The sequence below is a fragment of the Arthrobacter sp. SDTb3-6 genome (assembly GCF_013376095.1).
GTDB lineage: Bacteria > Actinomycetota > Actinomycetes > Actinomycetales > Micrococcaceae > Specibacter.
This window is the reverse complement of sequence record NZ_JAAMFN010000006.1, coordinates 115344-167090: the sequence shown is the minus strand read 5'-3', so window position 1 is coordinate 167090 and position 51747 is coordinate 115344. Positions and strand designations below refer to the sequence as shown.

The 51747-nt window shown below is 67.8% G+C and carries 54 protein-coding genes and 1 tRNA gene; 37 read left to right on the top strand and 18 right to left on the bottom strand.

What is annotated here, in order from left to right; genetic code table 11:
* Nucleotides 1–20: 20 nt before the first annotated feature.
* Together G6035_RS05125 and G6035_RS05120 are read right to left on the bottom strand one after the other, a co-directional pair.
* Nucleotides 21–776 (bottom strand): zf-HC2 domain-containing protein, encoded by a 756-nt coding sequence (locus G6035_RS05125; RefSeq protein ID WP_176615991.1) that lies wholly within the window; start codon nt 774–776, stop codon nt 21–23.
* Nucleotides 773–1303 (bottom strand): sigma-70 family RNA polymerase sigma factor, encoded by a 531-nt coding sequence (locus tag G6035_RS05120; protein ID WP_176615990.1) that lies wholly within the window; start codon nt 1301–1303, stop codon nt 773–775. The genes G6035_RS05125 and G6035_RS05120 overlap by 4 nt, the downstream gene beginning before the upstream one ends.
* A 208-nt stretch (nt 1304–1511) precedes the next feature.
* Here G6035_RS05120 and G6035_RS05115 point away from each other — a divergent pair, with 208 nt between their 5' ends.
* The gene (locus G6035_RS05115) at nt 1512–1730 is read left to right on the top strand and encodes a hypothetical protein (protein WP_176615989.1); all 219 of its coding nucleotides are present in this window, start codon (nt 1512–1514) and stop codon (nt 1728–1730) included.
* A gap of 239 nt (nt 1731–1969) precedes the next feature.
* On the opposite strand, the gene G6035_RS05110 is transcribed toward G6035_RS05115, so the two are convergent.
* A tRNA-Leu gene (locus tag G6035_RS05110) sits at nt 1970–2052 on the bottom strand.
* 195 nt (nt 2053–2247) lie between these two features.
* Between G6035_RS05110 and G6035_RS05105 the strand changes: the two genes are divergently transcribed.
* Together G6035_RS05105 and G6035_RS05100 are read left to right on the top strand one after the other, a co-directional pair.
* Entirely contained in the window at nt 2248–3552 is a 1305-nt protein-coding gene (locus tag G6035_RS05105; RefSeq protein WP_176615988.1) for a M20/M25/M40 family metallo-hydrolase, read from the top strand.
* Nucleotides 3553–3560: 8 nt separating this feature from the next.
* The gene (locus G6035_RS05100; protein WP_176615987.1) at nt 3561–4712 is read left to right on the top strand and encodes an acyl-CoA dehydrogenase family protein; all 1152 of its coding nucleotides are present in this window, start codon (nt 3561–3563) and stop codon (nt 4710–4712) included.
* On the opposite strand, the gene G6035_RS05095 is transcribed toward G6035_RS05100, so the two are convergent.
* The gene (locus tag G6035_RS05095) at nt 4713–4952 is read right to left on the bottom strand and encodes a DUF5703 family protein (protein ID WP_176615986.1); all 240 of its coding nucleotides are present in this window, start codon (nt 4950–4952) and stop codon (nt 4713–4715) included.
* A gap of 115 nt (nt 4953–5067) precedes the next feature.
* Between G6035_RS05095 and G6035_RS05090 the strand changes: the two genes are divergently transcribed.
* Complete coding sequence (locus G6035_RS05090) at nt 5068–5340, top strand: hypothetical protein (RefSeq protein WP_176615985.1); 273 nt, start codon at nt 5068–5070, stop codon at nt 5338–5340.
* Nucleotides 5341–5364: 24 nt separating this feature from the next.
* Here the strand turns inward: G6035_RS05090 and G6035_RS05085 are convergent, their stop codons facing one another.
* Complete coding sequence (locus G6035_RS05085; protein ID WP_176615984.1) at nt 5365–6294, bottom strand: aldo/keto reductase; 930 nt, start codon at nt 6292–6294, stop codon at nt 5365–5367.
* An 84-nt stretch (nt 6295–6378) separates the two neighbouring features.
* Here G6035_RS05085 and G6035_RS05080 point away from each other — a divergent pair, with 84 nt between their 5' ends.
* Nucleotides 6379–7215 carry an undecaprenyl-diphosphate phosphatase gene (locus G6035_RS05080; protein ID WP_176615983.1) on the top strand — a complete coding sequence of 279 codons (837 nt, stop codon included), beginning with the start codon at nt 6379–6381 and terminating at the stop codon, nt 7213–7215.
* Between the two features lie 135 nt (nt 7216–7350).
* Entirely contained in the window at nt 7351–8637 is a 1287-nt protein-coding gene (gene mshC / locus G6035_RS05075) for a cysteine--1-D-myo-inosityl 2-amino-2-deoxy-alpha-D-glucopyranoside ligase (protein WP_176615982.1), read from the top strand.
* A 40-nt stretch (nt 8638–8677) separates the two neighbouring features.
* Here mshC and G6035_RS05070 read toward each other — a convergent pair whose 3' ends face one another.
* Nucleotides 8678–9568, bottom strand: coding sequence for a PAC2 family protein (locus tag G6035_RS05070; RefSeq protein WP_176615981.1), 891 nt, complete (start codon nt 9566–9568; stop codon nt 8678–8680).
* A gap of 98 nt (nt 9569–9666) precedes the next feature.
* On the opposite strand from G6035_RS05070, the gene G6035_RS05065 reads away from it, so the two are divergent.
* The 18 genes from G6035_RS05065 to G6035_RS04980 all read left to right on the top strand — a co-directional run bounded on the left by G6035_RS05065 (nt 9667) and on the right by G6035_RS04980 (nt 30820).
* Nucleotides 9667–10416, top strand: coding sequence for an HAD family phosphatase (locus G6035_RS05065; RefSeq protein WP_176615980.1), 750 nt, complete (start codon nt 9667–9669; stop codon nt 10414–10416).
* Complete coding sequence (locus G6035_RS05060) at nt 10413–11564, top strand: site-2 protease family protein (protein WP_176615979.1); 1152 nt, start codon at nt 10413–10415, stop codon at nt 11562–11564. Before G6035_RS05065 ends, G6035_RS05060 begins: the two co-directional genes overlap by 4 nt.
* A gap of 107 nt (nt 11565–11671) precedes the next feature.
* The gene (locus G6035_RS05055) at nt 11672–12739 is read left to right on the top strand and encodes a tRNA (adenine-N1)-methyltransferase (protein WP_176615978.1); all 1068 of its coding nucleotides are present in this window, start codon (nt 11672–11674) and stop codon (nt 12737–12739) included.
* Between the two features lie 153 nt (nt 12740–12892).
* Entirely contained in the window at nt 12893–14686 is a 1794-nt protein-coding gene (arc, locus tag G6035_RS05050; protein WP_176615977.1) for a proteasome ATPase, read from the top strand.
* 14 nt (nt 14687–14700) lie between these two features.
* On the top strand, nt 14701–16281 hold the full coding sequence (dop, locus tag G6035_RS05045; RefSeq protein ID WP_176615976.1) for a depupylase/deamidase Dop: 1581 nt from the start codon (nt 14701–14703) through the stop codon (nt 16279–16281).
* Nucleotides 16282–16379: 98 nt separating this feature from the next.
* Nucleotides 16380–16586, top strand: coding sequence for a ubiquitin-like protein Pup (locus G6035_RS05040; protein ID WP_176615975.1), 207 nt, complete (start codon nt 16380–16382; stop codon nt 16584–16586).
* A 5-nt stretch (nt 16587–16591) separates the two neighbouring features.
* Nucleotides 16592–17413: a proteasome subunit beta gene (gene prcB / locus G6035_RS05035; RefSeq protein WP_176615974.1), complete on the top strand. Its 822-nt coding sequence runs from the start codon at nt 16592–16594 to the stop codon at nt 17411–17413.
* A gap of 2 nt (nt 17414–17415) precedes the next feature.
* Nucleotides 17416–18150 carry a proteasome subunit alpha gene (prcA, locus tag G6035_RS05030; RefSeq protein WP_176615973.1) on the top strand — a complete coding sequence of 245 codons (735 nt, stop codon included), beginning with the start codon at nt 17416–17418 and terminating at the stop codon, nt 18148–18150.
* 2 nt (nt 18151–18152) lie between these two features.
* Complete coding sequence (gene pafA, locus G6035_RS05025) at nt 18153–19526, top strand: Pup--protein ligase (protein WP_176615972.1); 1374 nt, start codon at nt 18153–18155, stop codon at nt 19524–19526.
* Nucleotides 19527–19690: 164 nt separating this feature from the next.
* Entirely contained in the window at nt 19691–20647 is a 957-nt protein-coding gene (locus G6035_RS05020) for an FKBP-type peptidyl-prolyl cis-trans isomerase (protein ID WP_176615971.1), read from the top strand.
* A 23-nt stretch (nt 20648–20670) separates the two neighbouring features.
* Nucleotides 20671–21066 carry an FKBP-type peptidyl-prolyl cis-trans isomerase gene (locus G6035_RS05015; protein ID WP_176615970.1) on the top strand — a complete coding sequence of 132 codons (396 nt, stop codon included), beginning with the start codon at nt 20671–20673 and terminating at the stop codon, nt 21064–21066.
* Nucleotides 21067–21217: 151 nt separating this feature from the next.
* Nucleotides 21218–23314 (top strand): WYL domain-containing protein, encoded by a 2097-nt coding sequence (locus G6035_RS05010; RefSeq protein ID WP_176615969.1) that lies wholly within the window; start codon nt 21218–21220, stop codon nt 23312–23314.
* A gap of 48 nt (nt 23315–23362) precedes the next feature.
* Nucleotides 23363–23695, top strand: a complete 333-nt coding sequence (locus tag G6035_RS05005) for a hypothetical protein (protein ID WP_256884265.1) — start codon at nt 23363–23365, stop codon at nt 23693–23695.
* A gap of 22 nt (nt 23696–23717) precedes the next feature.
* Nucleotides 23718–24002: a Sec-independent protein translocase subunit TatA gene (gene tatA, locus G6035_RS05000; protein WP_176615967.1), complete on the top strand. Its 285-nt coding sequence runs from the start codon at nt 23718–23720 to the stop codon at nt 24000–24002.
* A gap of 59 nt (nt 24003–24061) precedes the next feature.
* Nucleotides 24062–24850 carry a twin-arginine translocase subunit TatC gene (gene tatC, locus G6035_RS04995; protein ID WP_176615966.1) on the top strand — a complete coding sequence of 263 codons (789 nt, stop codon included), beginning with the start codon at nt 24062–24064 and terminating at the stop codon, nt 24848–24850.
* 96 nt (nt 24851–24946) lie between these two features.
* Nucleotides 24947–27811 carry an RNA helicase gene (locus G6035_RS04990; protein ID WP_176615965.1) on the top strand — a complete coding sequence of 955 codons (2865 nt, stop codon included), beginning with the start codon at nt 24947–24949 and terminating at the stop codon, nt 27809–27811.
* 82 nt (nt 27812–27893) lie between these two features.
* Nucleotides 27894–29531: an amidohydrolase gene (locus G6035_RS04985; protein ID WP_176615964.1), complete on the top strand. Its 1638-nt coding sequence runs from the start codon at nt 27894–27896 to the stop codon at nt 29529–29531.
* A gap of 560 nt (nt 29532–30091) precedes the next feature.
* Nucleotides 30092–30820, top strand: coding sequence for a polyprenol monophosphomannose synthase (locus G6035_RS04980; RefSeq protein ID WP_176615963.1), 729 nt, complete (start codon nt 30092–30094; stop codon nt 30818–30820).
* A 106-nt stretch (nt 30821–30926) separates the two neighbouring features.
* Here G6035_RS04980 and G6035_RS04975 read toward each other — a convergent pair whose 3' ends face one another.
* From G6035_RS04975 to G6035_RS04960, 4 genes are all read right to left on the bottom strand, one after another.
* The gene (locus tag G6035_RS04975; RefSeq protein WP_176615962.1) at nt 30927–31268 is read right to left on the bottom strand and encodes an RNA polymerase-binding protein RbpA; all 342 of its coding nucleotides are present in this window, start codon (nt 31266–31268) and stop codon (nt 30927–30929) included.
* Between the two features lie 237 nt (nt 31269–31505).
* A complete protein-coding gene (locus tag G6035_RS04970; RefSeq protein WP_176615961.1) occupies nt 31506–32441 on the bottom strand; it encodes an SPFH domain-containing protein in 936 nt (311 codons plus the stop codon).
* 91 nt (nt 32442–32532) lie between these two features.
* On the bottom strand, nt 32533–33018 hold the full coding sequence (locus G6035_RS04965) for an NfeD family protein (protein WP_176615960.1): 486 nt from the start codon (nt 33016–33018) through the stop codon (nt 32533–32535).
* 63 nt (nt 33019–33081) lie between these two features.
* Nucleotides 33082–34491, bottom strand: coding sequence for a PLP-dependent aminotransferase family protein (locus G6035_RS04960; RefSeq protein WP_176615959.1), 1410 nt, complete (start codon nt 34489–34491; stop codon nt 33082–33084).
* Nucleotides 34492–34550: 59 nt separating this feature from the next.
* Here G6035_RS04960 and G6035_RS04955 point away from each other — a divergent pair, with 59 nt between their 5' ends.
* Nucleotides 34551–35258 (top strand): YitT family protein, encoded by a 708-nt coding sequence (locus G6035_RS04955; RefSeq protein ID WP_218062958.1) that lies wholly within the window; start codon nt 34551–34553, stop codon nt 35256–35258.
* A gap of 26 nt (nt 35259–35284) precedes the next feature.
* Here G6035_RS04955 and G6035_RS04950 read toward each other — a convergent pair whose 3' ends face one another.
* Together G6035_RS04950 and G6035_RS04945 are read right to left on the bottom strand one after the other, a co-directional pair.
* Entirely contained in the window at nt 35285–36163 is an 879-nt protein-coding gene (locus tag G6035_RS04950; protein ID WP_176615958.1) for a methyltransferase domain-containing protein, read from the bottom strand.
* A gap of 86 nt (nt 36164–36249) precedes the next feature.
* On the bottom strand, nt 36250–36906 hold the full coding sequence (locus G6035_RS04945) for a peptide deformylase (protein WP_371130848.1): 657 nt from the start codon (nt 36904–36906) through the stop codon (nt 36250–36252).
* A gap of 252 nt (nt 36907–37158) precedes the next feature.
* Here G6035_RS04945 and G6035_RS04940 point away from each other — a divergent pair, with 252 nt between their 5' ends.
* From G6035_RS04940 to G6035_RS04910, 7 genes are all read left to right on the top strand, one after another.
* Entirely contained in the window at nt 37159–39954 is a 2796-nt protein-coding gene (locus G6035_RS04940) for an aconitate hydratase (RefSeq protein WP_176615957.1), read from the top strand.
* A gap of 105 nt (nt 39955–40059) precedes the next feature.
* Entirely contained in the window at nt 40060–40602 is a 543-nt protein-coding gene (locus G6035_RS04935) for a GNAT family N-acetyltransferase (RefSeq protein ID WP_176615956.1), read from the top strand.
* Between the two features lie 114 nt (nt 40603–40716).
* Nucleotides 40717–41466: an aminoglycoside phosphotransferase family protein gene (locus G6035_RS04930; protein ID WP_176615955.1), complete on the top strand. Its 750-nt coding sequence runs from the start codon at nt 40717–40719 to the stop codon at nt 41464–41466.
* Between the two features lie 68 nt (nt 41467–41534).
* On the top strand, nt 41535–41900 hold the full coding sequence (locus tag G6035_RS04925; RefSeq protein WP_176615954.1) for a hypothetical protein: 366 nt from the start codon (nt 41535–41537) through the stop codon (nt 41898–41900).
* The gene (locus tag G6035_RS04920) at nt 41893–42420 is read left to right on the top strand and encodes a GNAT family N-acetyltransferase (RefSeq protein ID WP_176615953.1); all 528 of its coding nucleotides are present in this window, start codon (nt 41893–41895) and stop codon (nt 42418–42420) included. Before G6035_RS04925 ends, G6035_RS04920 begins: the two co-directional genes overlap by 8 nt.
* A gap of 99 nt (nt 42421–42519) precedes the next feature.
* Entirely contained in the window at nt 42520–42876 is a 357-nt protein-coding gene (locus G6035_RS04915; protein WP_176615952.1) for a VOC family protein, read from the top strand.
* A 68-nt stretch (nt 42877–42944) separates the two neighbouring features.
* Nucleotides 42945–45335, top strand: coding sequence for an excinuclease ABC subunit UvrA (locus G6035_RS04910; RefSeq protein ID WP_176615951.1), 2391 nt, complete (start codon nt 42945–42947; stop codon nt 45333–45335).
* Nucleotides 45336–45372: 37 nt separating this feature from the next.
* On the opposite strand, the gene G6035_RS04905 is transcribed toward G6035_RS04910, so the two are convergent.
* Both G6035_RS04905 and G6035_RS04900 read right to left on the bottom strand, forming a co-directional pair.
* Nucleotides 45373–46413, bottom strand: a complete 1041-nt coding sequence (locus tag G6035_RS04905; protein ID WP_371130847.1) for an RNA polymerase sigma factor — start codon at nt 46411–46413, stop codon at nt 45373–45375.
* A gap of 112 nt (nt 46414–46525) precedes the next feature.
* Complete coding sequence (locus G6035_RS04900; RefSeq protein WP_176615950.1) at nt 46526–46930, bottom strand: YciI family protein; 405 nt, start codon at nt 46928–46930, stop codon at nt 46526–46528.
* A 498-nt stretch (nt 46931–47428) separates the two neighbouring features.
* Between G6035_RS04900 and G6035_RS04895 the strand changes: the two genes are divergently transcribed.
* The 3 genes from G6035_RS04895 (at nt 47429) to G6035_RS04885 (ending at nt 48847) form a co-directional block, all read left to right on the top strand.
* On the top strand, nt 47429–47929 hold the full coding sequence (locus tag G6035_RS04895) for a hypothetical protein (RefSeq protein ID WP_176615949.1): 501 nt from the start codon (nt 47429–47431) through the stop codon (nt 47927–47929).
* A gap of 26 nt (nt 47930–47955) precedes the next feature.
* Nucleotides 47956–48261, top strand: coding sequence for a transcriptional regulator (locus G6035_RS04890; protein WP_176615948.1), 306 nt, complete (start codon nt 47956–47958; stop codon nt 48259–48261).
* A gap of 220 nt (nt 48262–48481) precedes the next feature.
* Nucleotides 48482–48847 carry a hypothetical protein gene (locus G6035_RS04885; protein ID WP_256127740.1) on the top strand — a complete coding sequence of 122 codons (366 nt, stop codon included), beginning with the start codon at nt 48482–48484 and terminating at the stop codon, nt 48845–48847.
* Here G6035_RS04885 and G6035_RS19940 read toward each other — a convergent pair.
* From G6035_RS19940 to G6035_RS04875, 3 genes are all read right to left on the bottom strand, one after another.
* Entirely contained in the window at nt 48831–48953 is a 123-nt protein-coding gene (locus tag G6035_RS19940) for a hypothetical protein (protein WP_256127739.1), read from the bottom strand. The genes G6035_RS04885 and G6035_RS19940 overlap by 17 nt on opposite strands.
* Nucleotides 48954–49432: 479 nt before the next feature.
* A complete protein-coding gene (locus G6035_RS04880; protein ID WP_176615946.1) occupies nt 49433–49615 on the bottom strand; it encodes a hypothetical protein in 183 nt (60 codons plus the stop codon).
* A 51-nt stretch (nt 49616–49666) separates the two neighbouring features.
* Nucleotides 49667–49888, bottom strand: a complete 222-nt coding sequence (locus G6035_RS04875) for a hypothetical protein (RefSeq protein WP_176615945.1) — start codon at nt 49886–49888, stop codon at nt 49667–49669.
* A gap of 280 nt (nt 49889–50168) precedes the next feature.
* Here G6035_RS04875 and G6035_RS04870 point away from each other — a divergent pair, with 280 nt between their 5' ends.
* The gene (locus tag G6035_RS04870; RefSeq protein WP_176615944.1) at nt 50169–50573 is read left to right on the top strand and encodes a type II toxin-antitoxin system VapC family toxin; all 405 of its coding nucleotides are present in this window, start codon (nt 50169–50171) and stop codon (nt 50571–50573) included.
* Nucleotides 50574–50652: 79 nt separating this feature from the next.
* Entirely contained in the window at nt 50653–51105 is a 453-nt protein-coding gene (locus tag G6035_RS04865; RefSeq protein ID WP_176615943.1) for a hypothetical protein, read from the top strand.
* A 19-nt stretch (nt 51106–51124) separates the two neighbouring features.
* Here G6035_RS04865 and G6035_RS04860 read toward each other — a convergent pair whose 3' ends face one another.
* On the bottom strand, nt 51125–51700 hold the full coding sequence (locus G6035_RS04860) for a helix-turn-helix transcriptional regulator (protein WP_176615942.1): 576 nt from the start codon (nt 51698–51700) through the stop codon (nt 51125–51127).
* Between the last annotated feature and the right edge of the window lie 47 nt (nt 51701–51747).

The following is a 51747-nucleotide window of genomic DNA, read 5'->3' as shown; positions in this document are numbered from 1 at the left end:
AGCCCGGCGCAGGGGCCGCCTTAAAGCCGTGCCCGGAGCAGCGGAACCCCCGTCGCCGGGGCGCCCTGCTGCCGGATGAGCAGTTCCTTGATGGAGCCCACGGCCAGCGTGGTGGTCGCCACGGGAGAGACTGTGCTTCCCGGTGCGGCGCGCCACGTGGCCAGCGTCACCCGGTTGCCCGTGGTGGTGACCGCCACGAGTTCATACGCAGTGGGCACCACCGGGCTGCCCGTGTTCCCGTAGACCGGCCCGCCCGTTGTTCCGGTGCTGTAATTGCACGTCCAGGAGAGGAGGGTTCCCCAAGGCTCCGGGCTGGCCTGGCCGTGTGCGGCCAGCAACCGCTGCCCGGTGCTGGCAAAGGTCAATTGCAAGGCTGCGGTACCAGTCCGGCCCGGAGCGTGGCCGGCCTGTGTCGCAGGCGGCGCAGCGGGGGGAATCAGGCCCGCCGTGACAGCAGCCGTCCCGCCGCCCAACACTAGGGCAGCGGCAGCCGCCGCGGCCGCCAGGCCGGCCCTCCGGCGTCGTACCTTCCGGGCAAAGACGGCGTAGGGGGCGGCGCTGGGCAACGGCTTGGGTGCCCCGGGGGCCACGGCGTCGCGGCCCACCAGGGAAAGCAGTCCGGGCAGGCCGGACAACTCGGCCAGGCGGTTGCGGCACGCGTCACAGCCGTCCACGTGTTGTTCGTATTCGCGGCGCTCGGCCGCCGTCAGGGAGCCAAGGACATAGGCCGCGTCCCAGGCGGAATAGGGGTCCACGGCAGAAGGGGTGGTGGTCACCGGCTGCTCACGCCCCTTTCCTCAAGTGCCAGCCGCAGGGCGCGGAGGCCGTAGTGCAGCCGCGATTTGACGGTTCCGTCCGGGACGCCAAGTGCGGCACCAATGCTGCGCGTGTCCTTCCCGTCGAAGTAGGCGAGTCGGATGACCTCGCGGTGTTCGGGCGTGAGCGTGAGCAAGGCGTCCTCGACCAGCCACGCATCCAGGATCCGGTCCGTCTGGTCCGGCCCCGGATGCTCAGGCAGCTGGTCCGTGCCGATCTCACGGCGGTGCCGGGCGCTGCGCCAGTCGTCGATGACCAGGTTCCGCGCCACGGTGAACAACCAGCCCCGCAGCGCGGGCTCCGTGCGCTGCAGGACGTCGGGGTGCTCCCATGCACGGAGCAAGGTCTCGGCCACCACATCCTGCGCCACGGTGCCTTCACTGGTCAGGCGCTGGACGAAGCGCGTCAGCTGGACGGCATAGTCCCGGTGGAGGGCGCGCATGGCTTCCTCGCGCGTCGGCGTGCCCGTGCGGGCCTGCTGGTCCATCTCCACCTCCCGTTTCGCGCTTTGGCTGCCGGCGGCACCGGCCTACCCCTACAAACGGAGGCCATGCCCAAAAGGTTCACCCCCCACCTGAAGGCCGGCGGCCGGTTCCTGGCCATCCCGCCCGCCGCAGGCCCTACGGCCCCCGCTTCCACCTCTTCAGGCCCCACCGACCCAGGCCCTGCCGTCCCTCCCCTCCAGGGACGCCTGCATGAATTATGAATTCCGTGGCCTTCCACTACACATTCTCCTCGTCCAGGCCGTGGTCGTCACGCTTCCCGTGGCCGCCCTGTGCACAGTCGCCACGACGCTCTGGCCCGCCGTCCGCCGCCGACCGGGACTGGCCACGCCCGCACTCCACCTGCCGGGCCTGGCCCTGGTGTTCATCACCCAGCGGGCGGGGGAGTGGCTGTTGCTGCGGGTGGTGTAGACCCGGGCAGTGCCGGCCCACGCCCGTGACGGCAGGACCCTGCTGCCATGCGCCGGGGCCCTCTTCGGCGCCTCCCTGGCTGCCTGGCTCTGGCACCGGTTTTCGCGCCGCCGCCGCATAGCGTCGCGGCTGGGCAGGGGCAGGGGCCGGGGCCCGCCCGGCCGCGCTCCGCCGGCAGAAACACAAACCGAAACACAAAAAAGCCCGGAAGACCGTTTCAGGTCTTCCGGGCCATCATGTGCGCGGAGGGGGACTTGAACCCCCACCCCGTTTCCAGGACTAGCACCTCAAGCTAGCGCGTCTGCCATTCCGCCACCCGCGCAAGGTGAATTCGGGAGGACCGGCCATCCATCCGGATGAACCGTTCGCCCCCGAAGCAGCGAGAAATACGATAGCACAGCTTTTGCCGCAAACAACAATCGGGCCAGCGGCCTGCCGGCGCCTCCGCCAAACAAGGCCCAGAGGGGCCTCGGATGTAGGCTGAAGTGACCACCAGAAGAGCCCGAAGGAGCCCCTCGTGAACACCGTCCGGCCGGAAGACGAAGTCGTCGGCATTTGTCAGGACCTCATCCGCATCGACACCACCAACTTTGGCACCAACGAAGGCCCGGGGGAGCGCGCCGCCGCCGAACACGTCGCCGGACTGATCACCGAGGTCGGGCTGCCCGCCGACCTTTACGAGTCGGATCCCGGGCGCGCCAACGTCGTGACCCGTATCGAGGGCAGCGACCCTTCCCTGCCGGCGCTCGTGGTCCACGGCCACCTCGACGTCGTCCCGGCCCTGGCGCACGAATGGAGCGTCGACCCGTTTGGCGGCGAGGAGAAGGACGGCCTGATCTGGGGCCGCGGCGCCGTGGACATGAAGGACATGGACGCCATGATCCTCTCCGTCATGCGCTCCATGGCACGGGACGGGCGCAAGCCCAGGCGCGACATTGTCTTTGCGTTCTTCGCCGACGAGGAGGCCGGCGGCACCTACGGCGCCCGGTGGTCGGTGGACAACCGCCGCGACATTTTTGACGGTGCCACAGAGGCCATCTCCGAGGTGGGCGGCTTCTCCGCGGACATTGGCGGCAAGCGCGCATACCTGCTCCAGACGGCGGAAAAGGGGCTGTCCTGGCTGCGCCTGACCGCCCACGGCCGCGCCGGGCACGGCTCGCAGATCAACACCGACAACGCCGTCACCCGGCTGGCGCGCGCCGTGACCCGGATTGGCGGGCACGAATGGCCCATTGAATACACGGACACCACCCGGGCGTTCCTGGAGGGCGTCTCCGAGCTGACCGGCGTCGAATTTGACGAGGGAAACCCGCAGGCGCTGCTGGACCAGCTGGGCACCGTGTCGCGTTTTGTGGGCGCCACCTTGCAAAACACGTCCAACCCCACCCTGCTGTCCGGCGGCTACAAGGCCAACGTGATTCCCGCGACGGCGGAAGCCATGGTGGACATCCGCACCCTGCCGGGCCAGCATGAACAGGTCCTGGAAATGGTCCGGGACCTTGCCGGGGACGGCATCGACATCAGCACCATCCACGACGACGTCGCCCTGGAGACGCCCTTCGCCGGAAACCTGGTGGACGCCATGGTGGACGCCCTGCACGCCGAGGACCCCGGCGCCACCGTGCTGCCGTACACGCTCTCCGGCGGCACCGACAACAAGTCGCTGTCCCGCCTGGGCATCACCGGCTACGGCTTCGCCCCGCTGCAGCTGCCCCCGGAGCTTGACTTCACCGGCATGTTCCACGGCGTCGACGAACGGGTGCCCGTGGAATCGCTGAAGTTCGGCGCCCGGGTGCTCGACCGCCTGCTCAGCAGCTACTAGGCCCAGCCATGGAACCGGAACAGCTGCTGCCCGAGGAATTGCTGGAGCGTTTCCGTGCCCGCGCCAAGGGCTACGACGAGCGCAACGAGTTCTTCCACGAGGACCTGGCCGAGCTGAAGGAACGCCGCTACCTGGGCATGTTCGCCGCCACCGGCGACGGCGGGCTCGGCTACGGGCTGCAACAGGCCGCCGCGGCGCAACGCCGCCTGGCGACCGCCGCCCCGGCCACCGCACTGGCGGTCAACATGCACCTGGTGTGGACCGGCGTCGCACACCTGCTGCACGAGCGCGGCGACGACTCCCTCCACTACGTCCTGCAGGAGGCTGTTGCCGGGGAGGTTTTTGCCTTCGGCAACTCGGAGGCGGGCAACGACTCGGTGCTGTTCGACTCCAACACGCTGGCGGCGCCCCTGGCTGATGGCGGCTATGCGTTCACCGGCACCAAGATCTTCACCTCCCTGTCACCGGCGTGGACCCGCCTGGGCATCTTTGGCAAGGACACCACGGGCGAGGAGCCGGTGCTGGTGCACGCCTTCATCACGCGGGACGCGCCCGGCTACACCATCAAGGATGACTGGGACACGCTGGGCATGCGGGCCAGCCAGTCCAACACCACGGTGCTAGACGGCGTGGTGGCGCCGGCGCAGCGCGTGTTCCGCAAGCTGCCTGTGGGGCCCAACGCCGACCCGCTGATTTTCGCCATTTTTGCGTGCTTCGAAACGCTTCTGGCGGCCGTGTACACGGGGGTGGGGGAGCGGGCCCTGCAGATCGGCGTGGCAGCAGTGCAGCGGCGGATGTCCATGAAGACCGGAAAGCCCTATTCGCAGGATCCGGACATCCGCTGGCGCCTGGCCAGTGCCGCCATGGCCATGGACGGGCTGTACCCGCAGGTGGATTCCGTGGCGGGCGATGTCGATGCACTGGTCAACCACGGGGCCATGTGGTTCCCGAAACTGGTGGGCCTGAAGGTGCGTGCCACCGAAACGGCCCGCGATGTGGTGGACAGTGCGGTGCGGGTCAGCGGCGGCGGAACATACTTTTCCGGCAACGAACTGGGCCGCCTGTACCGGGACGTGCTGGCCGGGATCTTCCACCCCTCCGACGATGAGTCGGCCCACGGCACCATCGCCAACGCGTGGCTGGGGCCGCTTGAGGGGTAGTCAGTAGACGTCCAGCGTCCGCTCCACCCGCATGACCTTCCGGCGCAGCCAGTACCTGCGGCTGCCGCCAAAATACAGGCGGCTGCGCTCCAGTTCCCACTTGCCGTACTCGGCATGTTCGCGCAGCCGCTGGTAGGCCAGGGGCGCCGGCTCGTCGGGCCGCAGCGATATGATCAAGTACTCATACTGCCGGTTCGGCGCACCCTTTCCGGTACGCACCGGCTGCAACATTTCCTTCATGGCCATCCATCCGTCATCCGCTGCGGCTGCTTAGCCTGCTCTTGCTTAAAGCTACCTGTTCCCGGCCCCCAACGGGGTCTTTCAAGTTGGCAGACACACTGGTAGCGTCGAGCGCATGAGCATAGATCCGCGGGCGGCCCTGAACGCCTTGACCACCGCCCTGGAAGAACACCTGGTTGCTGCTTCCGCGCGCCGCGGGGAAGAGGACCCGGTCGTGGAAGCAACGTTCCTGGCCATCATCGATGCGTTTGAAGTCTACGAAGAGGCCTTGTTTGACGCCTTTGACGAGGTGACCCCGCTGGTCATCTACGGCGAGGACGATTCCGAGCTGGATGACGGCGATTCAGACGAACCGATCGACGACGACCTCGAGCCCATCGACGACTGAGCGCAGGCGCGCCGAAAGTCCCGCTTAGCCGGACACCTCATCCAGGACCGTGGCGATCTGGTCCGGCAGGGGTGCCAGGGACGAACCAAGGATTTGTTCCAGCTGGTCCGTCGTGCGCGGCCCCACCACGGCCCCGGCCACGGTGTGCTGGTCCAGCACCCAGCTCAGGGCCACGTCAAGCGGTGAGCGCCCCAACCCCTTCGCGGCGGTGAGCAGGGCTTCGGTCACCCTGGTGGGGCGCCCTTTAAGGTACGGCTCCACATAGGCGCCCATCGCTTCGCTGGCGCCGCGGGAATCGGCCGGGATCTGGCCGCGGTACTTGCCCGTCAGCACGCCACGGCCCAGTGGCGCCCAGCACAGGACGCCGGTGCCGACATGGTCGGCGGCAGGCTGCACCTCCCGTTCCATGCCGCGGGCCAGCAGGGAATACTCCACCTGGTTCGCCACCAGCGCCGTGTCGGAAAGTGTGGCGGCGCGCGCCAGCTGCCACCCGCTGTAGTTGGACACACCGGCGTACCGGGCGCGGCCCGTGGACACCGCCAGTTCCAAGGCGCTCAGCGTCTCCTCCAGTGGCACGTTTTCATCCCAGGTGTGCACCAGCCACAGGTCCAGGTGGTCGGTGCCAAGCCGCGCCAGGGTGGCGTCGAGGCTGGCCAGCATGGCCCGCCGCGAGGTATCCACCATGCGCTTGCCGCCTCGGTGGCTGATGCCGGCCTTGGACACGAGCACCACGTCGCTTCGCGGAACCACGTCGCCGATCAGCTCGCCCAGGATCGCCTCGCTGCGGCCCTCGCCATAGCTCATGGCCGTGTCAACGGTGGTGCCGCCGGCATCCATGAACGTGCGCAGCAGCTCCCGGGCGCAGTCGGCGTCGGTTTCGCTGCCCCAAGCCATGGTGCCCAGTGCCAGTGCCGACACGCGCAGTCCGCTGGTGCCCACGAATCGTTGTTCCATGGGGTCTAGCTTACGGGGAACACGGGGGTGCTTCGACGGCGCGGCCCGCCCGGGGCGCCGGCCGGCATGCCCTATGCTGAACGCGTGAACTGGTTTGAAGCGGCCTTCCTCGGCCTGGTCCAAGGCCTGACGGAATTCCTGCCGATTTCCTCCAGCGCCCATCTATTTGTCGTCGGAAAGTTCCTGCCCTCGGGCGAGGACCCCGGCGCTGCCTTTACCGCAGTCAGCCAGCTCGGCACGGAAGCTGCCGTGCTGGTTTTTTTCTGGCGCGACATAGTGCGCATCATCAAGGCCTGGCTTGGCTCCCTCCGCGGCTCCGTACCGCGCGATGCCCCCGACGCCCGCATGGGCTGGCTCGTCATCATCGGCACCGTTCCGATTGCCGTCCTCGGCGTGGTGTTCCAGCACTATATTGAATCCACCCTGCGGAACCTGTGGATTGTGGCGGTGACCCTCATCGTGTTCGGCCTGATACTGGCCGTGGCCGACACCTACGCCAGCCAGCAGCGCGAACTCAAGGACCTCACGTACAGGCACGGCATCATCTATGGATTCGCACAGGCACTGGCCCTCATCCCCGGGGTGTCACGCTCGGGCGGCACCATCACGGCGGGGCTGTTCATGGGCTACACCCGCGAGGCAGCGGCCCGGTATTCCTTCCTCCTGGCCATCCCCGCCGTCTTCGGCAGCGGATTCTACGAACTGTACAAGGTGCTGGCCAAGCACGAAGGGGCCCAGGGACCCTTCAACATCGGCCAGATCGCGCTGGCCACGGTCATTGCGTTCGTTGTGGGATATCTCATCATCGGCTGGTTCCTCAAATTCATCTCCACCAAGAGTTTCCGCCCGTTCGTCTGGTACCGCATAGCGCTGGGACTCTTGCTGTTCATCCTGCTGGGCCTGGGCGTCATCACCGCCTGAGCTACCAGGCGGTAGCGCCTCCCGCCCTCCCCAAACACGCTTCGCGCGTTCGGGGGCAAGCGGGCGGTAGCGCCTCCTGCCCTCCCCAAACACGCTTCGCGCGTTCGGGGCCCCTCGGGCAGTAGGCTGGAGCATGTGAAAACTTGGAAATCCCGTCCTGTTCCTGAACTTCCCGGCACCATGCCCGAGCTTTTTCTCCACGAAACAAGCGCCAATCGGGTCACTGCGCTGCCTTCCGGGGACCAGGCCAGCCTCTACGTCTGCGGCATCACCCCGTACGACGCAACCCACATGGGCCACGCAGCAACCTATGTGGCCTTCGACCTCCTCAACAGGGCCTGGCGCGACGCGGGCCGCTCCGTCAGCTACGTCCAAAACGTCACCGACGTGGACGACCCCCTGTTGGAACGGGCCACCCGCGACGGCGTTGACTGGCGCGACCTCGCGCTGGAACAGACCGCCCTGTTCCACGCGGACATGGAAGCGCTGAACGTGGTGGCCCCCAACCAGTACATCGGGGCCGTGGAGGCCATCGAGTGGATTGTGCCGCAGATCGAGGAACTCGTCGAAGACGGGCTGGCGTACCGGGTCGCCGGATCGGGCGGCGAGCCGGACGGGGACGTGTACTTCGACGTTGCTGCCGCCTCCGCCGCCACGGACCGTGGCGGGATTGACGGGCCCTGGTGGCTGGGCCAGGTGTCCGGGCTGACGGAGGAGGAAATGCTTCCCGTCTTTGCCGAACGCGGCGGCGACCCTCAACGGCCCGGCAAGAAGCATGCCCTTGACGCACTGCTGTGGCGCGTGGCCCGCGACGGCGAGCCCCAGTGGGACGGGGCAACCTTGGGCCCTGGCCGGCCGGGCTGGCACATCGAATGCACCGTCATTGCCCAACGCTTCCTGCCCGAGCCGTTCACGGTCCAGGGCGGCGGCTCCGACCTCGTCTTCCCGCACCATGAAATGGGCGCCGGCCACGCCTTCGCCATCAGCCATGTGCCCATGGCCCGCCACTACGCCCACACCGGCATGGTGGGCCTGGACGGGGAAAAGATGAGCAAGTCCAAGGGCAACCTGGTGCTCGTCTCCAAGCTGCGGGAGCAGGGGGTCGAACCGGCAGCCATCCGCTTGGCGATCCTGGCCAACCACTACCGCTCGGACTGGTGCTGGACGGACGCCTTGCTGGCCAACGCACAGCGGCAGCTCGCCACCTGGCGCAAGGCCATGGAGGCCGCCCCGGAAGGCACGGCCACCGCACTGCTCGGCGAAATCAGGGCCGCCCTGGCCGCCGACCTCGACGCACCCCGGGCGCTGGCCGCCATCGACCATTGGGCGGGCCAGGCACTCGCCGGGGAACAGCAGTGCTGCGAACGGGACGCGGCCCTGGTCTCCGACGCCGTGGAGGCCCTCCTCGGCGTGGAGCTCTAGAACCGTCGGGCCCCGCCCCGGCCCCACTGCGGGGGGGAAATCAGCCCTGGTCGCGCCCGCGCCGGCGCAGGTAGCGCTCAAACTCCTTGGCGATCGATTCACCGGTCGCCTCGGGCAGGTCCTCGGTATCCTTGGCGTCCTCAAGCTGGCGGACGTAGGCGGCGATTTCCGGGTCGCCGGCGGCCAGGTCGTTGACGCCGCGTTCCCAGGCCTGGGCGTCGTCCGCCAGTTCGGAGGTGGGCAGCGAGACCTGGAGGAAATCCTCAATTTTGTTCAGCAGGGCCAGTTCCGCCTTGGGGGAGGGCGCCTGGGCCACGTAGTGCGGCACGGCCGCCCACAGCGAAACCGTGGGGAGCCCGGCCAGCAGCGACACCTCGTTGAGCACCCCCACAATGCCCACGGGCCCCTCATACTGGCTCGCTTCCAGGCCCAGCCGCTCGCGCAGCTCGTCGTCGTCGCAGGTGGCCGTGACGGGAATGGGGCGCGAATGGGGGACATCGGCCAGGAGCGCCCCGACCAGGACCACATAGTCCACGCCCAGCTCCGAGGCCTTGGCCAGCAGCTCGGCCGTGTAGGCCCGCCAGCGGTAGGAGGGTTCCACGCCGTGCACGAAGATGACATCGACATCCGTGCCGGGGATGGAGGCCTTGGCGATCTTGGTGACGGGCCACTTGATTCTGCGCGCCCCCGTTGAGGTGTGCCGCACCTCGGGCCGGGTGAACTGGAAATCGTAGTATTCATCCGGCTCGATGACAAAGACCCGCTTGGCGCCCCACAGCCGGTGCAGGTACTTGAGCGCGTCGCTGGCCGCCTCACCGGCGTCGTTCCAGCCCTCGAACGCGGCCAGGAGCACGGTGACCCGCCCGCCGTCGGCCGCGGGGCCAAGCAGGCGGTGGTTGTCTGCGGCTGGGGTGCTGTTCTCGCTACTCACGTCTCCAGCCTACGTCCCGCTGCGATTTCCGCCACCGGACACCGCGTGGCGGTGCGGACGCAAATATTAACCTTCGGCAACCCACGTAGACTGGAAGCATGTATTTACCCGTCGACTCCGCCCTGCAAGAACGCACCGTCCCGGCTCCCTCCGCGGCCCCTGCGCTGAAGGCCGTCCTCTGGGACATGGACGGCACGCTCGTTGACACCGAGCCCTATTGGATCGCGGCGGAGATCGAACTGGTGACCGCGCACGGCGGACATTGGGATGAAAAGCTTGCCACTTCCATGGTGGGCAACGCACTGGAAACCTCGGCCGCGATCTTCCAGGACATGGGCGTTGACCTGACCATCCGCGAGATCGTCGACCAGCTCTCCGGCAGCGTCTCGGCCGGCATCCGGAAGCAGGTGCCGTGGCGTCCCGGGGCCCGCCAATTGCTGGCCGGGCTGCATGGGCGCGGCGTGCGGTGCGTGCTCGTGACCATGAGCGAGCGCCCGCTCGCGCAGGAAATCGTCGACGCCCTCGACGCGCCCTACTTTGAATTCCTCGTCACGGGGGACCAGGTGGCACACGGCAAGCCGCACCCCGAACCGTACCTGACCGCCGTCGAGCGGCTGCGTGCCGGCGATCCGGGGCTGACGGTGGAGAACTGTGTTGCACTGGAAGACTCCATCCCCGGCACCGCCTCCGCCATGGCAGCGAACGTGCCCACCATTGCGATCCCGCACGTTGTCCCGCTGCCTGAGGACCCCCGGCGCACCACCTGGCAGACCCTGGCCGGGAAGACCTGCGATGACGTCGCAGCAGTCCTGGCTGCCCATGCCGGCATGGCAGGGGGCGACGCATGAGCTCCCACGCCACGGCCAAAAAGCCCCGCCGCGAAGGCATAGTCCTGGGCTCAGTGGGCGGCACCCCCGTGATCCTTGCCAATTCCTGGTTCCTGATCGCCGCCTTCACGGTCATTGTCTTCGGCCCGCAGCTCTCGCACGGGTTTCCCACCCTCGGCGCCGGCGTCTACCTGGTGGCCTTTGCCTATGCCCTGTTGCTGCTGTTCTCGGTGTTCATCCACGAACTCAGCCACGCCCTCGCCGCCAAACTGTACGGCTGGCCCACCCACAAGATCGTGTTGAACCTGTGGGGCGGACACACCGAGTTCGACTTCACCAAGGCCACGCCCGGGCGTGCCCTTGTCGTTGCCTTCGCCGGCCCCGCCTCCAACTTTGTCCTGGCCGCCCTGGCATGGCCCCTGCAACTGGCTGCGTCCCACCCGACGTCCCTCACGGGAGCGGTGGTGCTGCTGCTGGCCAACATCTTCATCTGGGCGAACCTGCTGATCGGCATTTTCAACGTGCTGCCGGGCCTGCCGCTGGACGGCGGCCGGCTGGTGGAATCCATCGTCTGGAAAGCCACGGGCAACCAGGAAAAGGGCACCGTGGCAGCCGGCTGGGCCGGACGCATCATTGTGGTGCTCATCGTGGCCGGCGTCCTGGTGGTGCCGTACCTGCAGGGTTCGGCACCGGACCTGACCACCTCCTTCATCGTGGTCCTGCTGGCCGGGTTCCTGTGGATGGGGGCCTCCGCCGCCATCAAGGGCGCCGCCATCCGGCTCCGGCTGCCCGCCATCACCGCCGGAGCCCTTGCGGCCCCGGCCGTCAGCGCCGCCGAAAACTGCACCGTGGCCCAGCTGTGGACCCTGCGCGCGCGGTATCCGCAGGCACCGATCGTCCTGTGCGCCGCGGACGGCCGACCCTCCGGCGTCGTTGACGAACACGCCCTGGCCGCAGTGCCGCCCCACGCGGCAGTCCAGACACCCGCCCATGCGGTGGCCCGGACCATGACCCCAGGCGCCTACGTCCCCGAAACCGCTTCGGGAGCCGAGCTGGTCCAGTACCTTTCCCAGCTTCCGGACACCGAATACGCCGTCATTGACAGCCACGGCCGGGTGACAGGCCTGCTCAGCCAGACGAAGGTGGTTGCCGCCATCACCGGCAAATAGCCCGGCGGCCATATGAGGCTGCGCCGCCGCGGCCCGGCCGCCCCTGTCCCTCCCTGTTTGACTCGACACCCACTGCCGCACGCAGACCCCGTTAGGAAACCCCACGCATGAGCCAGAGCGACACCTCGTACAGCACCGCAGCCCCCGCCGCCACGGCACTGTCCCACCAGCCCCACGGTGCGTCCTCACGCCGGGGCCCGTTCCGGGCCGGTGAGCGGGTGCAGCTGACCGACGAGCGCGGCCGCATGAACACCATCACCCTGACCCCCGGCACGGCGTACCACACGCACAAGGGCTTCCTGAACCACGACTCCCTCATCGGCCAGGTGGAAGGCTCCGTGGTGGAAAACAACGTGGGGCAGCAGTACCAGGCCCTGCGCCCGCTGCTCTCCGACTTTGTCCTGTCCATGCCGCGGGGGGCCGCCGTGGTCTACCCCAAGGACGCCGGCCAGATCATCACCATGGGCGACATCTTCCCCGGAGCACGGGTGGTCGAGGCGGGCGTCGGTTCCGGCGCGCTGTCCATTTCGCTGCTGCGCGCCGTGGGCGATGCCGGCTACCTGCACTCCTTTGAACGCCGCGAGGAATTTGCCGACATTGCCCGCGGAAACGTGGAAACCATCTTCGACGGGCCGCACCCGGCGTGGAAAATCTCCCTCGGCGACTTCCAGGACCAGGTGGTGGCCCAGGAAGCCCCCGGCAGCATCGACCGCGTGGTCCTGGACATGCTGGCACCCTGGGAGTGCCTGGACGCCGTGGCCACGGTGTTGGCACCGGGCGGCGTCTGGGTGAACTACGTCGCCACCGTCACGCAGCTCTCCCGCACCGCCGAGGCCATCCGCGCCGACGGCCGGTTCACCGAACCCGACGCATGGGAATCCATGGTCCGCGGCTGGCACCTGGAAGGCCTGGCGGTGCGCCCGGACCACCGCATGGTGGCACACACCGGCTTCCTGATGGTCACCCGTAGGCTCGCCGACGGCGTCACCGGGCTGAACCTGAAGAAGAAGGCCAAGGCCGAATTCAGCGAGGAGGACCTCAGCCACTGGACGCCCGAGGCCGTGGGGGAACGGGCCGTCTCCGACCGCAAGCTCCGCCGCGCCGCCCGCGATGCCGCCTCCACCGTGCAGACCAAGCGCACCAAGAGCAGGACCGGTACGGGCGAAACTGACTGAAACCGGCACAAACACCGGTGCCGACGCTGCAGCCGGCGCCCGGTGCCACTAAGGTCGGTAGTAGAAGTATTGGGCGAACTGCAGTACGTAGCGGCGGTGCGCCGGCCCTTCGGCCGCACCGCCACCAGTTCCTTGCGGAAGGACCAGACCACCATGAGCGACGCAACAAACTCCCCGGCCGGCCCCGGCGGGGCGGAACAGCCGGCACCTTCGACGTTCCCGGCGTCGTACACGGCGGGCCCAGGCCAGCTGGCAGTGCTGGAACGCCAGCTCAACGTGCTCCGGGACAAGGCCCGCAACCTTGACCGGCAGCTCTCCGCCGCCACGCAAAACAACACCAAGCTGGTCGCCATGCTTGAGACCGCCAAGACCGAGATCCAGAAACTTCGCAGTGCCCTCGAGAACGACGGCCAGCCCCCCTACGGTTTTGGCACCATCATGGCCCTGCACCCCCGCAGCGGCAGGGGCCTCGCCGACACGGCGGCCGGCGTGGCGGTCACCGAGGAAAGCGTTGACGTGTACGCGTCCGGGCGCAAGATGCGCGTCGGGATCAGCCCCCTGGTCCGCCTGGCGCAACTGCGCGTCGGCCAGGAAGTGCTGCTCAACGAAGCTTTCACGGTCATCGCCGGCCTGGGGTTTGAGCGCGTGGGCGAGGTGGTCACGGTCAAGGAACTGCTCGGCAGCGACCGGGTCCTGGTCACCGGCCGTTCGGACGAGGAACGCGTGGTGCGGCTTTCCGGAGCGCTTCAGGAGGAGAAGCTGCGGGTGGGCGACGCGCTGACGGTGGAGGGCAAGACCGGCTACGCGCTGGAGAAGATCCCGCGCTCCGAGGTGGAAAACCTGATCCTGGAGGAAGTCCCGGACATCTCGTATGCGGACATCGGCGGGCTGGCGTCCCAGATTGAACAGATCCGCGACGCCGTGGAACTGCCGTTCCTGCACCCGGACCTGTACCGCGAACACGGGCTCAAGGCGCCCAAGGGCATCCTGCTCTACGGCCCTCCCGGCTGTGGCAAGACCCTCATCGCCAAGGCCGTGGCCAACTCGCTGGCCCAGCGGGCTGCCGAACGCTCCGGCGTCAAGGACCAGAAGAGCTACTTCCTGAACATCAAGGGCCCGGAGCTGCTGGACAAGTACGTGGGGGAGACGGAGCGCCAAATCCGGCTCATCTTCAGCCGCGCCCGCGAAAAGGCTTCCGACGGCAGTGCCGTGGTGGTGTTCTTCGATGAAATGGACTCGCTGTTCCGCACCCGCGGCACCGGCGTGTCATCCGACGTCGAAACCACCATCGTGCCGCAGCTGCTCAGTGAGATTGACGGCGTGGAGCGCCTGGACAACGTCATCGTCATCGGCGCCTCCAACCGGGAGGACATGATCGACCCGGCCATCCTGCGCCCGGGCCGGCTGGACGTGAAGGTCAAGATCAACCGGCCCGACGCCGAGGCCGCCGCGGACATTTTCGCCAAGTACGTCACGACCGGCCTGCCGTTCCACCACTTTGACGTGGAAGCCAACAACGGCAGCCTGCAGCAAACCGTCGACGCGATGATCCAGCGCACCGTGGAGGCCATGTACGCCACGGACAAGTCCAACGAATACCTGGAAGTCACCTATGCCAACGGCGACACCGAGATGCTGTACTTCAAGGACTTCAACTCCGGCGCCGTCATCCAAAACGTGGTGGACCGGGCCAAGAAGTACGCCATCAAGGACCTGCTCATGAACGGGGAAAAGGGCATCCGGATCGAGCACATGCTCCGCGCCGTGGTGGACGAGTTCCGCGAACACGAGGACATGCCCAACACGACCAACCCGGACGACTGGGCCCGGATCTCCGGCAAGAAGGGCGAGCGGATCACCTACATCCGCACCATCGTCCAAAGCAAGGACGGGCAGGAGCCGGGCCGGACCCTGGAAACGGTGCGCAACACCGGCCAGTACCTGTGAGCGCGGTGCGGGTCATGGGGGCGGAAACCGAATACGGCATCCACACCCCCGGGACCAACACGTTCAACGCCACCTGGCTCTCCACCCAGGTGGTCCATGCCTATTCGCAGGAGACGGGGCACCGGGCCGCGGCGGGCGGGGAGACCCGGTGGGACTACACCGACGAGGACCCCCTGGCGGATGCGCGCGGCTGGGTGGTGCCCCGGGACGAGGCGCACCCCAGCCAGCTGACCGACGTCGAACCTGAACTGACGGCGGCCCAGATTGCCCTCGAAGGCGGGGAGACTGGCGGCCGCGACCCGGGCCCGCTGATGATGAACATGGTGCTGGGCAACGGGGCCAGGCTGTACGTGGACCACGCCCACCCGGAGTATTCCTCCCCGGAGGTGACCAACCCGCTCGACGCCGTCCGCTGGGACGCCGCCGGGGACGCCGTGGCGTTGGCCGCCGTGCGGCGCATCGCCGCCACGCCCGGGCTGCCGGCCGTCAACCTGTACAAAAACAACACGGACAACAAGTCAGTCTCCTACGGCAGCCACGAAAACTACCTCATGCCGCGCCAGGTGCCTTTCCGGGACATCGTCACCGGGCTGACCCCGTTCTTCGCCACCCGCCAGCTCATCTGCGGCGCCGGCAGGGTGGGGCGCGGCCAGGACGGCTCCGGCAGCGGCTTCCAGATCAGCCAGCGGGCCGACTTCTTCGAGGCGGAGGTGGGGCTGGAGACCACCATCCGCCGGCCCATCATCAACACCCGCGACGAACCGCACGCCACCTCGGAAAAGTACCGGCGCCTGCACGTGATCATCGGCGACGCCAACCTGAGCCAGGTCTCCAACTACCTCAAGTTCGGCACCACGGCGCTGGTGCTGGACATGATTGAACATGGCACGGCCCCCGAACTGCAGCTGGCGGACCCGGTCGCGACGCTGCGGGCCGTCAGCCACGACTGGCGCCTGGCCAAGACCCACCCGCTCTCCAACGGTCGCAGCCTTACGGCCCTGCAGATCCAGTGGCGGTACTTGGAAGCGGCCAAGGCCCACGCCGCCGCCAACGGTTCCTCCCACCCGGAGACGGGCGACGGGCACACGGCGGACGTGCTGGCCCGGTGGGAACAGGTGCTGACCGGGCTGGGCACCGACCCGATGTCCCTGGCCGCCCAGGTTGAATGGGTCGCGAAGCTCAAGCTGCTCCAGCAGTACCGGGCCCGGGACAACATGGACTGGAAGGATCCGCGGCTGGCACTCATCGACCTGCAATGGTCGGACATCCGGCCGGAAAAGGGCCTGTACTACAAGCTGCTGCAGCGCGGAGCCATGGAGCGGCTGCTCAGTGACGCGGACATTGCCCGTGCCGTGGAGCAGCCGCCGCAGGACACCCGCGCCTACTTCCGCGGCATGTGCATCCAGCGCTACGGGGCGAACGTGGCCGGGGCCAGCTGGGATTCGGTCATCTTTGAACTGCCCTCCCAGCGCCGCCTCCAGCGGGTTCCCACGAAGGAACCGCTGCGTGGCACCAGGGAGCTGACGGGTGCGCTTTTTGAATCCAGTCCGGACGCGCAGACATTTCTGGGCAGGCTGCTCGCCGGGGCCGGCTAGCAGAGCGGCCAAACACGGCCGGTGCCACACGGCGCAATCTCCAGGCGGCCGTGGCAGGATGGAAGGGAAGGACCGGCTACGAGTCAGAAGGGCACATCATGGCTTCCCAGGAACAAAAGAACACCTCTTCCCGCACCGAGGAAGAACAGCTCGAGGATTCCCCGCTGCCCACTCCCGCCCCTGATTCCGGCGCAGCGCAGGCAGCCACCTCCGGCGTTGACGACCTGCTCGATGAAATCGACGGCGTACTGGAGACGAACGCGGAGGAATTTGTGCGCGGCTTCGTCCAAAAGGGCGGACAGTAGAGCCCATGGACTCCCACCACAGGGGTTCCGTCCCCTTCCTGGAAGCCGCCGGGGCGTCGTCGTCGTTCCTTGATTTTGTGACCGCGAGCAATCCGGCCTTGCTGCCCTTTGGCCGCAGCCTGCCTGCCGGGCAGATGCCCGAGACCCCGCACGGGACCACCATCGTGGCGCTGACCTTCGCCGGCGGCGTGCTGATGGCGGGGGACCGGCGTGCCACCATGGGCAGCATGATCGCCAACCGGCACATTGAAAAGGTGTTCCCGGCGGACCGTTATTCGGTGCTCGGCATTGCCGGGACGGCCGGGATCGCCATTGACATTGTGCGCCTGTTCCAGGTGGAGCTGGAGCACTACGAAAAGATCGAGGGCACGCAGCTGAGCCTGGAGGGCAAGGCCAACCGGCTCGGCGCCATGATCCGGGCCAACCTGCCCATGGCGCTGCAGGGCCTGTCAGTGGTGCCGCTCTTTGCCGGCGTCGAAGCGGGAGGATCATCCGGAAGGCTGTTCTCCTACGACGTCACCGGCGGCCGCTACGCCGAACTTGAGCACCACAGCGTGGGCTCGGGCTCCGTCTTCGCCCGCGGCGCGCTGAAGAAGCTCTGGCGCCCGGACATGGACCGGGACAGCGCCGTGGCCGTGGCCGTCGAGGCCCTCGTGGACGCCTCCGACGACGACTCCGCCACGGGCGGCCCGGACCTGGTCCGCAAGCTGTGGCCCAGTGTGTATGTGGTGACGGACGACGGCGCCACCCGGGTTTCCGCCGAGGCGCTGGCTCCCGTGGTGCAGGCCATCATGGACCGGCGCACCGCCGAGGGAAGGGAGGCCTGAGCATGGCACAGCAGTTCTATGTTTCGCCGGAGCAGATCATGAAGGACCGTGCCGACTTTGCCCGCAAGGGCATTGCACGCGGCCGTTCCGTGGTGGTGCTCAGCTACGCCGAAGGCATCGCCCTGGTGGCCGAGAACCCCTCACCGACGCTGCACAAAATCGGTGAGATCTATGACCGGATCGGTTTTGCCGCCGTGGGCAAGTACAACGAGTTCGAAAGCCTGCGCCAGGCCGGGGTGCGCTACGCGGACGTGCGCGGCTACTCGTACGACCGCGCCGACGTGACGGCCCGCGGCCTGGCCAGCGTCTACGCCCAAAGCCTCGGCGCCGTCTTCACCGCCGAGCAAAAGCCCTTCGAAGTGGAACTTGCCGTGGCCGAAGTGGGCCCCACCCAGGCGCAGGACCACATCTTCCGGCTCACCTTTGACGGCTCGATTGCCGACGAACCCGGCTTCCTGGGGATGGGCGGCGAGGCGGAAGTGGTTCAGCAGCGGCTTGCCGATTCATGGCGGCCCGGCGCCGGGCTGGCCCTCGCCCTGTCCTGGGCGGTCGACGCCCTCCGGGCGCCACGGGCCAACTCCGCACAGGGAGAGGAGGCCGAGCCCCTTGGCCCGGCCAACCTTGAAGTGGCGGTCCTTGAACGCACCGTGCGCGAGGTGCGCGGGCTTCACCGGGCGTTCCGCCGCCTGCCCGGCTCCGACGTCGGGCAGATCCTCAACTCCAGCGGAAAGGCGTAATCGTGGACCGGCGCATCTTCGGCATTGAAACGGAATTTGGCATCGCCTACTCGGCGCAGGGCTCGCGGCCGCTCTCACCGGAAGAGGTGGCCCGCTACCTCTTCCGCAAAGTGGTCAGCTGGGGGCGCTCGTCCAATGTGTTCCTGCCCAACGGCTCACGCCTGTACCTGGATGTGGGCTCGCACCCTGAATACGCGACCGCCGAGTGTGACAGCCTGGCCCAGCTGATCACCCACGACCGCGCCGGTGAGCTGATCCTGCACGACCTCGTCACTGAGGCGCAGTCACGCCTTGCGCTCGAGGGCTATTCGGGCAAGATCTTCCTGTTCAAGAACAATGTCGATTCCGCCGGGAACTCCTACGGCAGCCACGAAAACTACCTGATCACGCGCCGGGGCGAGTTCAACCGAGTGGCGGACATCCTCATTCCGTTCCTGGTGACCCGCCAGCTGATCGCCGGCGCCGGCAAGGTGCTGGGCCCCCAACAGGGCGGGCACTTTGCGTTCTCGCAGCGTGCGGACCACATCTGGGAAGGCGTTTCCTCGGCCACCACCAGGTCCCGGCCCATCATCAACACCCGCGACGAGCCCCACGCCGACGCGGAACTTTACCGTCGCCTGCACGTCATCGTGGGCGACTCCAACATGTCCGAGACCACCACCATGCTCAAGGTGGGGACAGTGGACTTGATCCTGCGCATGATCGAGGCAGGCACCATCATGACGGACATGCGCATGGAAAACCCCATCCGCAGCATCCGTGAAATCTCCCACGACCTCACCGGCAAGCACGCGGTCAAAATGGCCGACGGACGCACCATGAACGCCATTGAGATCCAACGCCACTACCTGGAGAAGGCCGCAGGCTTTGTCCGCTCGCACGGGGCCCACAACGAACTGGTGCCGCGCATCCTGGAATTGTGGGAACGCACCCTGGACGCGATCGAAACGCAGGACTACGCCACCATCGACACCGAAATCGACTGGGCCATCAAGCTCAAGCTGCTGGGCGCCTACGCCGCCCGGCACGACGTTGACCTCGGCTCCGCCAGCGTGGCCCAGCTGGACCTGCGCTACCACGACATTTCCCCGGAGCGGGGCCTGTTCAACGTGCTGGAGCGCCGCGGTGCGGCCGCCCGGGTCACCACCAACGAGGCCATTGCCCGCGCCGTCGACGAGGCACCCGCCACCACGCGGGCCCAGTTGCGCGGCCGCTTTGTCCAGGCCGCCCGCGATTCCGGCCGCGACTACACGGTGGACTGGGTCCACCTGAAACTCAACGACCGCTCCCACCAGACCATCCTGTGCAAGGACCCGTTCCAAAACACCGACGAACGCGTGGACGAACTCATCGCCTCCCTCAAGCCGGGCTACTGACGGCTCCGAGTCCGGCCGGCAACGGTCCGGACAGCTTTTCCCCAGCTTCGACGGTTAGGCTTGTTGCGCGTTCCGCCCCAGGCACGCAGCATGTGCCGGGGCTGCACTGTTTGCCCTTCCGCCCCTGCCACAAGAAAGTATCTTCCTTGCGCCGACTTCTTGCCTTGCTGCTTCCCGTCCTGCTTCTGCTGACCGCCTGCGGTGCCGGATCCCAGGCTGCATCGACATCGCCCACCGCGAGCGCCTCCGCCACGGTGCCGCCGTCCCATGCCGAGGCATTGGCCTCGGTCACGGTATCCGACCAGGGCAAGGCCAAGGCGCCGAAGGTCAGCTTCACCAAGCCGCTGAAAATCACCGCAGAGTCCATGAGGCTGCTCAAGGACGGCACGGGTGCCGCCGTCAAGGACGGGCAGACCGTGGTGTTCCATGAAATCGACCTTGACGCGTCCACGGGCAAGACGGTCGTTGAAAACTTCAGCAAGCCGACCGGCAGCACCCTCACGCTCAGCGACTCCTTCAAGAGCCAGTTCCCGCTGGTCTACGCCACCTTCACCTCCGCCAAGGTCGGCGCGTACATCGCCTACGGCACCCCCGCCACGCCCGCCGTCCCCGCGTCGTCCACCTCGGCCGCCCAACCGGCCCGCGCGGCCGGCCTGAGCGTCTTCCAGATCAGCAGTGCCAAGGATCCGGCCAAGCTCATGAGCTCCGGCGATGTGGCCAAGCTGGCCAAGGCCGGCGGCCTGCCCACGGCCAAGTTTGACGCCAAGGGCGTCCCGAGCATCACCATCCCGAAGAAGGCCGCACCGGCCGACCTTGCGGTCCAGGTCCTCACCGAAGGCAAGGGCGACGTGATCAAGGGTACCGACACCATCTCCGCCTGGTACACCGGCTGGAGCTGGTCCGACGCCAAGAAGTTCGACTCCGCCTACGACCGCGGGGCGGCCGCCTCCTTCAGCCTGGCGCAGGTCATCCCGGGTTGGACCATGGGCCTGACGGGCCAGCGGGTCGGCTCCACCGTCCTGCTGACCATTCCCGCGTCCCTCGCCTACGGCGACTCACCCCAGGCCGGCCAGCCCGGCGGCCCCCTGGTGTTTGTTGTTAAGATTGACTCGAAGAAGTAATCCACCCAACCCCAAGGAGCACCATGTCTTTTGGTACCCGCGACTACGACCGCACCAAGCCCGAAATCGACTTCCCCGACCACGAGGTACCCACCGAACTGGTCGTTGAGGACCTCATCGAGGGCACCGGCACCGAAGTGGTCCCCGGCAGCACCGTCTCCACGCACTACGTGGGCGTCGCCTTTTCCACCGGCGAGGAGTTCGACTCCTCCTGGGGCCGCGGCACCCCGCTGGACTTCCGCGCCGGCGTCGGCCAGGTCATCCAGGGCTGGGACCAGGGCCTGATTGGCATGAAGGTGGGCGGACGCCGCCGCCTGGAGATCCCCTCCGAGCTGGCCTACGGCTCACGCGGGGCCGGCGCGGCCATCGGCCCCAACGAAGCCTTGATCTTCGTCGTGGACCTCGTGGGCGTGCGCTGACCCCAGCGTGCCACGCACGACGCCGGCCCCCAAGCTTGCCGCTTGGGGGCCGGCGTCGTTGAGGGCAGGGCGTTGTTGAGGGCAGGGCTTTGTTGAGGGCAGGGCACGGCCACGGGCGGGGGAGCGGCGCGCCAGCCAGTAGTCTGGTGGGGTGCCAAAGAAAATCGATTCGGTGGAACGCCTGCTCAACCTGGTCATCGCCCTGCTGGGCAGCCGCCGCGGGCGCAGCCGCAAATTCATCCGTGACCGCGTGAACGGCTACGCACCAGCCGCCGGGGGCAACGCCGGTGGGGCGAAACAACAGGTGGCCTTCGAGCGCATGTTTGAGCGGGACAAGGACACGCTGCGGCAGGTCGGTATCCCCATCCGGACCGCCACCAGCTTCGACGGCGACGACGAGGAGCAGACCCTGTACCGGATCGACCCGGCCGACTACCGGGTGCCCGAGATCCGCCTCGACGAGCCGGCCATGACCATGCTGGCAGTGGCCGCCAACCTGTGGACCGGGGCCGCCTTCAGCGGCGCCGCGCAGTCCGCGCTGCGCAAGGTGGCCACCCGTGCGGGGCTGGGCTGGTATGACGACGACACGACCGTCCAGGCCCGCGTCCGCACCCTCGAGCCCGCCTTCGAACCGCTCTGGACTGCGCTGCGCGAAAGCCGCCCGGCCACCTTTGACTACCGCGCCGCGGGTGCCGCGGAAACCACCACCCGCACCGTCCAGCCCTGGGGGCTGGGCAGCAAATATGGCCAGTGGTACCTGTTCGGCTATGACGAGGGCCGTGCGGGGGCACGCAATTTCCGGCTGTCCCGCATCCAATCCGAGGTGGCGGTCGACGCCGGACGCACCTTTGAACGCCCGGCCGGGTTTTCCATTGCCGAGGTGCTCAAGGGCCTGGGGACCGGCGAACCGGCCACGGCCCGCATTGAAGTGCCCGTAGGCGGCACCCATTCCCTGCGCAGCCGGAACGGAACCACTGTTTCCGGTCCGGGGACGCGCCCGGGCACCGAAATCCTCTCCGTCCCGTACCGGGAACCGGAGCTGATGGCCGACGACCTGGCCTCGCTTGGTCCAGTTGCCGTGGTCCAGGACCCCCCTTCGCTGCGCCAGGCCGTCCTCGGCCGCCTTCAGGCCGCGGCCGCCGCGGCGGAAACCCCGCCGGGCCCCGAGGGCACCGCTGCCCTGCCGCCGGTCCTTGGCGCGAGGATTCGACAGCTGCCCGGCGGAAAGGCCGATTCACGCGAACGCCTGCTGCGGCTGCTGTCCATGGCCCCCTTCCTCGTCGCCAACCCCGGCATTCCCGAGTCGGAGCTGGCCGCCGAATTCAACCTCGGCACGGACCAGCTTAAAAGGGACCTGGACACCCTCAGCGTCACGGGGCTTCCCGGCTACCTGCACGGGGACCTCATGGATGTCTTCACGGAACAGGGGCACGTCTACATCCGCGACGCCGAGACGCTGTCCGCCCCGCTGCGGCTGACACAGGAGGAGGCGTGCGCGCTGCTGGTCGGCCTGGACGCGCTCACCGCCCTGGCGGGCAGCGCCGAGGCCGCGTCCCTGGCCACCGCCATCGAGGCCGTGCGCGAAGTCGCCGGCCCGGACGCCTGGCTGGCCGGCGCCGTCGCACTGGCCCTGGTGGGCGGCAGCGAGCTGGAGACCATCGCCGCGCTGCAGGCCATGATCCAGGAACGGACGGCGGCCCGCATCACCTACCTGGTGCGCAGCCGGGACGAGCTGACGGAACGGACCATAGAGCCGCACCGGCTCTTCTCGATTGACTCCGCCTGGTACGTGCGCGCCTGGTGCCGCAACGCGGGGGAGCTGCGCAACTTCCGGGTGGACCACATCCAGTCCCTGGCAGCCGCCGGCCCGCAGGAACATGACCTGCCCGGTCATGAGGCACTCGACCCGGCGGCGGTGCCGCAGAGCGCCTACATGCCCCGTGAATCCGATGCCCTGGTTTCCCTGCTGGCGGACCCCGCCACGGCTCGGCGCCTGGCCCCGGCCTACGACGGGCTGCTCCACGAGCCCGGCAACGGCCGGGAGGACCTGCTCGGACTGCAAATCCTGGTGGCGGATTCCGCCACCATTCCTCCGCTCATGGCCCGGCTGGGCGGCCATGCCCGCGTGCTGGCCCCCGAAGCGGTGTGCCGGCAGGTGGGGTCCTGGCTCGCGGCAGCCCTGGCCGCCTATGAACCGGATCACGCTGTGGGCGAAAACGCGCCGGGTACATCCAGCAAATATCGCTAGACTTAATACATGCCTTGGTGGTCATGGATCTTGATTTGGGTTGCGCTCGTGGCGCTGGCCCTGCTTTTCGTTGTCCTCATGGGCCTGAAGGTGTGGCGGGACGGGCTGAAGACGCTGCATGCCGTCAACGAAGTGGGTGAGCAGCTGGGCACGCATTGGGCCGAATGCTCGGAGGCGGCCGCACAGGCGCAAAAGGGCGAAGCCCGCAGCACCGTCCCGGGTGCGGCAGTCTTTGCAACGCCTGAAAAAATGAAGGATGATTATCTGGCGGCCAAGGAAGCCCGACAATTTTCCCGGCTTCAACAGCGCGTCGCCCGCAGGAAAGAACGCGGACAGCTCCAATCCTTGCGCGACATCAAAGCACTTCAAGACGTAGGATGAACCAAAAGGAAAGGCGTTAACCGTGGGAAGAATATTTGAGAACCCGGCTGTAGTTATTGTCCTGATCATTGTGGTGGTGCTGCTCTTTGCCGCCCCGAAACTTCCCGGCATGGCACGGAGCCTGGGACAGTCCATGCGGATCATCAAGTCCGAGGTCAAGGAAATGAAGAACGACGGCAAGGAAGAAAAGCCGGCCCCGGCCCCGGCCCCTGAAGCCCCCGTTGAGGGCAAGATCGTGAACAACCCGACCCAGCCGGGCAGCACGTCAGGCACGGGTACCGGCACCGGTACCGGCGCCCAGTCATAGAAACCATTGCAGAGCCGGTGAACGCCCCGAAAGGCCGCAAAGCGAATCCTGAAGGCCGCATGCCGCTTAAGGAGCACCTGGTTGAGGCGCGGAACCGGCTGTTCAAGAGTGCCCTTGCCATGCTCCCCGGCGTTGTCATCGGGTGGATCATCTACGATCCCCTGATGGCAGCACTGACACAGCCCCTGCGCGACATCAGCCGCGAACGGGGCATCGTCGCCTCACTCAACTTCTCCGGTGTCACCACCTCCTTTGACCTGAAGCTGCAGATTGCCCTCATCCTGGGTCTTGTCATTGCCTCCCCGGTGTGGATCTACCAGCTGTGGGCCTTCATCACCCCGGGGCTGACCAAAAAGGAACGGCGGTACACGCTTTCCTACATGGCCGCCTCCGTGCCGCTCTTCCTGGCCGGCATCTACGCCGGCTGGCTGATCTGGCCCAACATCGTCCGCGCCATGACGTCCTTCACGCCGCAAGGCGGGTCAAACATCCTGGACTCCCTGGACTACCTGCGCTTTGCCCTGCAGCTGATGCTGTTCATGGGCGTGGCGTTCCTGGTTCCCGTGCTCCTGTTTGCACTCAACGCCATTGGCCTGGTCCGTGGCGCCACCTACCTGAAGGCCTGGCGCTTCACCATCCTGGGCGTCACGATCGTCTCCGCCATGGCCGCCCCCGGCTCGGACGTCATGTCCATGTTCTTTTTGGCGATCCCGCTATTGGTGCTGTATTTCGGCGCCATCGGCCTGTGCATGCTCAACGACAAGCGCCGCGACCGGCGGAACGCCAAGATTGCGGCCGAAACCGAGGCCACGGCGGACACGGCCAAGCCGCTCGCGGAACTCGACTGACCCCGCCAACACTGCCGGACCTACCGTTGCGGCAGCCCCGCCCCGGGCGGGGCCGCCGCGGCATGGACAGGGCCCGGGCTGGCATAGGCTGGATCCATGCCGATGAACGAACCCGCAACGCCCGCCGAACGCTATGCGGCCGCAAAGCTGATCTCCGCAGATGCCGGCACCGAGTTTGGTGCGTTCAAGCAGGGCTTTGACTTTGGGCTTGACCCCTTCCAAATCGAGGCGTGCCGTGCCCTGGCTGCGGGCCGCGGCGTCCTGGTGGCGGCCCCCACGGGCGCCGGGAAGACCATTGTGGGCGAGTTTGCCGTCCACCTGGCACTGGCCCAGGGCAACAAGGCGTTTTACACCACCCCCATCAAGGCCCTCAGCAACCAGAAGTACCAGGAGCTGGCCCACAAGTACGGGGCCAAAAACGTGGGGCTGCTGACGGGGGACACCAGCATCAACTCCGAAGCCCCGGTGGTGGTCATGACCACCGAGGTGCTGCGCAACATGCTCTACGCGGACTCGGATACGCTGTCCGGGCTGGCGTTCGTCATCATGGACGAGGTCCACTACCTGGCCGACAGGTTCCGCGGTGCCGTGTGGGAGGAAGTGATCATCCACCTCCCCGCCGAGGTGGCCGTCGTCTCGCTGAGCGCCACCGTTTCCAATGCCGAGGAATTTGGTGCCTGGCTGGGCACTGTCCGCGGTGACACCGCGGTGGTGGTCTCCGAACACCGCCCCGTGCCCCTGTGGCAGCACGTCATGGTCCAGCGGGACATTGTGGACCTGTTTGCCACGAACAAGTCCTTTGACGAGATTGCCGCCGAGCTTGGGCCGGGCACCGACGCCACCGGCCGCTTCAAGGTCAACCCGGAACTGCTCAAGTTGGCCCGCAGCGAATCGGGCCGGCCGCACCGCGGCAGCTACGGTTCCCGGCCGGGCCGCCGCGACCGCCGCGACGGACGGTACGGCGGGCAGGGCGCCTCGGCGTTCGCGTCCGACGGCGGCATGGTCAAGCGTGCCTCGCGGCCGCAGGTGATCCGGGCCCTGGACAGCCGCGAGCTGCTGCCGGCCATCACCTTCATCTTTTCCCGCGCCGCCTGCGACGCCGCCGTCCAGCAGTGCGCAGCCGCCGGCTTGTGGCTCACCACCCCGGCGGAGCGCGCGGAAATTGCGGACCGTGTCGACTCCGCGTGCGCGGAACTGCCGGATTCGGACCGGGAGGTACTGGGGTACTGGGCCTGGCGTGACGGGCTGCTCCGCGGCCTGGCCGCCCACCATGCCGGCATGCTCCCCAGCTTCAAGGAGGTGGTGGAGTCGCTGTTCGCCGACGGGCTGGTCCGGGCGGTGTTCGCCACCGAAACCCTGGCCCTGGGCATCAACATGCCGGCCCGCACCGTGGTGCTGGAAAAGCTGGAAAAGTTCAACGGCGAGGCCCACGTCGGGATCACCGCGGGGGAGTACACCCAGCTGACCGGGCGCGCCGGACGGCGCGGGATCGACGTGGAGGGCCACGCGGTGGTCCTGTGGCAGCCGGGCACCGACCCCACGGCCGTCGCCGGGCTGGCCTCACGCCGCAGCTACCCGCTCAATTCCAGCTTCCGCCCCACCTACAACATGAGCATCAACCTGGTGGCCCAATTCGGCCGCCGCCGCACACGGGAGATCCTCGAGTCCTCGTTCGCCCAGTTCCAGGCGGACCGCTCCGTCGTGGACCTGGCCCGGCAGGTCAGGCGCCGCGAGGAATCCCTGGCCGGCTACGAAAAGGCCATGGCCTGCCACCTCGGCGACTTCAACGAATACGCCAAGCTGCGCCGCGAACTCTCCGACCACGAGTCCGGCGCTTCCCGGGCCAAGGCCAAACAGCGCCGCGCCCGGGTTGCGGAGTCCCTGGCCACGCTGCGTCCCGGGGACGTGATCATGGTGCCGGCAGGGCCCAACCCGGGTCCCGCCGTCGTGCTTGAGGCCGATCCGCAGGCCCGCGAACCGCGCCCCGGCATCCTCACGGCCAACAAGGAACTGCGGCGCCTGGGCATCCACGAGCTGGAGGGGCCCGCCCTGCCGCTGGCGCGCGTGCGCATCGGCAAGGGCTTCAACCCCAAGCTGCCCAAGGACCGCCGGAACCTGGCCCAGCAGCTGCTCGACGCCGTGGCCGGCGGCGGCACCCTGCCCCCGGACCGGACAGCCTCCTTCAGCCGGCAGCCGTCGGCCCACGCCGACGACGAAGCCATCGACACCCTGCGCCGCGCCCTGCGTGCGCACCCCTGCCACGGCTGCCCGGACCGGGAGGAGCACGCCCGGTGGGCCGAACGTTGGTGGAAGCTGCGCCGCGAGACCGACGGGCTGGTCCGTGCCATTAACCAGCGCACCAACACCATCGCCAAGACCTTTGACCGGGTCACCGAGCTGCTGGCCGCCTACGGCTTCGTGGAGCGGGACGACGCCGGGGAGCTGCGTCCCAGCGCCGACGGCCAACGGCTGCGGCGCGTGTACGGCGAGAAGGACCTGCTGATCGCCCTGGCGCTGCGTGACGGCGCCTTTGCCGACCTCGACGCAGCCGAACTGGCGGCCTTCGCCACCACCGTGGTGTTCACGGCCAAGCGCGACGACGGCGGGGCCCGGCCCAGGATGCCCAGCATCAGCCTGGAGACCTCGGTGGAGTCCGTGGTGCGCCTCTGGTCGGTGCTGGAGGACGCCGAGGAAACGCACCGCCTGCCCCTGACGGCGGAACCGGAGCTGGGATTGGTGTGGCCCATGTACAAGTGGGCCCGGGCGCGCAGCCTTCAGGACGCCCTCAGGGGCACCGACATGGCCGCCGGCGACTTTGTGCGCTGGACCAAGCAGGTGGTGGACCTGCTCGACCAGCTGGCCAAGGTGCCGGGAATGGAACGGGGCTTCTCCCGGTTGTGCATTGAGGCCATCCAACGGATCCGCCGCGGCGTGGTGGCGTACACCACCGTGGTCGACTAGCGCGCGTCCCCCTTCCCCTGCCGTGCCGTGCTGGCCCGCCCGGTCCAGATTTGCCCCGTCCTACGAAAGGAACACTTTCCCCATGTCTCTGACCATGTACCGCAACGGTTCCGTCTACAGCGCCGCCGACCCGTTCGCGACGGCCATGCTGGTGGACGGCGACACCGTCGCCTGGGTCGGCTCCGAACACGCTGCGTCGTCGCTGCTCGACGACCGGATGCGGCTCGTGGACCTCGATGGCACGCTCATCACCCCGGGGTTCGTGGACTCCCATGTCCATGTCACGGAGAGCGGCCTGGCCCTCGACTCCGTGGACCTGTCCGGGGCACGGTCCGTGGAGCAGGCCCTGGACCTGGTGGCGGCAGCGTCGGCAGGCAGCACCGGCCCGGTGCTCGGGCACGGCTGGGACGATTCCGACTGGGCCGTGCAGCGGCCGCTGACGGCCGCGGAGCTGGACCGGGCCACGGGAGGCCGCGAGGTGTACCTGGCACGCGTGGACGTCCACTCAGCCGTCGTCTCCGGCGCCCTGGCCCAACGGTGCGGCCTGGCGCAGCTGCCGGGCTGGGACGGCACCGGGCTGGTCACCGGCGGGGCCCATGCCGCCGCCCGGTCCGCCACCCGGGCGCTGGACGGCGCGGGCCTGCAGGCGGTCCAGGAGCGTGCACTGCGCCACGCCGCCGCCAACGGCTACGTGGCCCTGGCGGAAATGGCCGCCCCCCACGTGGGGTCCCCGGCCGACCTCGCCTCGCTGGCGGCCCTGACTGCCGACGGCGCAGCGTCGGCCCTGCCTGAGGTCCTGCCGTATTGGGGCCAGGCCGTCTCCAGCGTCGAGCAGGGCCGCGAGCTGCTCGCGTCCCTGGGCACCCCTGTCCTGGGCCTCGCCGGGGACCTGAACATCGACGGCTCACTGGGCTCCCATTCCGCCTTTTTGCGCGAACCCTATGCCGACCTTTCCGCCGGTGCCCCTGGCAGCTGCGGGCAGGCCTACCTGGACGCAACGCAGGTGGCCGACCATCTGGCCGCCACCTCCGTGCTGGGCATCTCCGGCGGGTTCCACATCATTGGCGACGGTGCCATGGAGATCGCCTGTGAGGGTCTCATCAAGGCAGCCGAACGCGTCGGCCTGGACAAGGTCCGTGCGGCCGGCCACCGCTTTGAACACGCCGAAATGGTCGATTCCGACGCCATGGAGGTGCTCGCCCGGCACGCTGTCACTGTCTCGGTGCAGCCCGTTTTTGACGCCATCTGGGGCGGGGGCGAGGGCATGTACGCCCGGCGCCTGGGCGCGGAACGGGCAGCCGGCCTGAACCCGGTGGCGGCGTTCTATGCCGCGGGCGTGCCGGTCTGCTTTGGGTCCGACGCCCCCGTCACCCCGCTCAACCCCTGGGCCAGCGTCAAGGCGGCCCTGAACCACCACCAGCCGGGCGAACGCATCTCGGCCCGGGCCGCGTTCATTGGGCACACGAGGGCCGGATGGCGTGCCGCCCGCGGCTCCAACCCCATGCTGGGCCAGCTGGCGCCCGGTGCACCCGCCAGTTTCGCGGTCTGGGAAATTGACCAGCTCATGGTCCAGGTGGCCGATGAACGGGTGCAGTCCTGGTCCACGGACCCTCGCGCCGGCACCCCCCTGTTGCCGGCTCTCGACACGGAAAACGCCCCCCGCTGCCTGCAGACGGTGCACCGCGGCCGCGAACTCTTCGCGGCACCGGACTTCAGCTGACGGCCGCCACGCCCGGCCGCAGGCGACACGCCGTGGTGGGGCAACTTTCCGCCCCGCGGCGCAGGCCGCTGACCTGCAGCGACGCGGATCGCCGCAGGTCAGGGCCGTGTTGACAGCGGACGTGGCGGGAATTAGCTTTTATTGAAGCGGACGACCCCGGATGGGGGATCCCGGCCGGACCCGGCTTGGGCCAGCTTGCTGGCCATGCCCTGTTTCCGGCATTTGGGAGATAAGTTCACGCGTCAGTAGAAAACAAGCCGATTGAACCCACCTGGGGTGCTTCCCACAGGCACGGCCCGGCTTGGCCCGAAGGCGCGTGGGCTTATCTCTTTTCCGTCCCCCCAGCCCGGAACACCGCACGGGCCTGGCCCGAGGGCACCGCAGCCGGACGCCGGGCTGCAGGAGCGCCCGGCCCGTCGCCTATACTGGGGACTTGGCACCCCGCCCGCTGCGGCATCGTCAATTTCGGACAGCCTTTGCCCGCGGACCCTGCCGGCAGCCCGCTCCGGTGGGCGCCGACGCCGTCCAACCCCACTGTTTCCCACGGAAAGGCACCTGTGTTGCGTGTCCTGACAATCATCCCCACGTACAACGAGCTTGAGTCACTGCCCAAGACCCTGGCGCGGCTGCGCTCTGCCGTGCCACACGTTGACGTGTTGATTGCCGACGACAACAGCCCGGACGGCACCGGACGCCTGGCCGACGACTTCGCGGCATCGGACGCACAGGTCCACGTCCTCCACCGGGCCGGCAAGGAAGGACTCGGCGCCGCCTACCTGGCGGGCTTTGCCTGGGGCCTGGATGCCGGCTACGACGTCCTCGTCGAAATGGATGCCGACGGCTCCCACCAGCCGGAGGAACTGCCCTTGCTGCTGGACGCCCTGGAGCAGGGGGCCGATCTGGTGCTGGGCTCGCGCTGGGTGCCCGGCGGCAAGGTGGTCAACTGGCCCCTGCACCGCAAGTTGATCTCCACCTGCGGCAGCCTGTATTCGCGCATCCTGCTCGGCATCCCGGTCCGGGACATCACCGGCGGCTACCGGGCCTTCCGCCGCACCACCCTGGAGGCCCTGGACCTCTCGGCGGTCGACTCGGTGGGCTACGGCTTCCAGGTCGACATGCTCTGGCGCGTGTGCCAAAAGGGCATGAGGGTCGTGGAGGTTCCCATCACCTTCGTGGAGCGCGAGTTTGGCGCGTCAAAGATGAGCGGGAACATTGTACAGGAGGCCATGCTCAATGTGACCAAGTGGGGCCTGGGCGCCCGGTGGCACAAGCTCACCGGGCGGTCCTAGGCCGGACCGCGACCCACGCAGGAGGGGCGGGCAGTTTCGATGACTCGAAATTGCCCGCCCCTCGTGCGTTTTACGGCCCCCCGCGGTGCAGGGCGCCGCCGGATGCCTAGACCTTCTCGCCGCGCTTTTCGCGCAGGATCGTGAGGCGGTCGGCCAGGATCGTCTCCAGCTCGGGAATGGAGCGGCGCTCCAACAGCATGTCCCAGTGCGTGCGGACGGGCTTGTCGTTGGATGTGTCGGGCGCTTCGCCGTTGACGAGCAGCGCCTCCTTGCCCGTCTTGGACACCCAGGTGGCGGGAATCTCCGCCTCCGAAGAGAACGTCACGAATACCTGCTCGCCGTCGGCGCAACGGTACTCCACGCGCTGCCGCGGGGCCGGCTCCACGCCGGACTCGGTCTCCATGCTCTGCGCGCCCAGACGCATGCCGCGCAAGCTACGATCGCTCATGACTTCTCCCTCATGTTGATGCCGGCGGACAAACCCGACCGGCGCCTTGGCTTCCGCCGTCCGCCTCCGGGCGGAAACAGCGAAAAAACCATCTTTCTGATTGCTTCAACGCTTTGCCGGGCGCAGATGTTCCGCAGGTACCCGGGCAGCGAGAAAAATAAGGCCGGGCAAAACGCCGCACGGCCAAGCATCCATTATACGTGCTTGGCCGTGCGGCCGGCGCCGGATGGTGTCTTCCTACGGCAGGGCATCCCGGGCAACGTCGGCGGCGTCGTCCGTGCCGGCCGCGGCGCCGCCAAGGACGTTGCCGATGCCCTTCAGGGCCTCGCCCACCTCGCTGGGGACGATCCACAGCTTGTTCGAGCTGCCTTCGGCAATCTTGGGCAGTGTCTGCAGGTATTGGTAGGCCAGCAGCTTCTGCGTCGGGTTTCCCTTGTGGATGGCGTCAAAGACCTTCTGGATGGCCTGGGACTCACCGTCGGCGCGCAGGATGGCCGCCTTCGCGTCGCCTTCGGCCTTCAGGATGGAGGACTGGCGTTCACCCTCCGCGGTCAGGATGGCTGACTGCTTGGTGCCTTCCGCCGTCAGGATGGCGGCACGGCGGTCACGTTCTGCACGCATCTGCTTTTCCATGGAGTCCTGGATGGACAGTGGCGGATCGATGGCCTTGAGCTCAACACGGCTGACGCGGATGCCCCAGCGGCCGGTGGCTTCGTCCAGGACGCCGCGCAGCTGGCCGTTGATCTGGTCACGGGAGGTCAGGGCCTCCTCAAGGTTCAGCCCGCCCACCACGTTACGCAAGGTGGTGGTGGTCAGCTGTTCCACAGCCTGGATGTAGTTGGCAATCTCATAGGTGGCCGCCCGGGGATCGGTGACCTGGAAGTACACCACGGTGTCGATGGAGACCACCAGGTTGTCCTCGGTGATCACCGGTTGCGGCGGGAAGGAAACCACCTGTTCGCGCAGGTCCAGCAGCGGCAGCAACCGGTCCACAAACGGAATGAGGACCGTCAGGCCCGGATTGAGCGTGCGCTGGTACTTGCCCAGCCGTTCGACGACGCCGGCCCGGGCCTGCGGAATGATCCGCACCGATCGGACCAGGACAATGACGACGAATATCAGCAGGACAACTACTACGAACAGCCAAACTATTGCTCCGGCTCCGTCTCCCATGAAATCCCCTCTTTTTCTGTGTGAAGAATGCGTGTTCCGGTGCCTTGTGGCACAGGCAGGTGGTGGGCCCGTCTGCCGGGACAGAAAGGCGCTAGGCGATGGTGGTGGCGGTTCCCGTCGACTTGTGCACGGTGGGGAAGCTGACGATGGCCGTGGCCCCGTCGATGGCGGCCACCTCCACCGACGCGCCCGCCGGGACGTCGGCCCCGCCCCGCGTCCGGGCCGTCCAGACGTCCCCGCCGATCTTCACCAGTCCGCTGTTTGCCGACACGGCCTCCAGGACCACGGCGTGGTGCCCGATCAGGCGGTCAATGTTGGAGAGGGAATCGGCCGGCCCGCGGCGCAGGTGCGCCAGCGCGAGCGGCCGGATGAGCACGGTGGTGGCCAGCGCCACGACGCAGAAGATGACGATCTGGAGCCAAAGCTCGGCGTGGAACAGGAAGGCCACGAGTGCCGCCAGTGCGCCGACGGACATCAGGATGAAATACAGGTTCAATGTCAGCATTTCAGCGACCGCAAGCAGCAGGAAAACAGTCAGCCAGATAATCCAGCCGAAGTCATTAATCCATTCAAGCATTGAGTCCCCCTTTGTGACTTTACCTACAGTCAAGCCTACTACGTATATGGTGGAATATCCTGTTCAGATCACTGCCTGCTGGGGCATGCGCAGGGGGTCCGGACCCACCCGGGAGCTGATGCGCGCAAGGATCTCCACGGCGTCCCGGAGCTGTTCCACTTCGTGGCCAAAGGGCAGGCGGAGGAACCGTTCAAAGGCGCCGTCCAGCCCAAACCGCGGGCCGGCGACCAGGCCCAGGCCCTCCGCGCGGGCAGCCAGCGCCAGCGCCGAGGTGGAGACGGTGCCCGTGTTGATCCACAGGGACAGCCCGCCGTCGGGCACCCGGACGTCCCACTCCGGCAGGTGCCGGCGGACCAGTCCGACCAGGGCGTCCCGGCGCACCAGCAGCTCCCGGCTCCGGCTCGCGGCCAGCACGGGCAGCTCACGGACCAGTGCGGTGGCCACGAGCTGTTCCAGCAGGGGTGTGCCCAGGTCCTGTGCGGCCCGGTTGCGCAGGATCCTGGCCAGCACGTCCCGCGGGGCGCGGATCCAGCCGATCCGCAGGCCGCCCCAGGCAATCTTTCCCAGCGAACCCAGCGTTACCACGCCGGGGGAGAAGCACGCCAGGGGCGGCATTTCACCCCGGTTGATGTCCAGCAGCGCCGTGGTTTCGTCGGCGATGAGCACCGTCCCCTCCCGGGCCGCGGCGGCCGTGAGGTGCTCGCGCTCGGCAATGGTCATGCTCATGCCGGTGGGGTTGTGGAAGTCGGGCATGAGGAACGCCAGGCTCGGGGCGGCCCGCCGGATCTGCAGCACGGCCTCCGCGAGGTCCCAGCCGCCGTCCGCGCTGACCGGGAAGGAAAGCATGCGGGCCCCGACGGAGGCGAAGGTGTCCAGGGCGTGCGGATAGGTGGGCTGTTCCACCAGGACCCTCTCGCCCGCGGAGTGGAGGCTGACGGTCACCAGGTTCAGCGCATGCTGGGCGCCGGTGGTCACCATGATCTCCCCGGCCGAGGTTGGCAGGCCCCGGTCGCGGTAATGCTGGGCAATGGCCTCCCGCAGGTCCGGCAGGCCCACCATGTCAAACCCGTCGTGGCCGAGGTAGCCGGGAAGCACTTCGACGGCGTCGGAGTACGCGGCGGCCAACCCCGGGTAGGCGGAGGTGATGGCCTTCGTAAAGTCCAGGGGCAGCCCGTTGCCGCCCGTGTGCTCACCGCGTTCGCGTCCGGGCAGGATGACGATGCTGCCCGAGCCGCGCACGCTGGCGAGATAGCCGTCGTCGCGCAGCTTTGAATAGGCCGCCGCCACGGTGGTGCGGCTGAGCTCCAGCGCGCCGCTGAGTTCACGCTCGGCGGGGAGCCGGGTGCCGCTGGAGAGCCGGCCGTCCAGCAGCAGCACCCTGATCCGGTCCGCCAAGGCCCGGTAGGCGGGCCCGGAGGACCGCCATTCACCCAGCTCGCGGGCCAGTCGCCGTCCGGTGACAAGGGAGTTCATGAATCCACCTTAGTTCAATTGGCTCTATTGAAGCAGTCCAGTTTAGCTAAACTAGCCATATGCAGCGTGCCTTTACAACCCAGAACCTTCCCGTCCGGCTTGTACGCCTCCTCGCGGGCCTGTTCCTGTACGGTATTGCCATTTCCCTGATGATCCGGGGCAACATCGGCGCCTCGCCGTGGGATGTCTTTGCGCAGGGGTCCGCACGGACCACCGGGCTCTCGTTTGGGCTGTGCACCATCATCATCAGCGGCATCGTCCTGTTGTTTTGGATCCCGTTGAAGCAAAAGCCAGGCCTGGGGACCATCGCCAATGCCGTGCTCATCGGCGTTTTCGCCGACTGGGGCCTAGCCATCATCCCGCAGGCCGGCCAGCTGGTCCTGCAGTGCATGCTCTTTGCCGCCGGCTTGTTCACCCTGGCCTTTGCCACGGCCCTCTACATAGGCGCCGGAATGGGTCCCGGGCCGCGCGACGGCCTGATGACCGGGCTGGTGCGGGTGACCGGCCGGCCGGTCTGGATGATCCGCACCAGCCTCGAATTGACCGTGGTGGTGGTCGGGTTCTTCATGGGGGGCGTGGTGGGCGCCGGGACGGCCGCCTTTGCCCTGGGCGTCGGCCCGCTCACCCAGCTGACGCTCAAGTGGCTGCAGGTGGACCTGCACGGCAGGCGGCCGCAGGCCCACCTCGTGGACATCGCCATCCATCAACCGGCGGGGCCGGACACCGCCGCCCTGTGTGCAGGCGAAGGCACCAACCCCCTGCCCTGACGTCCGGGCCGGGTGCGGTCCCGGGGTCAGCGGGGGCGGAAGGCGGAGAGCATGAATTCTGCCGTCACGTCCGTCCGCTCCGGCAGCGCCGCGGCGGCCCGTTCCAGCTCCTGCACCTCGATGTGGTGCCCGGCCGGACCCATGAGGGCCACATTGGCCACGTCGGCGGGCGAAAGGTGCAGGGGAATGGACACGGGCAGTGCGCTCTCCAGCACAAAATGCGATGCCAGGGACGCGGCCAGGGACGCCTCCTTGTCGGGCTGGATCCCCAACAGGCCCGCGTGCTGCGCAATCTCGGCAAGGTGCCCCGGCCGGGGCGTCACCACCACCAGCAGCCCTCCGGGCCTGAGCACGCGGGCAAACTCCGCCGCGTTCCTCGGCGCAAAGACCACCAGCACGACGTCGGCCCTGCCGGCTTCCACCGGCAGCGGCTGCCACAGGTCCCAGGCGAGGTTGGCGGCGCCCGGGTTGCGCCGGGCCGCCCGGCGCAGTGCGAACTTGGAGATGTCCAGCGCGACGGCGTCCACGCCGCCGCCCAGCCGGTCCAGGAGCTGGTGCAGGTACCATCCCGTTCCGGTACCGGCGTCAAGGACCATGGGGCGTGGGGCAGCACCGCCGCCCGCAGCGCCCGTCGCCGCGAGGACGGGCCGGACCGTGCCTGCGAGCGCGTCAGCCAGCGGCGCATAGTGCCCGGCCTCCAGGAACGCGTCACGGGCGGCCACCATGGCGGCAGTGTCGTGGGTGAACTTGGTGCCGTGTCCGGTTAGCAGGTTTACGTACCCCTGCCGGGCGATGTCGAAACTGTGGCCGTCAATGCACGCCAGCGTGTTCTCCCCGGGAAGCACGTCCATGAATTCGAGCCCGCAGACCGGGCAGATGAGGGCGTCGAGCGCGCTGTTGTCCATGAAATCATCCTAGGTTGGTTCACCCGGCCCAAGTTCATCCCCGCCCAAGTTCATCCTGGCCCGGGCCCACGCCGGTCCGGGCTGCCTCAGAAGTGCAACACGGCCCGTGCGGCGGTGATGTCCGGGGCGGCCCAGCGGGCGGCATACTCGCCGTTGGAGGACAGAGAGCGGGTGTGCGCCCGGTCCAGGTAGAGGATCCCGGAGAGATGGTCGGTCTCGTGCTGGGCGATCCTGGCCTGCCACCCGGAGAGGCGGCGGAGCACGGGGTGCCCCTGGACGTCGTCGTACGCCAGGTCAACCGTGGCGGCACGTCCAACCACGGCCTGCCAGCCGGACACGGACAGGCAGCCTTCGTAGTGCGACGCCGTTTCCGTCCCGACGGGCGTGTAATGCGGGTTGAGGACGGCCAGGAATTCCAGCGGCCGGCGGTCCCGGGCCTCGGCATTCCCCGCGGGGACGTCGTAGAGGTCCTCGAGCACGGCGAGCTGCAGCGGGATGCCGATCTGGGGTGCGGCCAGCCCGACGCCGGGGGCCGCGTGCATTACCTGGCGCATCAGCCCGACGAGGCGGGCCAGCTGTCCGGCGGGAATCTGGCCGGTGAACGGCACGGCCCGGGCGCGCAGCACGGGGTGGCCCGCCTGGACGATGGCGGGCAGGCCGTCCCCGGCCAGGACGGCGTCGACGGCGGCCCGGACGTCGTCGTCCGTGAACAGGGGGAGGCCGCCGGATGCGGGCCCGTTCACTGTCCGTCCTGGATGCGCCGGGCTACGACGGCGGGGCAGGCGCCGGTCCTGCCGGTTGCCCTGGCCGGCCCTTCACCGACGGTGTCCAGGTCATCATCCGGGACGGACTTCATGGCGGGCTCCTTGGGTGCAGTAGGTGGTTGAATCCATTGTGCCAAAGCCCGCCCGGCCAAGGGCGTCCTGTGCACCCTTGATATCTGCCGGGTTCTGGCTAGTGTGGGCTAAAACGGGTAGCTGAGAAAAAGGATTGCCATGTCTTCCAACAGTTTCGATGCACGCAGCGGCCTCACCGTCGACGGCCAGGACTACGAAATTTACCGCCTGGACAAGGTTCCCGGCTCGGCCCGGCTGCCCTACAGCCTGAAGGTCCTGCTGGAAAACCTGCTCCGCAACGAGGACGGCCGGCTCGTCACCGCGGACCAGGTCAGGGCAGTGGGGGACTGGGACCCCGCCGCCGGGGCCAACGCCGAAATCCAGTACACCCCGGCCCGGGTGCTGATGCAGGACTTCACCGGCGTGCCCTGCGTGGTGGACCTGGTGGCCATGCGCGATGCCATGTCGGACCTGGGCGGGGACCCGAAAAAGATCAACCCGCTCATCCCGGGCGAGCTGGTCATTGACCACTCCGTCATCGCCGACGTGTTCAACGTCCCCCACGCCTTCGCCATCAACTCCGAGTATGAATTCAAGCGCAACCAGGAACGGTACCAGCTCCTGCGCTGGGCCCAGCAGTCCTTCAACGACTTCCTCGTGGTGCCCCCGGACACGGGCATATGCCACCAGGTCAACCTGGAATACCTCTCGCGCGTTGTGTTCACCAGGGAGCACGACGGCGTACGGCAGGCCTACCCAGACACCCTGGTCGGCACCGACTCGCACACGCCCATGGTCAACGGGCTCGGCGTGCTCGGCTGGGGTGTGGGCGGGATCGAGGCGGAGGCGGCCATGCTGGGCCAGCCCATGAGCATGCTGGTCCCGCAGGTGGTGGGCTTCAAGCTCACCGGTGAGCTGCCGGAGGGAACCACGGCCACCGACCTGGTGCTGACGGTGGCCGAGCTGCTGCGCAAGACCCACGTGGTGGGCAAGTTCGTCGAGTTCTTCGGGCCCGGGGTGGCGAACGTGCCGCTGGCCAACCGGGCCACGCTGGGCAACATGAGCCCCGAGTACGGTTCCACGTGCGCCATCTTCCCCATTGACCAGGAAACGCTCGACTACCTGCACCTGACCGGCCGCAGCGACCACCAGATCAAGCTCGTGGAAGCCTACGCCAAGGAACAGGGCATGTGGCACGACCCCAACCACACCCCGGACTACAGCCAGGTGGTGGAGCTGGACCTTTCCACCGTGGAGACGTCCATTGCCGGCCCCAAGCGCCCCCAGGACCGGATCCCGCTGGCCAGCGCGAAGCGTGCCGTGCGCGGGCTCCTGGCAGGGGAGTCGCAGGAAGTGGCTGTCATGGCCGGCCTCGACGAGGCCGGCGACGAGTCCTTCCCCGCCAGCGACCCCGTGTCCATCACCGGCCGCAACGAGAAGGATGAACCCCCGCGCACCTTCGAGGACGACGGCGGCGAGGAACTCGAGTGGCCCAGCGACCCGGCCGCGCTGGTCCTGGACGGGCAGGACCTCACCCTGGACCATGGCGACGTGGTCATCGCCGCCATCACCTCCTGCACCAACACCTCCAACCCCTCCGTCATGGTCGGCGCCGGGCTCGTGGCCAAGAAGGCCGTCGAACTGGGCCTCTCCAGCAGGCCCTGGGTCAAGACCACCCTGGCGCCCGGCTCGCGCGTGGTGACCGACTACCTGGACCGTGCAGGCCTCACGCCCTACCTGGAAAAGCTTGGCTTTGAGCTGGTCGGGTACGGCTGCACCACCTGCATCGGCAACTCCGGGCCCCTCATCCCGGCCGTCAGCGAGGCAGTCAACGGCAAGGACCTCTCGGTCGCGGCAGTGCTGTCGGGCAACCGCAACTTTGAGGGGCGCATCCACCCCGAGGTGAAAATGAACTTCCTCGCCTCCCCGCCCCTCGTCATCGCCTACGCGCTCGCAGGCAGCATGCACGTCGACCTGCTCAACGAGCCCCTGGGCGAGGGCAGCGGCGGCAAGCCGGTATTCCTCAAGGACATCTGGCCGACGGCGGCGGAGATCAAGTCCGCCGTGGACGCCAGCCTGGAGGCCCAAATGTTTACCGACGGCTACGCCGACGTCTACCACGGCGACGACAACTGGCGCGGCATGGACGTTCCCCGGGGGGACATGTTTGCCTGGTCCGACACGTCCAGCTATGTACGCAAGCCGCCCTATTTCGACGGCATGGCCCGCGAGCCCGAACCGGTCCAGGACATCACCGGCGCCCGGGTTCTGGCCCTGCTGGGGGACTCGGTCACGACGGACCACATCTCCCCGGCCGGGAACATCAAGAAGTCCTCGCCGGCCGGGCAATACCTCCTCGAGCAGGGTGTGGCGCAGGCCGACTTCAACTCCTATGGTTCCCGCCGCGGCAACCACAACGTCATGATCCGCGGCACCTTTGCCAACATCCGACTGCGCAACCTGCTGGTGCCCGGCGTCGAGGGCGGCTTCACCAAGCGCTCAGCCGACGGAGAGGTGGAGACCATCTTTGACGCCGCCAACGCCTACCGCGCCGGCGGGACGCCGCTGGTGGTGATTGCCGGCACCGACTACGGTTCGGGGTCCTCGCGCGACTGGGCCGCCAAGGGAACCATGCTCCTGGGCGTCAAGGCGGTCATTGCGGCCTCCTTCGAACGCATCCACCGCTCGAACCTGATCGGCATGGGCGTGCTGCCGCTGCAGTTCAAGGACGGGGACACGGCGGAATCGCTGGGCCTGACGGGGCTGGAAGCGTACTCGGTGCTCGGGCTGGCCGGGGCGGATCCGCTGCCGCGCGAGGTCACGGTCCGCGTCGAGTCCGACGGCGCTTCGCGCGACATCGCCACCACGCTGCGCATCGACACGCCTGCCGAGGAGGCCTACTACGTCCACGGCGGCATCCTGCAATACGTGCTGCGCCAGCTGCTGGAGGCATAGGCGCGGCGCCGGCTGGTCTTGACAAGGCTGCCGGGGAGGACTTTGTTACGCAAACGGTAGCTGCGGGCGGGCCCGAACCCGGACCAAACCATGCATGATGGAGAGATGGAGACCATAACTACGGAACGACTTTTACTGCGGCCATGGCAAGACTCCGATGTTGATTTTGTGTATGACCTGTACTCCCGGTGGGTGGTGCAGCGCTTCATCGGCAATGAGCCGCGCGTCATGGAGAGCCTTTCGGAAGCAGCCGAACGTGTGGCCCGGTTCCAGGCCATTGACCACCCGGTGCACGGCGTCTGGGCCGTCACCCGGAAGGAGGACGGGGCACTGGTCGGGACCCTGCTGCTCAAGCCCATTCCCGCCTCCGGCGAGGAGCCGCTGCAGCCCTCCGGGGACGTCGAAATTGGCTGGCACCTGCACCCGGACTACTGGGGCAGCGGCTTTGCCTCGGAGGCCGCCGAGGCGGTCCTGGCGCATGCCTTTGCCCACGGGCTGGAGCGCGTCGTGGCCGTCACCAACCCGGCCAACGAGGCATCCCAGAGCGTTTGCCTGCGGATCGGCATGAAGGCCAAGGGCTTGTCCAAAAAGTACTACAACGCCAGCTGCGAGCTGTTCGTTGCCAAGAAACCGCCGGCGGACGCATAGCCCGCAATCCCGGCCCTGCCGGTGCCGCGGATGCCGCACCGGACCCTTGAGGTCGGTGTATCGGCATGCTGTGTCCGTTCCGAAACCCGAAACCACCCTGAACCAAAGGCCACCATGACTGAACTTCTGCCGGGCGGCAACATGAACGTGGTGGAGCGCGACGGCGACACCGTCACCCGCCACGCCGGGCCGTGGACACCCACGGTGCACCGCTACCTGAGGTACCTGGCCCGCGCCGGGGTGGACTGGATTCCACAGCCACTCGGCGTTGAGGGCCCCCGCGAGCGGCTGAGCTTCGTTGGGGGAGAGGTGCCCCTGTACCCGCTGCCCGCGTGGGTGTGGGCCGAGTCCGTGCTTGCCGACGGTGCGCGCAGGCTGCGGCAGTTGCACGACGCGAGCATTGGTTTCGGCCTGGACGGCGCCCTCTGGCAGTCCCCGGCCAAGGTGCCGGCAGAGGTCATCTGCCACAACGACTTTGCCCCGCACAACCTGGCCTTTGACGGCGGCCGGCTGGTGGGCGCGATTGACTTTGACATGTGTTCGCCCGGCCCGCGGCTCTGGGACCTGGCCTACTTCGCCACGCGGGCCGTCCCGCTGACGCACAAGCCGCCGTCGAACGCCCCGGGCATGGACCAGGCCCGGCGGCGGGTCCAGGTGATCCTGGATGCCTACGGATCCGAGGCCACGTGGGACGACGTGCTCCGGGTGGCCATGATCAGGCTGTGGGACCTGGCCGACATGTCCCGGGGCAAGGCAATTGAGCTGGACAAGCCGGACCTGAACGACGACGCCCTTATGTATGAGCGCGACGCCCGGTTCCTGGCCGCCTTGCCGAAAGGGCTGGAACCATCGCCCGGCAGCTGATCCTGGTCAATCGACTACCGGGCTCCGGAAAGACCACCCTGGCCAGTTCCCTGGGCGCAGCCCTGCCCGTGCCCGTCATATCCAAGGACGCCATCAAGGAGCTGCTGGCGGACATCTGCGGCACGACGGTGGGCAGCGGTGCACTGGGGGCCCTGGCATCCGAAACCATGTGGCAGCTGGCCGGCCTTGTCCCCGGGAGTGCCATCGTCAAGTCGTGGTGGTTCGCTCCCCGCGAACGGCACCCCATCCATCCGGCCGGCCAGTCGTCCTTCGGGCCTTGGGCCGAGTGGATGGACAACCCGCAGCCACTCGGGCTCGGCACGGTGGTCAGCGTGCCGACGGATTCAGGGGTGGACGTTTCCGCCCTGGCTGCGGTGCTCGGGGATCGGCTTGCGGACAAGGCCAAAGGGCGGGGCGGAAGGGACCATGAATAGCAGCGGCTTTGCCGGGTTTTCCCCGGGGGACGGGGGAGGGGAGCCCCTTCGCGTGGCTGTCCGGCCGGCGTCGGACCTGGACATCCCCGCCATTCTGGAGGTGAACGACCTGGCTGGGCGGCCCGCCAACACCATGGAGTCCCTGGCCGCCGCCATATCGGACCCCGGCCGGCTGGTGGTCGCCGCAACCGTCGACGGCCGCCTGGCCGGCTGGGCCAAGACGCATTATTGGGACCACGCGGACGGTGCCGCCCCCGCCGGGCACTACCTGGGAGGGGTGACAGTGCTGCAGGCCCTGCGGCGGCGCGGCGTGGCCACCTCGTTGACGAACGCACGGCTGGACTGGATCTGGGAGCGAAGCGGGACCGCCTGGTATGTGGTCAACGCCGGCAACCTGCCTTCCATCGAACTTCACCGCCAGTGGGGCTTTTCGGAGGCCGCGCGGGCATCCCGGTTCCACACGACGACCTTCACGGGCGGAACAGGCCTGCTGATGCGGGCCCGGCGCCCGGCACGCTAGGACCGGGCAGGATCCAAGAAGCGCCGCGGGCACCCTGCACCTAGAGTTGGACCCATCGGGAAAACCAGGGCTGCAAGGCCCCCAGACCAAGGAGCCGTCATGGCCGCTTCACCCACTGAAGGAATCAAGATCGTGCTGCACCCGGTCAAGGACCTCGAGGCCGCCAAGAAGGTTTACGCCGCCCTGCTCGGCACGGAACCGCAGGCCGATTCGCCCTACTATGTCGGCTTCGACGCCGCCGGCCAGCACATCGGGCTGGTGCCCAACGGCGGACCGCAGGCGATGGCCTCGCCAGTGGCCTACTGGCAGGTGGCGGACATCGACGCCAAGCTGGCCGAGCTGACCGCCGCCGGAGCCACGGTCACGGAGCCGGCCCACAACGTCGGGGGCACCCGCTGGGTGGCCAGCGTCACCGACCTGGACGGAAATGTCCTGGGCGTCGTGGAGGACCGGTGAGCACCGCCGTCGTCCGGCCACGCCGATAAAGTGGACCGCAAGCACCAGCCCCAAAGAAACGAGCCAGGATGAGCACGGACACGACCACCGCCCGGGAGCCGCAGGCACTGCGGATCGCCGACAGCCACGAGACCATCCGCGTGCAGGGCGCCCGGGTGAACAACCTCAAGGACGTCAGCGTTGGGATCCCCAAGCGCCGGCTGACGGTGTTCACCGGCGTGTCCGGCTCCGGCAAGAGTTCCCTGGTGTTTGGCACCATTGCCGCCGAATCCCAGCGCATGATCAACGAGACCTACAGCACCTTCGTCCAGGGTTTCATGCCGACGCTGGCACGCCCCGACGTGGACGTGCTGGAGGGGCTGACGACGGCGATCCTCGTCGACCAGGAGCGCATGGGCGCCAACCCCCGGTCCACCGTGGGCACGGCCACGGATGCAAACGCCATGCTGCGCATCGTCTTCAGCCGGCTCGGCCGGCCCCACATCGGTTCACCGCAGGCGTATTCGTTCAACGTGCCCTCGGTCAGCGGAGCCGGCGCCGTAACCATCGAAAAGGGCGGGCAGACGGTCAAGGAGCGGCGCAGCTTCAGCATCACCGGCGGCATGTGCCCGCGCTGCGAGGGCCGCGGAGCCGTGAGCGACTTTGACCTGGACGCCCTGTTCGACGCCGGGAAGTCCCTTTCCGAGGGTGCCCTCACCATTCCCGGCTACAGCATGGACGGCTGGTACGGGCGCATCTTTTCCGGCTCCGGCTTCTTTGACATGGACAAGAAGCTGGGCAAGTTCACGAAGAAGGAACTGCACGACCTGCTCCACAAGGAGCCCACCAAGATCAAGGTCGAGGGCATCAACCTCACGTATGAGGGGCTGATCCCCAAGATCCAGAAGTCAATGCTGTCCAAGGACCGCGATGCCATGCAGCCGCACGTCCGTGCGTTCGTGGACCGCGCCGTCGTCTTCCGGCCCTGTCCGGAATGCGACGGCACCCGGCTGGCCGCGCCGGCCCGGTCTTCAAAGATCAACGGGCTGAACATCGCCGAGGTGTGCGCCATGCAGATCAGCGACCTGGCCGCCTGGGTCCGCGGGCTGGACGAGCCGTCCGTGGCGCCGCTGCTGGGGTCGCTGGCGGACACGCTGGATTCGTTCGTGGACATCGGGCTCGGCTACCTTAGCCTGGACCGACCCACCGGCACGCTCTCGGGCGGCGAGTCCCAGCGGACCAAGATGATCCGGCACCTGGGCTCCTCGCTCACGGACATCACGTACGTCTTTGACGAACCGACCATCGGCCTGCACCCGCATGACATCGCCCGGATGAACAAGCTCCTGCTGCAGCTGCGCGACAAGGGCAACACGGTGCTGGTGGTGGAGCACAAGCCGGAGGCGATCGCCATCGCCGACCACGTCATCGACCTGGGACCCCTTGCCGGTTCCCAGGGCGGGGAGGTCATGTTCGAGGGGACGGTGGACGGGCTGCGTGCCAGCGGCACCCTGACCGGGCGGCACCTTGACGACCGCGCGTCGCTGAAGGACAACCCGCGCAAGGCGTCGGGGGCGCTTGGGGTGCGCGGCGCCAACACCAACAACCTCAAGGACGTCGACGTCGACATTCCCCTGGGCGTGCTGACCGTCGTCACCGGCGTGGCCGGCTCGGGCAAGAGCTCCCTGATCCACGGCTCGGTTTCCGGCCGTGACGGGGTGGTGACCATCGACCAGGCCGGAATCAAGGGCTCCCGGCGCAGCAACCCGGCAACGTACACGGGCCTGCTCGACCCGATCCGCAAGGCCTTCGCCAAGGCCAACGGCGTCAAGCCGGCGCTGTTCAGCGCCAATTCCGAGGGCGCCTGCCCGGTCTGCAAGGGAGCAGGCGTCATCTACACCGAGCTCGGCTTCATGGACACCGTCTCCACCCCCTGCGAGGAGTGCGGCGGAAAACGCTTCCAGGCCGCCGTCCTCGACTACCGCCTGGGCGGGAAGGACATCAGCGAGGTGCTGGCCATGCCGGTCGCCGAAGCATTGGAGTTCTTTGGCGCCGGCGGGTCCCGCATCCCCGCGGCCCACAAGATCCTGGGCCACCTGGCCGACGTCGGGCTTGGCTACCTCAGCCTCGGGCAGCCGCTCACCACGCTGTCCGGCGGCGAGCGGCAGCGCATCAAGCTCGCCACGCACCTGGGGGAGAAGGGCGGGGTCTACATCCTGGACGAACCCACCACCGGGCTGCACCTGGCCGACGTGGAGAACCTTCTGGGCCTGCTGGACCGGCTTGTGGACTCCGGCAAGTCGGTCGTCGTCATTGAGCACCACCAGGCGGTCATTGCCCACGCGGACTGGATCATCGACATCGGCCCCGGGGCCGGGCACGACGGCGGATCGATTGTTTTCGAGGGCACGCCGGCCGGGCTGGTGGCCTCGCGGGCGACGCTGACGGGGGAGCACCTGGCCGCCTACGTCGGCGCCTGACGCCGCACCGGGCACCGGCCGCGTCCCGGATGTTCGTTCACGGCCGGGGGCGGGCGTTGAGCCGCGCGGCCTGCCGCAGCAGGTGTTCGCGTTCGGGCAGGTTGGGCGCCTTCCGGGCCGCCTCCGCGTAGAGTTCTGCCGCTGCAGCCGGCTCGCCGTTGCGCTCGTGCAGGTACGCGGCCACCGCGGCATGGCGGGGGAGCGAGGCCGCCAACGCGGACAGCGCCTCCAGCCCGGCAGGGGCACCGTAGGCCTCGCCCACGGCCACGGCCCGGTTGAGCCGGGCGATCGGGCTGCCCGTCAGCCGCACCAGTTCGTCAAACCACTCCGTGATCTGCGCCCAGTCGGTTTCCCCGGCGCTGCGAGCGTCGGCGTGCAGGGCGGCGATCGCAGCCTGGGCCTGGTATTCACCGAGCCTGTCGCGGGCCAGGGCCGCCTGCAGGATCCCGACGCCCTCGCCGATGAGGCCCCGGTCCCACAGTCCGCGGTCCTGTTCGGCGAGCGGCACCAGGAGGCCGTCGCGCGTTGTGCGGGCGGGGCGCCGGGCATGGTGGAGCAGCATCAGGGCGAGCAGCCCCGCCACCTCTTCATGGTCGATCATGCCGGCAAGCTGGCGGGTCAGCCGGATGGCTTCGGCGGCGAGATCGACGTCGCCGGAATACCCTTCGTTGAACACCAGGTAGAGGACGCGAAGCACCGTGGCCACGTCGCCGGGCTGGCCAAACCGGACGCCGGAGACGGTCCGCTTCGCGCGGCTGATGCGCTGCGCCATGGTCGCCTCCGGCACCAGGTACGCCGCGGCGATCTGCCGCGTGGTCAGCCCGCCGACGGCACGCAAGGTGAGGGCAACCGAGGAGGCAGGCGTCAATGCCGGGTGGGCGCACAGGAAGTAGAGCTGGAGGGTGTCATCAACCGCGTTGGCGGGCCCCGGCACCGGCTCGTCATCAACGCGTTCCTCGCGCTGCCGGCGCGAGGCGTCCGACCTGGTTGCGTCGAGGAATTTCCGCCAAGCGACGCTGACCAGCCAGCCTTTCGCATCCCGGGGCGGATCAGCGGGCCAGGTTCGCAGCGCTTCCACCAATGCGTCCTAGACTGCGTCCTCGGCCGCGGCGAAGTTTGCTCCGCGGCGGACGAGGACGCCGATTACTGCAGGTGGGAGAGTGCGAAGGAGTGCTTCGTCCACGTCGGTGTCACTCCGTGACCGTCGGTGGCGCCTCCAGGAACGGGCGCACCTCAATCCATTCCTGCAGCGGCCTGCCACCGGCGCCCGGGGCCGCCGAGAGCTCCCCGGCCAGTTCGAGGGCACGCTCATGGCTGTCGACATCGACGATCATCCAGCCTGCGATGAGCTCCTTGGTCTCGGCGAAGGGGCCGTCGGTGACTGGCGGCCGTCCCTCGCCGTCATAACGGACGAAGGTCCCCTCGGGGGCAAGTGCCTGGCCGTCCACGAACTCGCCGCTGCCCACCAGGCTGGCGGCCAGGTCACCCATGTACTTCATGTGCCCGGATATTTCTTCGGGCGCCCACTGGTCCATGGGGACGTCGTTGACGGGCGCCGGTGCTCCGCGGTAGTGCTTGAGCAGCAGGTACTTCATCGTATTCTCCTTATATTGCGGTATGGCCCATTGTGGCCGCGATCAATACTGGGACGGAACTGATCGTACGTTCTCGACATCGAATTGCCGCGCAGGGAGTGCTGTTCCTCACAACGTTGGTTTTTCCACGTCTTGGTGGTTACGTCCCCGGTTGGTCAGTTCTCGACGCCCTGTCACTGCAGCCCACGTACCTTGTGGGTTTTGGTCGCGTACGCACGCTCGGCGTGCCGCGGACCCATGGGTCTGCCCGGTCCAACCCGGGCAAGGACATACCGTCAGCCAGCCAGTCAACTCCCACGCGTCCGCGGTCCGGGGGCTGCCGTGGCATCCGCGCGACCCTTGACCCGCACGACGGCGACCCCCGTGATGGGCTTTGCGGGTTTCCGACACATTTTCTAGTGCCAAGGAGGCAAAGAAAGTACTTGCCTGGATGGAAAGTTAATGTTATTTTCTTTCCAGGAAAGTAGCCTCCTTGGAGAGAAATGCAGGGGTTAAGCGATGAAGCATGAGACACCGTCGCCGGAGCAGGCGGCATCGGAGCTCGGCGGGATCCGCACTCGGCAGCAGCGGGCGGCGGCGAAGGCTGCGAGAAAGCCGGAGTGGCTCTGGTGGGCGATGGCCGCAGGAACGATCCTGGCCGGGCTGGCCGCTGATCTGTGGTCGCCGTTGGGGTCGTTGCCCGGACTGGCCATCGCCGGACTCGCCATGCTCCTGGTCCTGGGTAGCCGGTCCAAGCGGGTCGCCGCCGCAATGGGCTACAGGGCGGTGCCGGACCGGCAATCCGTGCCACGGAAAGCAGTCAGCGGGAAGTACCTGCTGGCCATCGCTTTCCTGGCGCTGTGCCTCCTCATTGCCGTGGGATCGAGCACCTGGCATGTGCCGCTCACGCACACGGTCTGGTCCGTGGCCATCGCCGCGGTGGTGGTGCTGGTGCTCCGACCGGTATCCCATTCGCTGCTGCACATGGCCCCGGACGAGAGGAAAAGACGGCACCCGTGACGCCGCGAGAAAGGTCCTTGGATCAGATGTTGTTGGACCCCACCCGGCTGCACATCGTGTCCCTGCTGGCGGGCACCCAATGGGCGGAGTTCGGTTTCGTCCGCACCGAGCTCGGGCTTTCGGACTCGGCGTTGTCCAAGCAGCTGACGAATCTCCAAAAACTGGGCTATGTCGAACTGGAGAAGGGATACGTCGGCAAACGGCCCCGTACCTGGGTCAACCTGTCCGGGGCCGGACGCGCCGCACTCGCCGCGCATGTGACGGCACTGCAAGACATCGTCGCCACCGCAGGCGCTGCCGGCGCCCAGCACGAACCCGGCAAGCTGCAGTAGGACGCTCCTCACCAACCATCCGGCACGTGCCCACATTCCGGGTGGTCCATCGGCCTTCAACTCGACCACGGCCGGTCATTGGTGGAAGGGGAGTGGGCACCCGTCCTGGCGAAAAAGATGCCGACTGGGCGCGTTCAAATGTGAAGGGCGGTAACCGTGGTTCGATAGCCTCATGTTGACGCTCCCAAAGACAAGTAAATCACTCCTGGTCTGCACGACATTGAGCGACGAAGAGCGTTGGGAAGATGCATTGTCCGTTGTTCTTGCGGAAAACGGGGACGGATTCCGCGCTTACGTGGATGTGGTCGATGACAGCGTTTGGGATGGCGTCAGTTGGGAGCAAGTCCGACAAGCTGCCATTAAGGCCAATGACCAGGTGTCGGTCCTGTTCATAGTGGATCGCGCTGCAATGGAACGTGGATATCCAATTCAGGTTATTGATCTGGACGATGATGCGCGCCAACCGTTTCGTTGCATCGCCAGCGAACTCTGGGGAGTCGAGAACAACCTGAACATCTCCAATATGGACTGGGAAGAGTTCGCGGGGCGCACCGATGACGACGGCGTGTTCAGGGGCTTTTCCTGACCGTTCCCGTCGCGGCGACATATTGGGCGTGGGCGACGGCCGAGTCCGTGGCGAGGCGGTCGATGGCGGCGGGGGAGCAGCCGAGAGTGCCGGCGGTGATGGCCACGGGTGCAAGGCTGGCGAGTTCGTGGGGTGCGCTCCATCGCACGGCCAGCGGATCCGGCCCGGCAATGCGATCCGGGCGGTCCCCATGGTGACCTGTTCCTTGGTGACCGCTACACGGTTCCAGGTTTCCCGTGCGATGTTTTCGGCCGGGTTCATCAGCATTCGAGGGACGAAACCAGGAACGGCACCACCCACGACGACCCTTCAACCCTGGAAACATGCACTGGAGGCAGGAAACCTACAGGCGCGACGGATCCGACGGTAAACCCTGATTCGTCCCACGGGCCCGTTCAATTACGGCGGACACTGGTTGACCTGCGAAACCCTCGAATTCTTCGGCGGACCGGGTGTTCTCGAAGCTACTTCCACTCCAGTGGGTTTAACGCCGATAATCTACATTATGTAAACTAAAGCGAAACGGCCCTCCCCACGACTGCGGCTGGCTCCAACGGCCCCGGGATTTTCACGCTGCAGTTTTTCCTAGCCGCGTGTGATGGATTCCCCGGTCCGTCCGAGCCAGCCGAGAATCACTTCAAGGCTTTCCGGATCGGGATGCGTGCCCGGTTCGTTGTATTTGTTGCCCGGTGTCGCGGCCACCTCGGCGGGGCTGCGACGGTCTTCCTTGAAAACATGGTTGGCGTTGGGCGGGAAGGCGAAGTCCACATTTGGCATCCCGGCACCGGCTTCCTGAAGCGGGCCCCATCGGCAGGGACGTCAATCTGGACGTCCCTGCCCCCCGATCAACACCAGCGTGGGAATTCGGACCTGCTGCAGCGGGTCGCGGGCCGATTCGAGCCACAGTTCCCTGGCCAAGGGAAGGTTTGCCGGTGCCTCGAAGCTGGCGAGCACCATCTTCACACTGTCTGGCAGGGCGGGGTCCGGGTCCATCGGCAAGCCGGCATAGTAGGGCGCAGCAGCCTCGGCACCTTTGGGCATCAGCTCCGCTCATCCAGGTGCGACTGCATGCTCAACCTGCCGGTGGGCCTGGGAATGTTCTGCATCGCATACGGACCCGACACGCGCTTGTCATAGCGGATCGAGGCGAAACCGGCAATGGCCAAAGCCTCTGCGAACAGCCGGCCGCTGCCGGCCACCCGGGCGACAACCCTCCGACCCCCTGTCCGCTTGCCAACGCAGGTCCTCCCACTTTGCCCCTGTCTGGAAGCTCCCGGCCGCTGCCATGGACACCCGCGGGCGCGGCACCAATAATGGGGGCATGACGAGATATGTGATCGATGCCCCTGCCGCCATCCAGCTGGCACGGGACGGGGTGGCGATTGCCGACGGCGACCAGCTCGTGGCACCGACAATCCTGCGCTCACAATGCCTCTCATCGCTGTACCAGGCGTCACGGCGGGGTGAGCTGAGTGGCAAGGAGGCCATGGCGCTCCTGGACCGCATCACCTCGATGCATATCCGCTTGCTCGGCGACAGGGTCTCACGGGCCGTCGCCTGGCAGGTGGCGGAGCGGCTCCACCTGGACGACACGGCCAATGCCGAGTACATTGCCGTCGCCCAGCTGCAGGCGGATGCGTTCGTCACCCTCGACCCCGCACTGGCCCGCCAGGCCGAAGGGATCGTCGCCGTCGCACCCCTCGCTGCGCTTTACCCGGCCACGTAGCCGGAGACAGGCCACGGCCGCAGTGTGACGGCGCCCCGGCTTTCAGGTGGCGCACAGGAAGACAAATATGCTGGGAGTTGTGAACAAATCCGCTATCCCCTTCCTCGTCATCGGCGGCATCAGCCTGGTCCTTGGCGGCGTCCTCTCCGCCGCCAGTGCCGGCTCCCCCAGCTACAACTCATCGTGGGCCGTGGCCTACCTGGTGCTGGTGGCCGGCGTCGCCCAACTGGTGCTGGGCCTTGGACAGGCCGGGCTGGCGTCCAGGGAACTCTCCCCGACGTTCCTGTCCGGCGAGGCCGTGGTGCTGAACCTTTCAACCATCGCCGTCCTCCTCGGCACCCTCCTCGCCACACCCGCCCTGACATATTTGGGTGCGGCACTGCTCGTCATTGCCCTGGCGATGTTCATCTGGGCCGTCCGGGGAGCCGGCAGGCACCTGCCGCTGCTCCTCTGGGCGTTCCGCATCATGGTGGTCGTCCTTTTGGTCAGCGCCCCCATCGGGCTGGTCATAGCCCATGCCCGGACCGCATAGGATTCCGGGCCCGGGCGCTTTACGCGGCGGTGTCCGGGCCGTGAAGGTGGGCCAGTCCGCCGTCGTGGTTGAGGATGCTCACGATTTCCACGGGCCCGCCATGGGCGCCGATCCAGTGCGGCACCATGGTGGAAAACTCGGCCACCTCACCGGCGTGCACCAGGATGGTCCGCTCCCCCAGCTCCAGCCGCGCCGTGCCGGAGAGGACGGTAAACCAGTCGCGTCCCGGATGGACACCCAGCCCCCCTGTCCGTTCGGCAGTGATGCGCATTTTGGCGACGACCTTGCCGTGCAGGGCGCGTTCATCGGACAGGATCCACGTGGTCAGCCCCGGGGTGTGCCCGGCCTCGGGCCGGATGACGACGTCCTCCTCCCCCACCGGCTCAACCAGCGCATCCAGGGTGGTGTCCAGGGCCCGGGCAATGGGCACCAGCTGGTCCAGCGCGATCCGGCGGTGGCCGGTTTCCAGGCGGCTCAGCGTTGACGGGCTGAGGTTGCAGCGCGCGGCAAGGTTTTCCAGCGACCACCCGCGGGCGAGCCTCAGGCCGCGCAGGCGCTGGCGGATGACCATGTCCATGGCGAATTCTTGCGTCATGCGCAAAAGTATATGCCATCTGCGCATCGGACAGCTACCGTGGAAAC

What these genes read in the sequence shown, in the direction of transcription:
- G6035_RS05085 (WP_176615984.1), bottom strand. Translation starts at nt 6,294, where the DNA reads ATGGAACAACGATTCGTGGGCACCAGCGGACTGCGCGTGTCGGCACTG.
- G6035_RS04955 (WP_218062958.1), top strand. Translation starts at nt 34,551, where the DNA reads ATGCAGCGTGCCTTTACAACCCAGAACCTTCCCGTCCGGCTTGTACGC.
- G6035_RS04965 (WP_176615960.1), bottom strand. Translation starts at nt 33,018, where the DNA reads ATGCTTGAATGGATTAATGACTTCGGCTGGATTATCTGGCTGACTGTT.
- G6035_RS05060 (WP_176615979.1), top strand. Translation starts at nt 10,413, where the DNA reads ATGAGCTCCCACGCCACGGCCAAAAAGCCCCGCCGCGAAGGCATAGTC.
- G6035_RS04920 (WP_176615953.1), top strand. Translation starts at nt 41,893, where the DNA reads ATGAATAGCAGCGGCTTTGCCGGGTTTTCCCCGGGGGACGGGGGAGGG.
- tatC (WP_176615966.1), top strand. Translation starts at nt 24,062, where the DNA reads ATGCCGCTTAAGGAGCACCTGGTTGAGGCGCGGAACCGGCTGTTCAAG.
- G6035_RS05055 (WP_176615978.1), top strand. Translation starts at nt 11,672, where the DNA reads ATGAGCCAGAGCGACACCTCGTACAGCACCGCAGCCCCCGCCGCCACG.
- G6035_RS05120 (WP_176615990.1), bottom strand. Translation starts at nt 1,303, where the DNA reads ATGGACCAGCAGGCCCGCACGGGCACGCCGACGCGCGAGGAAGCCATG.
- prcA (WP_176615973.1), top strand. Translation starts at nt 17,416, where the DNA reads ATGGCACAGCAGTTCTATGTTTCGCCGGAGCAGATCATGAAGGACCGT.
- G6035_RS04870 (WP_176615944.1), top strand. Translation starts at nt 50,169, where the DNA reads ATGACGAGATATGTGATCGATGCCCCTGCCGCCATCCAGCTGGCACGG.
- G6035_RS05065 (WP_176615980.1), top strand. Translation starts at nt 9,667, where the DNA reads ATGTATTTACCCGTCGACTCCGCCCTGCAAGAACGCACCGTCCCGGCT.
- G6035_RS04975 (WP_176615962.1), bottom strand. Translation starts at nt 31,268, where the DNA reads ATGAGCGATCGTAGCTTGCGCGGCATGCGTCTGGGCGCGCAGAGCATG.
- G6035_RS04940 (WP_176615957.1), top strand. Translation starts at nt 37,159, where the DNA reads ATGTCTTCCAACAGTTTCGATGCACGCAGCGGCCTCACCGTCGACGGC.
- G6035_RS04930 (WP_176615955.1), top strand. Translation starts at nt 40,717, where the DNA reads ATGACTGAACTTCTGCCGGGCGGCAACATGAACGTGGTGGAGCGCGAC.
- G6035_RS04935 (WP_176615956.1), top strand. Translation starts at nt 40,060, where the DNA reads ATGGAGACCATAACTACGGAACGACTTTTACTGCGGCCATGGCAAGAC.
- G6035_RS05100 (WP_176615987.1), top strand. Translation starts at nt 3,561, where the DNA reads ATGGAACCGGAACAGCTGCTGCCCGAGGAATTGCTGGAGCGTTTCCGT.
- G6035_RS04860 (WP_176615942.1), bottom strand. Translation starts at nt 51,700, where the DNA reads ATGACGCAAGAATTCGCCATGGACATGGTCATCCGCCAGCGCCTGCGC.
- G6035_RS05115 (WP_176615989.1), top strand. Translation starts at nt 1,512, where the DNA reads ATGAATTATGAATTCCGTGGCCTTCCACTACACATTCTCCTCGTCCAG.
- G6035_RS05015 (WP_176615970.1), top strand. Translation starts at nt 20,671, where the DNA reads ATGTCTTTTGGTACCCGCGACTACGACCGCACCAAGCCCGAAATCGAC.
- G6035_RS04960 (WP_176615959.1), bottom strand. Translation starts at nt 34,491, where the DNA reads ATGAACTCCCTTGTCACCGGACGGCGACTGGCCCGCGAGCTGGGTGAA.
- arc (WP_176615977.1), top strand. Translation starts at nt 12,893, where the DNA reads ATGAGCGACGCAACAAACTCCCCGGCCGGCCCCGGCGGGGCGGAACAG.
- dop (WP_176615976.1), top strand. Translation starts at nt 14,701, where the DNA reads ATGGGGGCGGAAACCGAATACGGCATCCACACCCCCGGGACCAACACG.
- G6035_RS04915 (WP_176615952.1), top strand. Translation starts at nt 42,520, where the DNA reads ATGGCCGCTTCACCCACTGAAGGAATCAAGATCGTGCTGCACCCGGTC.
- G6035_RS04990 (WP_176615965.1), top strand. Translation starts at nt 24,947, where the DNA reads ATGCCGATGAACGAACCCGCAACGCCCGCCGAACGCTATGCGGCCGCA.
- G6035_RS05090 (WP_176615985.1), top strand. Translation starts at nt 5,068, where the DNA reads ATGAGCATAGATCCGCGGGCGGCCCTGAACGCCTTGACCACCGCCCTG.
- G6035_RS04985 (WP_176615964.1), top strand. Translation starts at nt 27,894, where the DNA reads ATGTCTCTGACCATGTACCGCAACGGTTCCGTCTACAGCGCCGCCGAC.
- prcB (WP_176615974.1), top strand. Translation starts at nt 16,592, where the DNA reads ATGGACTCCCACCACAGGGGTTCCGTCCCCTTCCTGGAAGCCGCCGGG.
- G6035_RS04875 (WP_176615945.1), bottom strand. Translation starts at nt 49,888, where the DNA reads ATGCCCAAAGGTGCCGAGGCTGCTGCGCCCTACTATGCCGGCTTGCCG.
- G6035_RS04900 (WP_176615950.1), bottom strand. Translation starts at nt 46,930, where the DNA reads ATGAAGTACCTGCTGCTCAAGCACTACCGCGGAGCACCGGCGCCCGTC.
- G6035_RS04910 (WP_176615951.1), top strand. Translation starts at nt 42,945, where the DNA reads ATGAGCACGGACACGACCACCGCCCGGGAGCCGCAGGCACTGCGGATC.
- G6035_RS04970 (WP_176615961.1), bottom strand. Translation starts at nt 32,441, where the DNA reads ATGGGAGACGGAGCCGGAGCAATAGTTTGGCTGTTCGTAGTAGTTGTC.
- G6035_RS04890 (WP_176615948.1), top strand. Translation starts at nt 47,956, where the DNA reads ATGTTGTTGGACCCCACCCGGCTGCACATCGTGTCCCTGCTGGCGGGC.
- G6035_RS04950 (WP_176615958.1), bottom strand. Translation starts at nt 36,163, where the DNA reads ATGGACAACAGCGCGCTCGACGCCCTCATCTGCCCGGTCTGCGGGCTC.
- G6035_RS05095 (WP_176615986.1), bottom strand. Translation starts at nt 4,952, where the DNA reads ATGAAGGAAATGTTGCAGCCGGTGCGTACCGGAAAGGGTGCGCCGAAC.
- G6035_RS05040 (WP_176615975.1), top strand. Translation starts at nt 16,380, where the DNA reads ATGGCTTCCCAGGAACAAAAGAACACCTCTTCCCGCACCGAGGAAGAA.
- G6035_RS04895 (WP_176615949.1), top strand. Translation starts at nt 47,429, where the DNA reads ATGAAGCATGAGACACCGTCGCCGGAGCAGGCGGCATCGGAGCTCGGC.